We start from the raw sequence: 57,545 nt of genomic DNA on the forward strand, positions 1-57,545 counted from the left end.
GGAGCGTCCCTAGAGGCGTTCCCACGCTCTGCGTGGGAACGCCTCTAGGGACGCTCCGGGTCCAGTGACACAGAACGTCACGGGCTGTGTTCCCACGCAGACGGTTCGACGCCTCGACGTGGGAACAATCATTTACAGAGTTACAGAACCGAAGCGGTCTGCGGCGTCCGCGGCTGTTTATAGAGATCCAGCAGCACCTGATCCAGCACCGACGACGCGCCGAACGGGGCCTTGTCGTTGAGGATCGCCACCACCGCCCAGGTGTTACCGTTGACGTCACGGCTGAAGCCGGCAATCGCCCGTACGGTGTTCAGGGTGCCGGTCTTGACGTGGGCTTCGCCGCGCATCGCGGTGGTCTTCAGGCGTTTGCGCATGGTGCCGTCGGTGCCGGCAATCGGCAGCGAGCTGATGTACTCGGCAGCGTAAGGGCTGCGCCAGGCCGCTTGCAGCATGTTGGCCATTTCCCGGGCACTGACCCGCTCGGAGCGCGACAGACCGGAACCGTTTTCCATCACCAGATGCGGCGCAGTGATGCCTTTCTTCGCCAGCCACTGACGCACCACACGTTGCGCGGCTTTGGCGTCATCGCCGTCGGCGTCGTTGCGGAATTTCTGGCCCAGGCTCAGGAACAGCTGCTGAGCCATGGTGTTGTTACTGTATTTATTGATGTCGCGGATGATTTCCGCCAGATCCGGCGAGAAGGCGCGGGCCAGCACTTTGGCGCTGCTCGGGGTCGGGGCCAGACGATCCTTGCCCTGGATGCTGCCGCCCAGTTCCTTCCAGATCGCCCGCACGGCGCCGGCGGTGTAGGTCGCGTGGTCGAGCAGCGACAGATACGTCTGCGAGCTGCAGCCTTCGCCCAACTGGCCGGCCACGGTCACGGTCACGCTGCCATCGGCCTGCGGCACCGGGTTGTAGCGCACGCCGCCGGTGCATTGTTTGGAGTTGAGCGCTTTGACGGTGTTCTCGATCTTGATGCTGGCAATCGGCGGTTCGACCGAGATCAACACCCGGCCATTGTCATTGCGGGCCACGAAACGCAGGGCCTTGAGGTTGACCAGCAGTGAATCCGGCTTGACCAGGAACGGTTTGTTCTCGTCGTTGCCGTCATCGTTGAATTCCGGCAGTTGCGGCTGCACGAAGAAGCTGCGATCGAGCACCAGATCACCGGTGACCTGGGTCACGCCGTTGGCGCGCAGGTCGCGCATCAGCAGCCAGAGCTTTTCCATGTTCAGCTTTGGATCGCCGCCGCCCTTGAGGTAGAGGTTGCCGTTGAGGATCCCGCCGTTCAGGTCGCCGTCGGTGTAGAACTCGGTTTTCCACTGGTGGTTGGGGCCGAGCATTTCCAGCGCCGCGTAAGTGGTCACAAGCTTCATGGTCGAGGCCGGGTTGACGGACACGTCGGCGTTGTACACGGTCGGCGTGCCTGGACCATCCAGCGGCACCATCACCAGCGACAGGGCAGTGGGTTGCAGTTTGCTGGCCTTGAGGGCTTTTTCGACGTTGGGAGTCAGGGCGGTGTTGATGGTGGCAGCGGAGACGGGCAGGGCCAGCGGCAGAAGAAGGCCGGCCAGGAGCAGAGGACGCAACGATTTGATCATATGAAATAAAACCCTACAGCCGAGGGGAAAAAAGACGAGGACATGGATGAAAAGGCCCTCAGTGGTCATGAAAGTGTCGGCATTATGCCCCAAGGTGTAACAGCTTGTGCCTTTCGCAAGGGCGCCAATCCGTTATTTTTTTACAGGCGGTCGCACGCACGTCCCGGATAGGCGGGCAATCGCCGGCTTAAACTGGTAAAGTGCCGGCCGTTATTACTTAAGAGGATTGTTCCAATGGCGACTAACCGTTCCCAGCGTCTGCGCAAAAAACTGTGCGTCGATGAATTTCAAGAGCTGGGTTTCGAACTGAACCTGGGCTTCAAAGAAGACCTGTCCGAAGAAGCCATTGACGCTTTCCTTGAAGCATTCATCAAAGAAGCCATGGAAGCCAACGGTCTGGGCTATGTCGGCGGCGACGACTTCGGTCTGGTTTGCCTGCAGAAGCGTGGCTCGGTCACCGAAGAGCAGCGCGCTGCCGTTGAAGCCTGGCTGAAAACCCGCTCCGAGCTGACCAGCACTGAAATCAGCCCGCTGCTGGACGTCTGGTATCCGGAAAAGCCGATCAACGCGGCCAAGTGATACTGAAAAAAACGGCGACCTGAGGGTCGCCGTTTTTTTATGCCTGCTATTTAACGAGGTCTCAAGCCTTGCGCCAGTTGAGGATCAGCAAGGTCAGCACCCCCGCGACAATCCCCCAGAAGGCCGAACCGATGGAAAACAGCGTCAGCCCCGACGCCGTGACCATGAAGGTGATCAACGCCGCTTCCCGTTCCTTCACTTCGGTCATGGCGATGCTCAAGCCGTTGATGATCGAACCGAACAGGGCCAGCGCGGCAATCGACAGCACCAGTTCCTTGGGCAGCGCGGCAAACAGCGCCGCCAGCGTGGCGCCGAACACCCCGGCAATCCCGTAGAAAATCCCGCACCACACGGCAGCGGTGTAGCGTTTGTTGCGATCCTCATGGGCATGGGGCCCGGTGCAGATCGCCGCGCTGATGGCCGCCAGGTTGATGCCGTGGGAACCGAACGGCGCCAGCAGCAAGGACGCGATGCCGGTGGCGGTGATCAGCGGCGAGGCCGGGACGTTGTAGCCGTCGGCCCGCAGTACGGCGATGCCGGGCATGTTTTGCGAGGTCATCGCTACAACAAACAGCGGGATGCCGATGCTGATGGTCGCGGCCAGGGAAAAGTGCGGCGTGGTCCAGACCGGTGTTGCCACTTCCAGATGAAAGCCGCTGAAGTCCAGCAACCCCATGAAGCCCGAAAGCGCAGTACCGATCAGCAGCGCGGCGAGCACCGCATAACGCGGCGACAGGCGTTTGACGATGAGATAAGTGAAGAACATCCCCAGCACCAGGCCGGTGCGGTGTTGCGCGGCGACGAAGATTTCGCTGCCGATCTTGAACAGAATCCCCGCCAGCAACGCGGCGGCGAGGGAGGCCGGGATCTTTTTCACCAGCCGTTCGAAACTGCCGGTCAGGCCGCAAATCGTCACCAGCACCGCGCAGGTGATGTAGGCGCCGATGGCTTCGCCGTAGGTGACGCCGCCCAGGCTGGTGATCAACAGCGCCGCGCCGGGTGTCGACCAGGCGATGGTAATCGGCGTGCGATAGCGCAACGACAGGCCGATCGAACACACCGCCATGCCGATGGAGATCGCCCAGATCCACGATGAAATCTGCCCGCTGGTCAGGCCCGCCGCCTGCCCGGCCTGGAACATCAGCACCAGCGAACTGGTGTAGCCGGTCATCATCGCGATGAACCCGGCGACGATGGCGGAGGGCGATGTGTCCGCCAGCGGGCGCAGTCGGGTGTGGGTAATTTCGTTCATGACAGCGGCGTTCCTTGTTCAAACCACGGATTTCGGGTTTAAGCCTAAACTCAAACGTAACGGAGCGTTGCGATACAGCCGAAGCCACAAACAGCCGTACAGTCGTGTTGCCACCTTCCATTGTGTACAATCGCGCTGTTTTTTACGCGATACTTGCCAGCGACCCACTGTGCCGTATTACAGTCACGGTCAATTCGCCGCCGTTCTTCCCGACTCGAGTGCCCATGAACGAACAGTTGCAACCCCTCAAGAAACAACCGCGAGCAGGCAAAGCCGGCCGCAGCGGAACCCAGGACGATATTGTCTATGCGCATATCTTCGAGGCCATCCTCGAGCAGCGCCTGGCACCCGGTACCAAGTTGAGCGAAGAAGCGCTGGGGGAAATTTTCGGGGTCAGCCGCACCATCATTCGCCGCGCGCTCTCGCGTCTGGCCCATGAAGGCGTGGTGCTGTTGCGGCCGAATCGTGGCGCGGTAGTGGCCAGCCCGAGCGTCGAAGAGGCGCGTCAGGTGTTCCTCGCCCGGCGTCTGGTGGAGCGCGCGATCACCGAGCTGGCAGTGCAGCACGCCACCGCCGAGCAGATCGCCGAACTGCGCCAGATGGTCAACGACGAGCGCGACAGCTTCTCCCGTGGCGATCGCGGTGCCGGCATCCGTCTCTCGGGTGAATTCCACCTGAAACTCGCCGAAGCGGCGAAGAACGCGCCGTTGATCAGCTTCCAGCGCAGCCTGGTTTCGCAGACGTCGCTGATCATTGCCCAGTATGAAAGCGGCAACCGTTCGCACTGTTCCTACGACGAGCACACCCAGTTGATCGACGCCATCGAAGCGCGCAACGGCGAGCTGGCGGTGGACCTGATGATGCATCACATGGATCACATCGACAGCAAGCTCAACCTCGACGAGGAAAGCGCGTCGGACGACCTGCATGCCGTGTTCTCGCACCTGTTGCAGACCAAGAAGCCGGGGCGGCCGGCGGTCAAGCTCTGAGGCGAATCGGCAGGCAATAAAAATCCCCCGGACTGCAAAGTGCCGGGGGATTTTTTTGCCTGCCCGAGCGTTCCCACGCTCTGGGAACGACCAGGCGATCAATCAGCGCTGGTGCACCAGCGCGCCTGCCGCATAGGTCTGAGCCACGGTGCGGTCATCGCCCAGGGTCATCAGCACGAACAGCGTTTCGGCAATGTTGTTGGCCTGCTTCAAGCGGTAGCTCAGCAGCGGGGTGGCGTTGTAGTCCAGCACCAGGAAGTCGGCGTCGGAGCCCGGTTGCAGGTTGCCGATCCTGTCTTCCAGACGCAGCGCCCGCGCACCGCCGAGGGTGGCCAGGTACAGCGACTTGAACGGGCTCAGGCGCGCACCTTGCAGCTGCATCACCTTGTAGGCTTCGTTCAGGGTCTGCAGCAGCGAGAAACTGGTGCCGCCGCCGACGTCAGTGCCGAGGCCGACATTCAGTTTGTGCTTCTCGGCCATCGGCAGATTGAACAGGCCGCTGCCGAGGAAGAAGTTCGACGTCGGGCAGAACGCCACCGCTGAACCGGTTTCTGCCAGGCGCGCGCATTCGTCGTCGCACAGGTGCACGCCGTGGGCGAACACCGAGCGCTCGCCGAGCAATTGATAGTGGTCGTAGACGTCCAGGTAACCCTTGCGCTCCGGGAACAGCTCTTTGACCCACTCGACTTCCTTGAGGTTTTCGCTGATGTGGGTCTGCATGTACAGATCCGGGTATTCGCTGAGCAACTGCCCCGCCAGTGCAAGCTGTTCCGGAGTGCTGGTCGGGGCGAAGCGCGGGGTCACGGCGTAATGCAGACGACCCTTGCCGTGCCAGCGCTCGATCAGCGCCTTGCTGTCGACGTAGCTCGATTCCGGGGTGTCGGTCAGGTAGTCCGGCGCGTTGCGGTCCATCATCACTTTGCCGGCGATCATCCGCAGGTCCAGTTTCTCGGCCGCTTCGAAGAACGAGTTCACCGATTGCGGATGGACGCTGCCGAACACCAGGGCGGTGGTGGTGCCGTTGCGCAGCAGTTCCTTGATGAAAATGTCCGCCACTTCATCGGCGTGGGCCTTGTCGGCGAACTGGCTTTCGCACGGGAAGGTGTAGGTGTTCAGCCAGTCCAGCAGTTGCTCGCCGTAGGCGCCGACCATGCCGGTCTGCGGCAGGTGGATGTGGGTGTCGATGAAACCCGGAGTGATCAGCGCATCCTTGTGATGGGTGATTTCGATGTCCGCCGGCAGCGTCGGCAGCAGTTCGCTGGCGTGGCCGAGGGCGCTGATCTTGCCGCCATCGACCACCAGAAGACCGTCCTCAAAATACTCGTAGGAGGCTTCGATGCCGACCTCGGCAGGGTCGGCGATGCTGTGCAGGATGGCGGCGCGGTAGGCTTTGCGAGTCAGAGGCATGAGGGTTCTCTAATCAGTTTGAGGCTTTGAGTGTGGCGGCCTGACTGCGGCGTGAAACCGGCAGCAGTTTGGCAATCGGTTCGGCGCTGGCGCTGTGCTGGCCGAAATTGGCGTTATAGGTGGCGATGATTTCGCCGGCGATGGAGATAGCGATTTCCACAGGCAACTTGCCTTTGACTTCGCCGATACCCATCGGGCAGCGCATGCGTTGCACGACGCTGGCGTCGAAACCACGGTCACGCAAACGGTGTTCGAACTTCGCCCGTTTGGTTTTCGAGCCGATCAGGCCGAACCAGGTGAAGTCATTGCGCTTGAGGATCGCGGCGGTGAGTTCCAGATCCAGTTGGTGGTTGTGGGTCATGACGATGCAGTAGCTGCCGGCGGGCAGGTCGTCGATTTCATCCACCGGTTCCTCGGCGACGATCTTGCGCACGCCGTGGGGAATCTGCTCGGGGAATTCCTCTTCCCGGGAATCGATCCAGCGCACCCGGCAGGGCAGGCTGGCGAGCAAGGGTACCAGCGCACGGCCGACATGACCGGCGCCGAACACCGCGATCTGCGCCTGCACCTGGCCCATCGGTTCGAACAGCAGCACCGTGGCGCCGCCGCAGCACTGGCCCAGGCTGGCGCCGAGGCTGAAGCGCTCCAGATGGGTGTCCTGCCTGCCGCTGGCGAGCATCTCGCGGGCGATCTGCATGGCTTTGTATTCCAGGTGCCCGCCACCGATGGTGTCGAAGGTCTGGCGGGCGCTGACGACCATTTTCGAACCGGCATTGCGCGGCGTCGAGCCGAGCTCTTCGATGATCGTCACCAGAACGCAGGGTTCGCCCTGGTTCTGCAGGTCGGCGAGGGCGTCGATCCAGTTGTACATATCTCACCTCTCAGATCGTTCCCACGCTCTGCGTGGGAATGCATCACTGGACGCTCCGCGTCCGCTGTTCAGGATGCGACGCAGAGCGTCGCGGGCTGCATTCCCACGCAGAGCGTGGGAACGATCATCAAACAACCTCGGCTTCAGCCTCGACGGCTTTCACCGCCTTGAGCTGGCGCATCTGTTCGCAGCCCCACAACACCCGCTCCGGGGTCGCCGGCGCGTCGATCTTCGGCTGATGCCTGTAATCGCCGAGGCTGGCCACCGCGTCCTTGATCGCGCACCACGCGGCGATGCCGAGCATGAACGGCGGTTCACCCACGGCCTTGGAGTGGAACACCGTGTCTTCCGGGTTCTTGCGGTTTTCCACCAGTTTCACCCGCAGGTCCAGCGGCATGTCCGCCACGGCCGGGATCTTGTAGCTGGCCGGGCCGTTGGTCATCAGCTTGCCCTTGTTGTTCCACACCAGTTCTTCCATGGTCAGCCAACCCATGCCCTGGACGAAACCGCCCTCGACCTGGCCGATGTCGATGGCCGGGTTCAGCGAGGCGCCGACGTCGTGGAGGATGTCGGTGCGCAGCATCTTGTATTCACCGGTCAGGGTGTCGACGATCACCTCGCAACACGCCGCGCCGAAGGCGAAGTAGTAGAACGGCCGACCACGGGCCTGACTGCGGTCGTAGTAGATTTTCGGGGTCTTGTAGAACCCGGTGCTCGACAGCGACACCTGATTGAAATACGCCAGTTGGATCAGCGCTTCAAAGGTCAGGATGTGGTCGCGAACGCGTACGTGGCCGTTGTGGAACTCCACGTCTTCTTCGCTGACCTTGTAGTGCCGGGCGGCGAATTCGACGAGGCGCTGCTTGATGGTCTCGGCGGCATTCTGTGCGGCTTTACCGTTCAGGTCGGCACCGCTGGAGGCTGCCGTCGGCGAGGTGTTCGGCACCTTGTCGGTGTTGGTCGCGGTGATCTGCACGCGGTCCATTTCCACCTGGAACACTTCGGCCACGACCTGCGCGACTTTGGTGTTCAGGCCCTGGCCCATCTCCGTGCCGCCATGGTTCAGGTGGATGCTGCCGTCGGTGTAGACGTGCACCAGCGCGCCGGCCTGGTTGAGGAAGCTGGCAGTGAACGAAATGCCGAATTTCACCGGAGTCAGCGCCAGGCCTTTTTTCAGGATCGGGCTGTTGGCGTTGTAGCGACGGATCGCTTCGCGGCGCTCGGCGTACTGGCTGCTTTCTTCCAGTTCAGCGGTCATTTCCTCGAGCATGTTGTGCTCGACGGTCTGGTAGTAATGGGTGACGTTGCGCTCGGTCTTGCCGTAGTAGTTGGCCTTGCGCACGGCCAGCGGATCGAGGTTCAGGTGACGGGCGATGGCGTCCATCACTTCTTCAATCGCGACCATCCCTTGCGGGCCGCCGAAGCCACGGTAGGCGGTGTTCGACGCGGTGTTGGTCTTGCAGCGGTGACCGTTGATGGTCGCGTCACCCAGGTAGTACGAGTTGTCCGAGTGGAACATCGCCCGGTCGACAATCGAGGCCGACAGATCAGGCGAGCAGCCGCAGTTGCCGGCCAGATCCATCGCAATCCCGTGCAGGCGCCCGGTGCTGTCGAAGCCGACGTCGTATTCGACGTAGAACGGGTGACGCTTGCCGGTCATCAGCATGTCTTCGACCCGTGGCAGACGCATCTTGGTCGGCTGGCCGGTGAGGTGCGCGATCACCGCACACAGGCACGCCGGGCTCGCGGCCTGGGTTTCCTTGCCGCCGAAACCACCGCCCATGCGGCGCATGTCGACCACGATCTTGTTCATCGACACGTCGAGAACTTCGGCCACCAGTTTCTGCACTTCGGTGGGGTTTTGCGTCGAGCAGTAGACGATCATGCCGCCGTCTTCGGTGGGCATCACCGAGGAGATCTGGGTCTCCAGATAGAAGTGTTCCTGGCCGCCGATGTGCAGCGTGCCTTGAATGCGATGTTCGGCCGTGGCCAATGCGTTGGCCGAATCGCCGCGCTGATGGGTGTGGCTGTCGAGCACGAAGTGGCGTTTGCGCAGGGCTTCGACCACGTCCAGCACCGGCTCCAGATCTTCGTATTCGATGATCGCGGCCATGGCGGCCTTGCGTGCGGTTTCCAGATCTTTCGCGGCCACGGCCAGCACCGGCTGACCGACGAACTGCACGTCATCAATAGCCAGCAGCGGATCACCCGGCAGCAGCGGGCCGATGTCTTTCAGGCCCGGCACGTCTTCATGGGTGATGGCGATGCGCACGCCTTCAAAGGCGTAGCAGGGCTGGGTGTCGATGCTGATGATTTTCGCGTGGGCGCGATCCGACAGCCGCGCGTAAACGTGTAATTGGTTGGGGAATTCCAGGCGGTCATCGATGTATTGCGCTTCACCGGACACATGCTTGGCGGCGCTGTCGTGCTTGACGCTGCGGCCGACGCCGGTGGTCAGGTCTTTGGCGAACAGTTCAGCCAGTTCAGCTTGCGTTTTCTCTACGCCGTGATGGTTAGACATAAGCGGTCACCCGAGTCTCGATGTGCGGTGTTTGCAGTTCGATGAAGTATTTGCGCAGCAGGTTCTGCGCGCTGAGCAGGCGGTATTCCTTGCTGGCGCGGAAGTCCGAGAGCGGGGTGAAATCCTCGCCCAGCGCGGTGCAGGCACGTTCGGTCACAGCGTTGTCGAACGGCTGACCGAGCAGCACGGCTTCACAGTGAGCGGCGCGTTTCGGGATCGCGGCCATGCCGCCGAAAGCGACGCGGGCGTCGGTGATCACACCGTTTTCGACACGCAGGTTGAACGCGGCGCAGACGGCGGAGATGTCGTCGTCCAGACGCTTGGAGACTTTGTAGGCGCGGAAGCGCTGCTCAGCCGTGGCGCGAGGCACGATGATTTTCTCGATGAACTCGCTTTCCTGACGCGCGGTGACCCGGTAATCGATGAAGTAATCCTCAAGCGCCAGCGTGCGGCGGGTCTCGCCCTTGCACAGCACGATCTGCGCGCCGAGGGCGATCAGCAGGGGCGGCGAGTCGCCGATTGGCGAGGCGTTGCCGATGTTGCCGCCCAAAGTCCCCTGATTGCGGATCTGCAGGGAGGCGAAGCGGTGCAGCAACTCGCCGAAGTCCGGGTACTCGGCGTTCAGTGCTTCGTAGCAGTCGGAGAGGGCGGTGGCGGCGCCGATTTCAATGCGATCATCGAAGTGCTCGATGCGCTTCATTTCGGCGACGTTGCCGACGTAGATCATCACCGGCAGGGTGCGATGAAACTGCGTGACCTCCAGCGCCAGATCGGTGCCGCCGGCCAGCAGGCGGGCCTGTGGATAAGCATCGTAGAGGTCGGCCAGATCGGCCACGGTCAGCGGCACCAGGCAGCGCTTGTCGCCGCTGTTGAGTTCGCCGATCGACGTCGGGGCAATGGCTTTGAGGCGGGCGATGGTTTCCGCTTCCCGGGCGTCGAACTGGTCCGGTTGCTTGGCGCAACAGGATTGCTCGGCGGCGGCCAGGATCGGCCGGTAGCCTGTGCAGCGGCAGAGGTTGCCGGCCAGTGCTTCGTGGGCCTTGGCCTGATCCGGTGCATCACTGTTCTTTTGCAGGGCGAACAGCGACATCACGAAACCGGGGGTGCAGAAACCGCACTGCGAGCCGTGGCACTCGACCATGGCTTTCTGCACACTGTGCAGTTCGCCCTTGTGCTTGAGGTCTTCGACGCTGATCAATTGCTTGCCGTGCAGCGACGACACGAACGTCAGGCACGAGTTGAGGCTGCGATAGCGAATGTGCTCGCGGCCATCGTCATCCGTCTGCAACTCGCCGACCACCACCGTACAGGCGCCGCAGTCACCGCTGGCGCAGCCTTCTTTGGTGCCGGATTTACCCACATGTTCGCGCAGGTAGTTGAGCACAGTCAGGTTCGGGTCCAGGGCGTGCTCGCTACGGAGTTCCTGGTTAAGTAAAAACTGGATCACGGAAGGCCTCGCAGACTCATTATTGTTGTTGAGCGACTTGAGCCGAATTTAGCAGGTCTGACTTTTCGGTCAATGGTTTTCTGACTTAAAGGTCAGGAAAAACCGTTTTGTCGCACAACCACGTGTCTCTTCAGTATTGACCCTCATTGGATCAAGCGCTTTTTTGCGGGATTCGTGCCAAAAACCGCTGTGCGGGCACTCCGCCATGACCGCGCATTGCGCTACACTGCGCCGCTTGTGCAGATCGAAGAGTTTGAAGGACAACCATGACGTTCAAGGCGCCGGACAGCCTCGCCGAGCAAATCGCTCACCACCTCGCCGAACGGATCATTCGCGGCGAAATGAAGCCGGGAGAGCGCATCCAGGAACAGAAGGTCACGCTGGCGCTGAACGTCAGCCGCGGCTCGGTCCGCGAAGCCTTGCTGATCCTCGAGCGCCGTCACCTGATCGCGATCCTGCCGCGCCGCGGCGCCCACGTCACTGAGCTGACGGCACACAAAGTGCAGAGCCTGTGCACGCTGATGAGCGAGCTGTACATCCTGCTCGGCAACGCAGTGGCAAATGGCTGGCAAGTCCAGTCCGACATGGCGCCGTTCGTGCAGATCCAGCAGCGCCTGACCGCCAGCTACGAGCGTCAGGACATCCGCACCTTCGTCGACGACAGCTTCAACGTGATGCGTGCCGCGTATCCGTTCGCCAACAACCCGTACCTGCAGGAAACCGTCGAGAACCTGCAACCGGCCATGAGCCGTGCGTACTTCCTCGCGCTGGAACAGCGCAAGGCCGAGATGAGCGAGTTCCTCGAACTGTTCGAACGCTTGCTCGCCGCCGTCCTCGCCCGTGACCTGCCGCAGATCCGCATCGTGCTGACGGCTTACGCCCAGCGCAGCTGCGATCTGGTGGTGTCCGCCCTGACGGTTGCCTGACCTTGCGGCTCAAGTGCATCAAGCTGGCGGGGTTCAAGTCCTTCGTCGACCCGACCACGGTGAACTTCCCCAGCAACATGGCGGCGGTCGTCGGGCCGAACGGTTGCGGCAAGTCGAACATCATCGATGCCGTGCGCTGGGTGATGGGCGAAAGCTCGGCCAAGAACCTGCGCGGCGAGTCGATGACCGACGTCATCTTCAACGGCTCGACCAGCCGCAAACCGGTGAGCCAGGCGAGCATCGAACTGGTGTTCGACAATTCCGACGGCACGCTGCTGGGCGAGTGGGCGGCCTACGCGGAAATTTCCATTCGCCGCAAAGTGACCCGCGACAGCCAGACGACTTATTACCTCAACGGCGCCAAATGCCGTCGTCGCGACATCACCGACATCTTCCTCGGCACCGGCCTCGGCCCGCGCAGCTACTCGATCATCGAGCAGGGGATGATCTCCAAGCTGATCGAGTCCAAGCCGGAAGACCTGCGTAACTTCATCGAAGAAGCCGCCGGCATTTCCAAGTACAAGGAGCGTCGGCGCGAGACCGAAAACCGTATCCGCCGTACTCACGAAAACCTGGCCCGCCTGACCGACCTGCGCGAAGAGCTTGAACGTCAGCTTGAACGCTTGCACCGGCAGGCCGAAGCCGCCAAGAAATATCAGGAATACAAGGCCGAAGAACGCCAGCTCAAGGCGCAACTGTCGGCCCTGCGCTGGCAGGATCTGAACGATCAGGTCGGTCAGCGCGAATCGATCATCGGCAACCAGGAAATCAGCTTCGAAGCGCTGGTCGCCGAACAACGCAACGCCGACGCAGCGATTGAACGCCTGCGCGACGGTCACCATGACCTGTCCGAGCGCTTCAATCTGGTGCAGGGGCGCTTCTATTCGGTTGGCGGCGACATCGCCCGCGTCGAGCAGAGCATCCAGCACGGTCAGCAACGCTTGCGCCAATTGCAGGACGACCTGAAAGAAGCCGAGCGCGCACGCCTCGAAACCGAATCGCACCTGGGTCACGACCGCACCTTGCTGCTGACCCTCGGCGAAGAACTCGATCAACTGACCCCCGAGCAGGAAATCACCAACGCCGCTGCCGAAGAAGCCGCCGCTGCGCTGGAGGATTCCGAAGCCGTCATGCACGGCTGGCAGGAGCAGTGGGACGCCTTCAACCTGACCTCCGCCGAACCCCGTCGTCAGGCCGAAGTGCAGCAATCGCGCATCCAGCAGCTGGAAACCAGCATGGAGCGTCTGGCTGATCGGCAAAAGCGTCTAGGCGAAGAGCGCGCGCTGCTCTCGGCCGATCCGGAAGACGCGGCGATCATGGAGCTCAGCGAACAGCTCGCCGAGTCCGAAGCGACCCTTGAAGATTTGCAGACCAGCGAAGAAGCCCAGGTCGAAAAACTTGAACAACTGCGCCAGGAATTGCAGCAGGCATTGACTGCGCAACAACAGGCGCAGGGCGATTTGCAGCGCCTCAATGGTCGCCTCGCATCGCTGGAAGCCTTGCAGCAGGCGGCGCTCGATCCGGGCACCGGCACTGCTGAGTGGCTGAAAGAACACCACCTCGCCGAGCGTCCGCGTCTGGCCGAAGGCCTGAAAGTCGAGGCGGGTTGGGAACTGGCGGTGGAAACCGTGCTTGGCGCCGATCTGCAAGCGGTGCTGGTGGATGATTTCGACGGCTTCGATCTGTCCGGTTTTAGTCAGGGCGATCTGCGTTTGCTCAGTCCCGGCAGTGACGGCGTGCGCGTGGCCGGCAGTCTGCTGGACAAGGTCGAGGCGCAGGTCGATCTGTCGCCCTGGCTCGCTCAGGTCAAACCGGTCGACAGCCTTGAACAGGCGCTGGCCCTGCGCGGCCAGCTTGCGGCCGGGCAGAGTCTGATCAGCCGTGACGGTTACTGGGTCGGTCGGCACTTTCTGCGGGTGCGCCGCGCCAGCGAAGCCGAGAGCGGCATGCTCGCCCGCGGCCAGGAAATCGAATCGCTGCATGCGGAACGCGAAGAGCGCGAAGCCACGGTCGAGGCCATGGAAACCCGTTTGCAAACCCTGCGCGCACAACAGCGTCAGCAGGAAAATGGTCGCGAACATCTACGTCGCTTGCTGCAAGACGAAGCTCGTCAGCAAGGCGAATTGAAAGCCCAGTTGTCCGCCGGCAAGGCCAAGGCCGAGCAGTTGAACCTGCGTCGTACCCGCCTCGATGAAGAACTGGTCGAGCTCGCCGAGCAGCGCGAACTGGAACACGAAAACATCGGCGAGGCACGGATCCAGTTGCAGGACGCCCTCGACGCCATGGCCCTCGACACCGAACAGCGCGAATTGCTGCTGGCCCAGCGTGACAGCCTGCGCGAGCGGTTGGATCGGGTGCGTCAGGAAGCGCGCCAGCACAAAGACCACGCCCATCAATTGGCCGTGCGTCTGGGTTCGCTGCGTGCGCAGCATGATTCGACCCGCCAGGCCCTTGAGCGTCTGGAAATGCAGGCCGAGCGTCTCACCGAAAAACGTGAACAGCTCAGCCTGAATCTGGAGGAGGGCGAGGCGCCGCTGGAAGAACTGCGCCTCAAGCTCGAAGAGTTGCTCGACAAGCGCATGAGCGTCGACGACGAACTCAAGACCGCACAGATCGCGCTGGAAGACGCCGACCGCGAACTGCGCGACGCGGAAAAACGCCGGACCCAGGCCGAGCAGCAATCGCAATTGATCCGGGGTCAGCTCGAACAGCAGCGCATGGAATGGCAGGCCCTGACCGTGCGCCGCAAGGCCCTGCAGGATCAACTGCTGGAAGACGGCTACGATCTGCACGGCGTGCTCAATACTCTGACCGCCGAGGCCAGCGAGAAGGCCGCCGAAGAAGAACTTGAACGCATCGCCGCGCGGATTCAGCGCCTGGGCGCGATCAACCTCGCGGCGATCGACGAATACCAGCAACAATCCGAGCGTAAACGTTATCTGGATGCGCAGGACGCCGATTTGGTGGAAGCGCTGGAGACCCTGGAAAACGTCATCCGCAAGATCGACAAGGAAACCCGTAACCGTTTCAAAGATACCTTTGATCAGATCAATGGCGGTTTACAGGCACTTTTCCCAAAAGTTTTCGGTGGCGGGCGGGCGTATTTGGAACTGACGGGCGAAGATCTACTCGATACAGGGGTGACGATCATGGCGCAGCCGCCCGGAAAGAAGAACAGCACTATCCATTTGCTCTCTGGTGGCGAGAAAGCCCTGACCGCGCTTGCACTGGTATTTGCGATCTTCAAGTTGAATCCGGCGCCGTTCTGCATGCTCGATGAAGTTGACGCGCCACTGGATGACGCTAACGTTGGACGCTACGCACGATTGGTCAAAGAGATGTCGCAGACCGTGCAGTTCATCTATATCACCCACAACAAGATCGCCATGGAAATGGCTGACCAGTTGATGGGCGTGACGATGCATGAGCCGGGTTGTTCGCGACTGGTAGCCGTGGATGTCGAGGAGGCGATGGCGATGGTGGATGCCTGAGTCGGCGCTGTCGGAAAAGGTATTTGTAGTCTGTAGGACATATTTACCGCCTTCGACTTGCTGGCCAATCGACATAATCGCGCAAGCCAATGAGACAGACGGTGTAAAGTTGTCTTTGGTCGTGCTAGTTTAATGTCAATTTTTCGTATACGTGGGCAAAACGCCTGTCAGAACATAGAGTTGGCGCCACGTTTTAAAGCGGTTTGCACAGTGTAAACCCCTTATTTTTCAGCATTTTTTATAGAGGCACGGGATTACATGGAAATCGGTCTGCGCGAGTGGCTGATCGTCATCGGCATCATTGTGATAGCCGGTATTCTTTTCGATGGCTGGCGCCGTATGCGCGGCGGCAAGGGAAAACTGAAATTCCGCCTTGACCGAAGTCTGTCCAACCTGCCGGACGAGGACAGCAGCGCCGAGCTGTTGGGCCCGGCCCGCGTGCTGGATACTCATAAAGAGCCACAACTGGACGAACACGATCTGCCATCGGTGAGCATGCCGGCCCGCGAAGCACGCGAGCCTCGCGAATCCGGTTCCAAGCGCGGCAAGCGTGGCAGCAACGGCCCGGCCCAGGGCGACCTGAACCTCGATCTGGATCTGGACGGCGGCCCGAGCTTCAGCAGCCGCGACGATGATTTCGTCGAGCCTGCCGCCAAGTCGTCGCCTGCAGTGGCCGATAAAGATCAGCCACAAGCAGAAGAAGTGCTGGTGATCAGCGTGATCTGCCGCGACCCGGCCGGCTTCAAGGGCCCGGCGCTGTTGCAGAACATTCTGGAAAGCGGTCTGCGTTTTGGTGAGATGGATATTTTCCACCGTCACGAAAGCATGGCCGGCAACGGCGAGGTACTGTTCTCCATGGCCAATGCGGTCAAGCCGGGCATCTTCGATCTGGACGACATCGACCATTTCAGCACCCCGGCGGTGAGCTTCTTCCTCGGCCTGCCAGGCCCGCGTCATCCGAAGCAGGCCTTCGACGTGATGGTCGCGGCGGCCCGCAAGCTGTCTCAGGAACTGAACGGCGAATTGAAAGATGACCAGCGCAGTGTCCTGACCGCGCAGACCATCGAGCACTACCGTCAGCGCATCGTCGAATTCGAACGTCGCGCCCTGACCCAGAAGCGTTGATTGAAAAGGTTGCCTCGTCATAAAGAGGCAATCGGCAAAAACAGATTGAGCAGCCTCGGCTGCTCTTTTGCTTTATGAGAGAACACCCATGACTGCCGCCAAAGACCGCATTCTAGCGCTGCGCGCTGAACTCGATCAGCACAACTACCGTTACCACGTCCTCGATGAACCGAGCATTCCGGATGCCGAGTACGACCGGTTGTTCCACGAGCTCAAGGCGCTGGAAGCGGCCAACCCGGAGCTGATCACCAGCGACTCACCGACTCAGCGCGTGGGCAGCGTGGCGCTGACCGCGTTCAGCCAGGTGCGCCACGAAGTGCCGATGCTCAGCCTCGGCAACGCCTTTGAAGAAACCGACATGCGCGAGTTCGACCGCCGGGTGACCGAAGGGCTGGATCTGCCGGTCGGCGATCTGTTTGGCGGTGGCGCGGCGGTGGAATACAGCTGCGAACCGAAGCTCGATGGTCTGGCGGTCAGCCTGCTGTATCAGGACGGCGTGCTGGTGCGCGGCGCTACGCGCGGCGACGGCACCACGGGTGAAGACATCAGCGTCAACGTGCGCACGGTGCGCAACATCCCGCTGAAGCTGCACGGCACGGGCTGGCCGGCGACGCTGGAAGTGCGCGGCGAAGTGTTCATGTCCAAGGCCGGTTTCGAGCGCCTGAACGCTTCGCAACTGGAAGTCGGCGGCAAGACCTTCGCCAACCCGCGCAATGCCGCCGCCGGCAGCCTGCGCCAGCTGGATTCGAAGATCACCGCCAACCGCCCGTTGGAGTTCTGCTGCTATGGCATCGGCCAGGTGTCCCACGACATCGCCGATACCCACATCGGTAACCTCAAGCAGCTGCAAGCCTGGGGCCTGCCGATCAGCCACGAATTGAAACTGGCCAAAGGCATCGGCGAATGCCTGGATTATTACCGTGATATTGGCGAGCGCCGCAACGCGCTGGCCTATGAAATCGACGGTGTGGTGTTCAAGGTCAACAGCATTGCCGACCAGCGTGAACTGGGTTTTCGCGCCCGTGAACCACGCTGGGCCATCGCCCACAAATTCCCGGCCATGGAAGAACTCACCGAACTGCTCGACGTGGAGTTCCAGGTCGGCCGCACGGGCGCCGTCACGCCCGTGGCGCGGTTGAAACCGGTCAAGGTTGCCGGCGTCACCGTGGCCAACGCCACGCTGCACAACATGGACGAAGTCGCCCGGTTGGGCCTGATGATCGGCGACACGGTGATCATTCGCCGCGCCGGTGATGTGATTCCGCAAGTGGTGCAAGTGGTCATGGAGCGTCGTCCGGAAGATGCGCGCCCTGTGCAGATTCCCGAGAGCTGCCCGGTCTGCGGCTCCCACGTCGAGCGCACGCAACTGGTCAAGCGCAGCAAGGGCAAGGAAACCATCAGCGAAGGCGCGGTGTACCGCTGCGTCGGCCGACTGGCCTGCGGTGCGCAACTCAAGCAGGCGATCATTCACTTCGTCTCTCGTCGGGCGATGGACATCGAAGGCCTCGGCGACAAGAGCGTCGAGCAGTTGGTGGACGAAGGTCTGGTCAGTTCGCCGGCCGATCTTTATGCATTGAAGTTCGATGACATCGTCGATCTTGAAGGTTTTGCCGAAGTGTCGAGCAACAAGTTGCTGGCCGCTATCGAGGACAGCAAGAAGCCGGGGCTGGCGCGCTTCATCTATGCGCTGGGCATCCCGGATGTCGGCGAGGAGACCGCCAAGGTGCTGGCCCGCTCGCTGGGGTCGCTGGAGCGCGTCCAGCAAGCCTTGCCGCAAGTGCTGACGTACCTGCCGGACATCGGCCTGGAAGTGGCCCACGAGATTCACAGCTTCTTCGAAGATGCGCACAACCAGCAGGTTATTACCGAGTTGCTGGGCCATGGTTTAGAGATTCAGGATCAGGGTGAGTTGGGCGCCGAGTTTGCCGCAAGCACAACGCTGGGCGGCTTCCTCGACAAGCTGCACATTCCTTCGGTGGGACCGGGCGGGGCGCAGAAACTGGCGGACAGGTTCGAATCGCTGGAAGGGGTGATGAACGCTGACTGGCTGGACATGCGCCAGGCATTGCCGGAGAAACAGGCCAACGCGGTTCGCGAGTTTTTCGCCTTGCCCGGGCATCGTCAGCTTGCGGAGTCTGCCGAGCAGCAACTGCGCGATTTCGGCATGCATTGGCAAAGCGAAAAGAAAGTCGTCGAAGGCCTGCCACTGGCCGGCGAAACCTGGGTGCTGACCGGCAAGGTCGAGCTGATGAGCCGGGACGTCGCCAAGGAACACCTGGAAAGCCTCGGCGCCAAGGTCGCCGGCTCCGTGTCGGCCAAGACCCATTGCGTGGTCGCCGGACCGGGCGCGGGGTCGAAACTGACCAAGGCCAACGAACTGGGCGTGAAAGTGATGGACGAAGAGGCGTTTATCGCGTTCCTCAAAGGACACGGTATTTCTGCCTGACGCATTGCGCGGGAACGATCAACTCGCGGGAATGATCTAGTCTTGGCAAGCCCAAGGGAGAGATCGCCATGTACCGCTTTTTCGAGCAGTTGAGTTCCCGCATCGTCGCGCCGTTCATGGGCGAATCCTCGCGCAACAGCAAAGTCTGGCCGTGCCGCTGCGGCCAGTCGCTGTTCTTTCGTAACAGTCAGTGCCTGGCCTGCAACGCGGCGCTGGGTTATCAACCGGAACACAGTCGTCTGACCTCGCTGCAACCGGGGCCGCAAGAGGGCACCTGGACGCTGGATGTCGATCCCGAGGCCGGGCTGTTCCGCCGTTGCGCCAACCTCGATACCCCGGCGGCCTGCAACTGGCTGCTGCCCGCCAACGATCACGACACCCTGTGCGCGGCCTGCGCTCTGAATCGCACCATCCCCGATCTGTCCGTCCCGGAAAACCCCGAACGCTGGCGCAAGGTTGAAATCGCCAAGCGGCGTCTGATGGCGCAACTGATCAGCCTCGGTCTGCCGGTCGTTCCGAAAACAGTCGATGAAGACACCGGCCTGGCCTTTGATTTCATCGGCGTCGATCTGCAAGGCAACGGGCCCATGACGGGCCACGCCAACGGCCTGATCACCCTCGACATCGCAGAAGCCGACGACGCCCACCGCGAGCGCGTCCGGGCGCAGATGCATGAACCCTATCGCACGCTACTCGGGCACTTTCGCCATGAGGTCGGGCATTACTACTGGGATCGCCTGATCGACAACGGCCCGTGGCTTGATTCATTCCGCAACCTGTTCGGCGACGAACGCGCCAGTTATGCCGGGGCGCTGGAGCGGCATTATCAACAGGGCGCGCCGGCGGACTGGTCGCAGCACTACGTCAGCGCCTACGCCACCATGCACCCGTGGGAAGACTGGGCGGAAACCTGGGCGCATTACCTGCACATGATGGACGCGGTGGATACGGCACTGGGTTTTGGCATGAGCGCCCGGGAGATGGATCTCGATTACCAGCCGTTTCCGTCGAGCACGCTGTATGACCCCGAGCATCCTGGCGGCGCGGCGTTCCTGTCGTTCGTCAACGCATGGATCGAACTGGCCGGCATGCTCAACGAACTGTCGCGCAGCATGGGGCAGCCGGATTTTTATCCCTTCGTCCTGCCGCCGGCGGCGATCGCCAAGCTGCACTTCATTCATCTGGTGATCCAGCAGGAGGGCGGCCGGGCGGACGAGGTGCTGCAGGCGCAATAGCAAGTGCTTGAAGCCCTTCATATTTTTAATCTGCAACGAGCGGTTGTAACTTCGTCTCAGATAGGTACAATGGCGCGGCTCGCCGACAGGTGAGCGTCGTTATGGTGACCCTATCGGTCCCCCCGCAACGATCAGCCGTGAACCCGGTCAGGCCTGGAAGGGAGCAGCCGCAGCGGTGACATTGTGTGCCGGGGTGTGGCTGGTAGGGTTACCACCTTAACGACCCTCGAACGAATCAGACCGAACTGCATGGGTTTCGCCCACTGCGGTTTTTTTATGCCTGCGATTTGGCGTTTCGTACCCAAACACCCCGCTCGCGGAGGTGTCGACGCCTCTTCAATCCCGCATACTCGCCACCACCGAAATAAATGAAGAGTCTGGCCAGGATCGACCGTATGAGGTCTGCACCCTGGTCGCGAGGTTTTATGCTCCCGGAACATTCCGATTTATCCAGCCCCGTGTTCTTGCCTCTGACGGAAGAAACCTGCACGAACCTTTTGCAGGCGGGGGGCACCACAGCGCTCGAAACCCTGACCGATCCAGAGTTGGCGGCCGTGCTGGTGATCCAGAACCTGGTGCAAACGAAAGAGCAGGATCTCGGCGCCGTGGCAGCGGAGAAGATTCTGGCCAGGCTCTTGTCCTGGGCTGCGCAAAACCGTCAGTCAACGACAGCAGGCCTGCTGTCAGAAGCCCAACGTCTGTTCGACCCGCGCAAACTGTATTTCGGCCTGAAGGTTCTCAAGCCTCTGAACCTGCGTTTTCTGTTGGCCGAAGAAGTATCTGCACGCGACTACTTGTTGCCCGACGGCCAGTGGGACTTCGAATACAAGGTGCAGCGCCATCGCAGCCATGATCCGTTCAGCCAGCCGATAGTGACGCCCCGACAGCGCGAGCGCTGGTTGAGCCCGGCACAGGACAAACTGGTCAGAACCTTTCGCGCCAACCTGGACGAAGACCTGCACGTTCAGGGCTACGCCGGGATCGGCAAAAGCCATCTGCTGGTGGCCTTGCTGGAACACCTGCGCCCGGAAAAGACCTTACTGTTGGCGCGCACACCGGCCAAGCTGGAGGTCCTTCGTCAGCGGATGGTGGGGCCGAGCGAGAAGAAGGCCGGCAAGACCTTCCTGGCGTTTGCGCAGTCGCTGATGCTCGGGCGCAGGCCTCAGGCTGAAGGAGCGACTCGGATCCTCAGTCGCCAGGCGCTGGCGCAGGAACTGAATATCTTCGGTTTCCGCCACCACGACGGGCAGGCGACCCTTGAACTGTGCCTCAAGGTGATCGAGCGCTACTGTCGCTTTCGCGATCACACCTTTTCAGCGAAGCATCTGCCGCATTTCAATCAGCCGCTCTCCAGCGTGGACGCTCAAGTGCTGCTGGAATATTCGAGCCGGGTGTGGGGCTACCTCGAACTCAATCCGGCGTGGGGCGGCCAGACCGGTTTCGAAGCGCTACTGATGATCAAGCGGGCCTGCATTGCCGGTTGCGTGGTGCCCGCGCGCTACACGCACGTGCTGATCGACGAAAGCCAGGACATTCCCGGCTCGCTGTTGCAGATCATCGAACGCGGCCGGCAGGTGCTGATCACCCTCGGCGACGAGTACCAGCAGGCCAGCGGCGTTCCGGTCAAACGGCACCGCGAGGTTCGCCAGAGCGATATCAGTTATTCCGTGCGCTCGGGTCGCAATGTCGAGCGGCTGGTCAATCCGCTGATCGCCCGGCATTCGCAGAAGGGCAAGATGCCGTTCGAAGGCGCCAGTGATGCTGACGTCATGATTAAGGAATATCCGGAAGGTTTTGTGCCGCCCGAGGGCTGTGTGGTGCTGACAGCCTCACCGTGGGACACAATGATCTGGGCTATCCACCTGCACGACTCCAATTGCAAGTTCAGATTCCCGGACAAGCCAACCCAGGATGATCTCAAGCATTTCATGGCCACCGCCATCGAACGGTTCAAGCCTGACTTCTACCGTTCCGAATTCAGTGAAAACGGCGTGCATCCGTACTTCAGCGACCTGCCTGACTGGCAGGCCGTTTGTGACGCCAATCAGTTCGACGAATCATTTCTGCGGGTCAAGGCCAAGCTGGAAAACGGTTTCATGATTGCCGACCTGACGCGCCTGAACCGAATGATCGACAACGCCGGCAACGGCTGCCTGCTGATGCTCGCGGAAGAGGCGGGGGGTATGGAGTTCGACAAGGTGCTACTGACGCCGGGCCTGCTGACCAACGAGCAATTCAAGGATGCCTACGCGTTCGATCAGCGGATCTGCGCCGTGTACATTGCCATCTCCCGCGCCAGACAGAAGCTTTATGTGCCGTACGATGTGGTCGCGTGGGTCGAGTATCACGAATATCAGAAATTTCGCGATACGGCGGGGCATTGAGGGGCTGGCTCACGGTTCATTACTCGACCCCCCGGTATACAACCGAATAATGTCATCAATCTCCCCGGACATTTTCATCCGCAGCAACGTCCTCAATATCCGCTGCACCGGCACATTCGGATCATTGCGCACATAGCAGCCGATCTTCTGCTCCTGCAGCACTGCCACCGTTTGCAGTTGTTGCGCCGGCTGCAGGCGCTGGTTGAACCAGTCCAGTGTCCATTGATTGCTCACCGCATAGCGGTAGCGGCCGGCCAGCAGTTTGTCGAGCACCTGCTCCTGATTGCGCGCGTCTTCGCGCCAGAGCCGATCGGCGTCGAATATCGGTTGCAGCGTGGGGTAGGTGTAACCGAGCACGGTGCCGATTGACTGGCGGGGCAGGTGGGCCGGGTCGACGCTGGGTGGTGGGTCCCGACGGCTGATCAGCAGGTCGCGCTGGAAGAACAGCGGGAGGCTCCAGATGTAATCCCCGGACAGGTTCGGCAGCCAGGATTGTGCGGCAAAGCAGCGCACGTCGACTTCACCGTGTTCCATGGCGTTCTGCACCCGGGCGCGGGGCAGGACGTGAAATTGCGCCGGCACGCCGACCTGGGTCGCCAGGCTGAGCATCATGTCGTAGAGGATGCCTTGGGTCGGGCGGCCGCGTTCGATCTGCACCATTGGCATCGCCCAGCTGTCGGCAACGACGAAGCGCAGCGGCGGTTGCGACGCCATCGCGCTCAGGCTCAATCCCAGTAATGCCCCCACGGCCCACCGCATAAACGCTCCGGTAATTCCTAATCCTGAGCCGACAAAAGCCCTCGCTCATGCAGCTTAGCCAGAATAGACGAGCACACCGGATGCAATTTTGCCCTTGCTCCGCTAGCATTAGCCGCTTCTGCTTCCTTTGCCGCGACGGTTTTCGATGAGTTATCAGGTTCTTGCACGTAAATGGCGTCCGCGCTCGTTCCGCGAAATGGTCGGCCAGACCCATGTGCTCAAGGCTCTGATCAATGCCTTGGACAGCCAGCGCCTGCACCACGCCTACCTCTTCACCGGTACGCGAGGCGTCGGCAAGACCACGATTGCGCGGATCATCGCCAAATGCCTGAACTGTGAAACAGGTATCACTTCAAGCCCGTGCGGCGAGTGTTCGGTGTGCCGCGAGATCGATGAGGGCCGTTTCGTCGACCTGATCGAGATCGACGCCGCGAGCCGGACCAAGGTCGAGGACACCCGCGAACTGCTCGACAACGTGCAGTACGCCCCGAGCCGCGGGCGCTTCAAGGTCTACCTGATCGACGAAGTGCACATGCTCTCCAGCCATTCCTTCAATGCGCTGCTCAAAACCCTTGAAGAGCCGCCGCCCTACGTCAAGTTCATCCTGGCGACCACCGACCCGCAGAAACTTCCGGCAACGATTTTGTCGCGGTGCCTGCAGTTCTCCCTGAAGAACATGACGCCGGAGCGGGTGGTCGAGCATCTGACCCACGTTCTGGGCGCCGAAAACGTACCGTTCGAAGACGACGCCCTGTGGCTGCTCGGTCGCGCGGCGGACGGTTCGATGCGTGACGCCATGAGCCTGACCGACCAGGCCATCGCCTTCGGTGAAGGCAAAGTGTTGGCCGCCGACGTGCGGGCGATGCTTGGTACGCTGGATCACGGTCAGGTCTACGACGTGCTGCACGCGCTGATCGAAGGTGACGCCAAGGCGTTGCTCGAGGCCGTGCGTCACCTGGCCGAACAGGGCCCGGACTGGAACGGCGTGCTCTCGGAAATTCTCAATGTGCTGCACCGCGTCGCCATCGCCCAGGCCTTGCCGGAAGGTGTCGACAACGGCCACGGCGACCGTGACCGGGTGCTGGCACTGGCCCAGGCGTTGCCGGCCGAAGACGTGCAGTTCTATTACCAGATGGGCCTGATCGGCCGCCGCGACTTGCCGCTGGCGCCCGATCCGCGAGGTGGTTTCGAAATGGTCCTGCTGCGGATGCTGGCCTTCCGGCCGGCAGACACGGCGGACGCTCCGAGGCAACCGCTAAAGCCAGTGGGGATCAGCCAGGCCACAGTTGATTCCGCAAATTCAGTGGCTGCCGCGCCGAAGCCTGCGCCGGTAGTTGCTGCGGCTGTTGCACCCACGCCAGCGCCGGTGGTTGCGCCTGCACCTGCTCCCGAACCTGCACCGGTTGCCCAGGTGATTGCGCCTGAACCCGTTCCTGAGCCAGAGCCAGAGCCGGTTGCCGTCGAGGACGTCGTCGATCTGCCGTGGAATGACCCGGTAGAACCGGCGCCTGTGCAGCAGCCAGTGGTCGAGCCTGTACTGGAAACCGCCGCCGAACAACCGGAGCTGCCGCCAATGCCGCTGCCGACCCCGGACAGCGTCGTGCCGGACGCCCCGGAGTGGGCCGCTGCGCCGATCCCCGAACCGTCAGTGGCCGAAGTCGATGCCGCCACGCCGGGCGTGGACATGGACGACGAGCCGCCGCTTGACGAGGACTACATCGAGCCGGACATGGATTCGGCCTACAGTTACCTCGACGATCTGGCCAGCGAACATGCTGCAGAACCGGCCCCGGAGCCCGAGCCGGAACCTGCCGCCGCGCCGGCCACCGGTCTGGCCCTGCAATGGCTGGAGCTGTTCCCGCAACTGCCGATTTCCGGCATGACCGGCAGCATCGCCGCCAACTGCACGCTGATCGCGGTCGATGGCGATCACTGGCTGATGCACCTGGACCCGGCCCACAGCGCCTTGTTCAACGCCACCCAGCAGCGTCGCCTGAACGATGCGCTGAACCAGTTCCACGGGCGCACGCTGACCCTGACCATCGAGCTGATCAAGCCCGAGCAGGAAACCCCGGCCCAGGCCGCGTCCCGGCGCCGTGCCAACCGTCAGCGCGAGGCGGAGGAATCGATCCACGGCGATCCGTTCATCCAGCAGATGGTGCAGCAGTTCGGCGCGGTCGTGCGACACGATACTATTGAACCTGTCGACGCCCTGGTCAGTCAGGGCTAATAACTGAGGGCGTCCGGCCTGTAGGGGCGGGCGCTGTTTTGATCCAAGTACGTTTGAGGTGATTCCCATGATGAAAGGTGGCATGGCCGGCCTGATGAAGCAGGCGCAGCAGATGCAGGAAAAAATGGCCAAGATGCAGGAAGAACTGGCCAACGCCGAAGTCACCGGCAAGGCCGGTGGCGATCTGGTCACCGTGGTGATGACCGGTCGTCATGACGTGAAAAAAGTCAGCATCGACCCGAGCGTACTGCCGGGCCTGGACAAAGACGACCGTGAAGTGCTCGAGGATCTGGTGGCTGCTGCCGTCAACGCCGCCGTGCGTCAGGTCGAAGCCAACAGCCAGGCGAAAATGGGCAGCATGACCGCTGGCATGAACCTGCCGGCCGGTATGAAACTGCCGTTCTGATTCGCCTTTGCGGGTTGGATGAGCTACAAAAAATGCCAGGCATCGCGCCTGGCATTTTTTGTTTCCGCCCGATCGTTCCCACGTTCCGCGTGGGAATGCAGCCCGGGACGCTTCGCGTCCCCAATCCGAAGGCAAACACGGAGCGTCCGATAGGGCATTCCCAAGTGGACGATTCGACGCCTCGACCAACGCTTATCAATCGGAAGGCACCATGCCCACCAAGGTCTGCTCCCTATACCACCGAATTCATCATTCACAGGAGATGCTGACATGTCCGACCCTCTGACTCTCAATCAACGCTTCGTGCTGGCCTCGCGGCCGGTGGGCGCGCCGACCCCCGAGAACTTCCGTCTGGAGCGCGAGGCGCTGCCAGACCTGGAAGAAGGCCAGGTGTTGCTCAAGACCCTGTACCTGTCGCTTGATCCCTATATGCGCGGTCGTATGAGTGACGCGCCGTCCTACGCGGCGCCGGTACAAATCGGCGAAGTGATGACCGGCGGCGCTGTCAGCCGGGTCGAACAGTCGCGTCATCCGAAATTTCATCCGGGCGATCTGGTCGTCGGTGCGACCGGTTGGCAAAGCCACAGCATCAGCGATGGCCGCAACATCATCCCGATCCCGTCCGGGCTGCCGAGCCCGTCGATGGCCCTCGGCGTGCTGGGCATGCCGGGCATGACCGCGTACATGGGCCTGATGGACATCGGCCAGCCGAAAGAGGGCGAAACCCTGGTGGTCGCCGCCGCGTCCGGCGCAGTGGGCTCGGTGGTCGGTCAGGTCGCCAAGATCAAGGGCCTGCGTGCCGTCGGCGTGGCCGGTGGAGCCGAGAAGTGCAAATACGTGGTCGAGGAACTGGGCTTCGACGCCTGTATCGATCACAAGGCGCCGGACTTCGCCGAGCAACTGGCCAAGGCCTGTCCCAATGGCATCGACATCTATTACGAAAACGTCGGTGGACATGTCTTCGATGCGGTCGTGCCGCTGCTCAATCCCAAGGCGCGGATCCCGCTGTGCGGCCTGATTGCTGGCTACAACGCCTCGCAAGCGCCGAAAGGCCCGGATCGTTTGCCCGCCTTGCAACGCACGTTGCTGACCAGGCGCGTACGGATTCAGGGCTTCATCGTGTTCGACGACTACGGTGATCGTCAGCCGGAATTCATCAGCGCGATGGTGCCGTGGGTGCGCGATGGCAAGGTGAAATTCCGCGAGGACGTGGTCGAGGGCCTGGAGCAGGCGCCTGAGGCGTTTATCGGGCTGCTGGAGGGGCGCAACTTCGGCAAACTGGTGGTGAAGGTCGCCCAGGACTGAGGATTTGACGCTGGCCGGAGGCGCGGGTATAAACCGCGTCTCGTTGTTTTGTCGGACTTTTTCCCCATGAGCTTCAGCCCTTTGATTCGCCAACTGATCGACGCCCTGCGAACCTTGCCGGGCGTGGGTCAGAAAACTGCCCAGCGCATGGCGTTGCAGTTGCTCGAACGTGACCGCAGCGGCGGTACGCGCCTGGCCCAGGCCTTGAGCCAGGCCATGGAAGGGGTCGGACACTGCCGTCAGTGCCGCACGCTGACCGAAGACGACCTGTGCCCGCAATGCGCCGACACCCGCCGCGATGACACGCTGCTGTGCGTAGTAGAGGGGCCGATGGATGTTTACGCGGTCGAGCAGACCGGCTTCCGTGGGCGTTACTTCGTGCTCAAGGGGCACCTGTCGCCGCTGGACGGCCTGGGCCCGGAAGCCATCGGCATTCCGCAATTGATGGCACGGATCGAAGAGGCGGGCACCTTCACCGAAGTCATCCTCGCTACCAACCCGACCGTGGAAGGCGAAGCGACGGCCCACTACATCGCCCAGTTGCTGCAGAACAAAGGCCTGATCGCCTCGCGCATCGCTCACGGCGTACCGCTGGGCGGCGAACTGGAGCTGGTGGACGGTGGCACGCTGGCTCACTCGTTTGCCGGGCGTAAACCGATTTCTCTCTGAGTCACACAATCCGGTTGAAAACCAAGCAAGCGCTCGGTTAAGTTCGGCGAACCCTTCCATGGAGTTCGCCGATGCCCGCCTTCCAGGAATACTTCGACCCCAGCCACCAAATGGTCCGCGACAGCGTCAGACGTTTCGTCGAGCGCGAGATCCTGCCGGACATCAATGCGTGGGAAGAAGCCGAAAGCTTTCCCCGTGAGCTTTATCTCAAGGCCGGTGCGGCCGGTATCCTCGGCATTGGTTACCCCGAAGCGCTGGGCGGCAGTCACGAAGGTGACCTGTTCGCCAAAATCGCCGCCAGCGAAGAACTGATGCGCTGCGGCTCCGGCGGGCTGGTGGCCGGGCTTGGTTCGCTCGATATCGGTCTGCCGCCAGTCGTCAAATGGGCCCGCCCTGAAGTGCGGGACCGCGTCGTACCTCAAGTGCTAAGGGGCGAAAAAATCAGCGCCTTGGCCGTCACCGAGCCGGGCGGCGGTTCCGACGTCGCCAACCTGCAGACCCGCGCCGTACGCGATGGCGATCATTACCGGGTCAGCGGCAGCAAAACCTTTATCACCAGTGGCGTGCGCGCCGACTACTACACCGTCGCGGTGCGCACCGGCGCGCCCGGTTTTGGCGGCATCAGCCTGTTGCTGATCGAGAAGGGCACGCCAGGTTTCACTGTCGGCCGGCAGCTGAAGAAAATGGGCTGGTTGGCGTCGGACACCGCTGAATTGTTCTTCGACGATTGCCGGGTGCCTGTAGGAAATCTGATTGGCGCGCAGAACATGGGTTTTGCCTGCATCATGGGCAACTTCCAGAGCGAACGTCTGGCATTGGCGCTGATGGCCAACATGACCGCGCAACTGGCACTGGAAGAAAGCCTGAAGTGGGCGAAGGAGCGGCAAGCGTTCGGTAAACCCATCGGCAAGTTCCAGGTGATCAAGCATCGCCTCGCGGAAATGGCCACGGCGCTGGAAGTCTCGCGGGAGTTCACCTACCGGCAGGCGGCGAAAATGGCGGCGGGGCAGAGCGTGATCAAGGAGATTTCCATGGCCAAGAACTTCGCCACGGACACTTCGGACCGCATCACCAACGAGGCGGTGCAGATTCTTGGCGGGTTGGGTTATATGCGCGAAAGCCTGGTGGAGCGGCTGTATCGGGATAACCGCATCTTGTCGATTGGCGGCGGGACGCGGGAAGTGATGAACGAGATCATCAGCAAACAGATGGGACTGTAATCTTCGGTGTTTGATCGTTCCCACGCGGAGCGTGAGAACGATCGCGGCGCGGGGCTGATTACTTGTCAGTCAACGCAAACTGCGTCAGGCAGAACGTCGGAATCCCCATGTCCTCAAGACGCTGCGAGCCACCCAGTTCCGGCAGATCAATGATCGCCGCCGCTTCGTGAACGCGGGCGCCCATGCGGCGGATCAGGTTGGCCGCTGCGATCAGCGTGCCGCCGGTGGCGATCAGGTCATCGAACATCACCACCGAGTCGCCTTCGCACAGGCTGTCGGCGTGCACTTCGAGGAACGCTTCGCCGTACTCGGTCGCGTAACCTTCAGCCAGCACGTCTGCCGGCAACTTGCCCTGCTTGCGGAACAGCACCAGCGGCTTGTTCAGCTGATAGGCCAGTACCGAACCGATCAGGAAACCACGCGCATCCATCGCGCCGATGTGAGTGAAGTCGGCTTCGACGTAACGGTGGGCGAAGCTGTCCATCACCAGGCGCAGGGCCTTGGGCGACTGGAACAGCGGGGTGATGTCGCGAAAGATCACGCCCGTTTTCGGGAAGTCGATCACGGGGCGGATCAGGGATTTGATGTCGAAGGAGTCGAAGACCATCGTCGAGGTGTCCTGGCAGGGCTGCAAACGGCGCAGTATACCCGCGGCTGAAACGATACGCTCGGCCGCGGGTCGAGATCAGACCTCGAGCGAGCCGCCGGCCAGGGCGCAGAGCTGGATCGGGTCGAGGATATGGATTTCCTTGCCCTCGGCGGCGATCAGTTCGTTCTGCTGGAAGCGGGTGAAGACCCGGGACACGGTTTCTACCGCCAGCCCCAGGTAGTTGCCGATTTCATTGCGCGACATGCTCAGGCGGAACTGGTTGGCCGAGAAGCCGCGAGCGCGGAAACGCGCCGACAGGTTGACCAGGAAGGTGGCGATGCGCTCGTCGGCGGTCTTCTTCGACAGCAGCAGCATCATTTGCTGGTCGTCACGGATTTCGCGGCTCATCACGCGCATCAACTGACGGCGCAACTGCGGCAGTTGCAGGGCCAGTTCGTCGAGGCGTTCGAACGGAATCTCGCAGACCGAAGTGGTTTCCAGGGCCTGGGCGGAAACCGGGTGTTTCTCGGTGTCCATGCCGGACAGCCCGACCAGCTCGCTCGGCAGGTGGAAGCCGGTCAGTTGTTCTTCGCCGGTGTCGCTCAGGCTGAAAGTCTTGAGGGCGCCGGAGCGTACTGCATAAACGGAATCGAAGGTGTCGCCCTGGCGGAACAGGAACTCACCCTTTTTCAACGGGCGGCCACGTTTAACGATTTCGTCCAGCGCATCCATGTCTTCCAGATTCAGTGAAAGTGGCAGGCAGAGAGGGGCCAGGCTGCAATCCTTGCAATTAGCCTGGTTATGAGCGCGCAGTTTAACTGGCTCGGACATTTCTTGGATCCTTGTGGGAAAACACACATAAGGCGTAAGGGTAACCCACTGGAAGACATTCAGGCCAGTCTGTGGCGAGATTGCCCCACCGGCAAAACGCCGCAGGGATGACGGCCGATAAACGTGTCTCGGACGGCGTGCAAGGCACCGTTTCGATGACCGTTCTACATAGGCAACCCCTGCGTGGTGCTTGAAAAGTTAAATCACCCGCGAGAAACGCTGGCGGTTTTGCTGTTCCAGGTACGCGTCGAACACCATGCACACCGAGCGCACCAACAGGCGCCCGGCCGGCAGCACAGTGATGCGCTCGCGATCCAGTTCGATCAGGCCGTCCTGCGCCATGCCCTGCAATTGCGGCCAGAGCGCGCCGAAGTAGCCCTGAAAATCGATGTTGAAGCGGCGCTCGATTTCGGCGAAGTCCAGGCTGAAATTGCAGATCAGTTGCTGGATCACCGCGCGACGCAGGCGGTCATCGGCGTTGCACACCAGGCCTCGGCTGGTGGCCAGTTGCGCACCGGCGAGGGTGTTCTGGTAGTGATTGAGATCGCTGCTGTTCTGGCAGTACAGATCGCCGATCTGGCTGATGGCCGACACGCCCAGACCGATCAGGTCGCAGTGACCGTGGGTGGTGTAGCCCTGGAAATTGCGTTGCAGGGTTGATTCTTCCTGGGCAATCGCCAGTTCATCGTCGGGCAGGGCGAAGTGGTCCATGCCGATGTAGCGGTAGCCGGCGGCGGTCAGTTGTTCGATGGTCCGTTGCAGCATTTCCAGTTTCTGCGCCGGGCTCGGCAGTTCGTTGCCGTTGATCCGCCGCTGCGGCATGAAACGTTCCGGCAGGTGCGCGTAATTGAACACCGAGAGCCGGTCCGGCTGCAGGCTGATGACTTCCTCGACGGTGCGGGCGAAGTTGTCCGGAGTCTGCTTGGGCAGGCCGTAGATCAGGTCGATGTTGATCGAGCGAAATTGCAGGGTGCGCGCCGCATCGATCACGGCGCGGGTTTCTTCCAGGCTTTGCAGGCGATTGACTGCCCGTTGCACCGCCGGATCGAGGTCCTGCAGGCCGATGCTGACCCGGTTGAAACCCAGTTCGCGCAGCAGGCCCATGGTCGACCAGTCGGCTTCGCGTGGATCGATCTCGATGCCGTAATCGCCGGAGTCATCGTCCAGCAGATTGAAATGCTTGCGCAGGTGCGCCATCAACTGGCGCAACTCATCGTGGCTGAGAAAGGTCGGGGTACCGCCACCGAAGTGCAGTTGCTCGACTTTCTGCGCCGGATCAAGGTGGCAGGCGATCAGCTGGATTTCCTGTTCGAGCCGTTGCAGATACGGCAACGCTCGGCCGCGATCCTTGGTGATGACCTTGTTGCAGGCGCAGTAGTAACAAATGTTCGCGCAGAACGGCACGTGCACGTACAGCGACAACGGGCGCAGCGCCTTGCGGCTGTCGCGCAGGGCGTGGAACAGGTCGAAGGTGCCGACCTGACTGTGAAATTGCACGGCCGTCGGGTACGAGGTGTAGCGCGGCCCCGCCAGGTCGTAGCGGCGGATCAAATCGGTGTCCCAACGAATGGCGTCGAGCATGCGGGCATTCCCCCGGATAGGCTGGCAGTGTGGCGAGTCTAGGGGAGGGCGCGAAAAGGCATCTTGATTTGCATCAACGGGATCAGTGGCCCATCAGCCAGTGCTGGTGCGGCCCCGGCAGGGTCCAGATGCCGAAGAGGATCACCAGCAGACCACCGGCCATGCGCACGCTGCGTTTGCGCAGCAGTGAGGTGATCCGTTCGGCGGCGAGGCCGGTCGCCAGCAAGACAGGCCATGTGCCGAGCCCGAAGGCGAGCATCAGCAAGGCACTGTCCAACGCATTGCCTTGACTGGCCGACCACAACAGCGTGCTGTAAACCAGCCCGCACGGCAGCCAGCCCCACAGTGCGCCAAGCAGCAAGGCCCGGGGCAGGCTCGACACCGGCAGCAGGCGATTGGCGACAGGTTGAATGTAGCGCCATAGCCCGCGCCCGAGGCCCTCGATGCGGGTCAGACCGCTCCACCATCCCGCCAGATACAGGCCCATGGCGATCAGCAGCAGACCGGCGAGCACCCGCATGAACAGCGCGGCAGGACTGTTGGCCACCGCCCAACCCGCCAGCCCGATCAGCAAGCCTGCCGTGGCATAGCTGAGAATCCGCCCGAGGTTGTAGGCCAGCAGCAGACGAAAACGTCGGCTGCGTTGCTCCTTGGGGATCGCCAGGGTCAGCGCGCCCATCAAGCCCCCGCACATGCCCAGGCAATGGCCGCCGCCGAGCAGGCCGAGAATCAACGCAGACACCAGCAGTGGCGCCAGTTCAAGCATGGGGTGGCGCCTTGTCGTCCGGTTTGACCGGGTTGGCTTCGTCCACGGCGGCGGTGTGGTTCGGGTCCTGATCGTCGAACAGGATGCTGTGGGCCGGGCCGTCGAGGTCGTCGTACTGGCCGCTGTCCACCGCCCAGAAGAAGATGTAGACGGCGATGGCCACGATCAGCAGCGCGGCCGGAATCATCACGTAGAGAGCTGGCATCTGTACTCCATGCCCGCGCGGCTCAGGCCGGCAGCGGGCGGGTTTCTGACGAAGCGTTGACGGCCGGCGCACTCGGCAGGCGAGTCAGGCGCAGGGCGTTGAGCACCACGGTCAGGGAACTGATCGACATGCCGACGGCGGCCCACACCGGAGTGATCCAGCCGAGGGCGGCGAACGGCAACATGAGGCCATTGTACAGCGCCGCCCACAACAGGTTCTCGATGATCACCCGACGGGTGCGGCGGGCCAGCGTGAAGGCTTGCACCAAGGCCTCGAGCCGGTTGGACAGCAGCACCGCGTCGGCACTGGTTTTCGCCAGATCGGTGGCCGAGCCCATGGCCACGCTGATGTCGGCGGCGGCCAGCACCGGCACATCGTTGACCCCGTCGCCGAGCATCAACACCTTGCGGCCGTCCTTGTGCAGTTGTTGCAGCACTTGCAACTTGTCGTCCGGACGCAAACCGCCACGGGCCTCGTCGATGCCCAGTTCGGCGGCGACGCTGGCGACCATCGGCGAACTGTCGCCCGACAGCAGCAGCGTGCGCCAGCCGCGTGCCTTGCACGCGGCGAGCAGCGCGGGGGCGTCGTCGCGCAGCCGGTCGTCGAGGGCGAACCAGGCCAGCGGCCCCTGACGGTCACCGAGCAGCAGCCATTGCCCAGGCTCCTTCGGCATCGTCGGCACAGGCGCGCCGCTGAGAACACAGACAAAATCCGCCTGGCCGATGCGCAAGCGCTGTTCGCCGACTAACCCTTCAAGCCCCAGGCCCGGCGTGCTGTGGACGTCTTCGGCGGCCAGGGGGGCGCGTCCGAAGGCGCGGGCGATCGGGTGTTCCGAACGATTTTCCAGGGCGGCGGCGAGGCTCAGGCATTGATCGCTGTCGAGGGCACCGAGCGGGCGGATCGAACGCAGCACCAGTCGGCCTTCGGTAAGGGTGCCGGTCTTGTCGAAGATCACTGTGTCGATCTGGTTCAGACCTTCCAGCACATGGCCGCGCGTCAGCAGCAGGCCGAGTTTGTGCAGGGTGCCGGTGGCGGCGGTCAGCGCGGTCGGCGTCGCCAGTGACAGCGCGCAGGGGCAGGTCGCGACCAGCATGGCAAGGACGATCCAGAATGCCCGCGATGAATCCAGCTCCCACCACAACAGGCCGATGGCGGCTGCGGCGATCAACGACAGCAACAGAAACCACTGCGCGGCGCGGTCGGCGATTTCCGCCAGCCGTGGTTTTTCCGCCTGGGCGCGATCGAGCAGGCGGACGATGGCCGACAGCCGTGTGTCCTGGCCGAGCGCCTGGACCTCGACGGTCAGCGCGCTCTCCACGTTCAACGTACCGGCGGTGACGGCATCGCCCTTGGTGCGCGGTTGCGGCAGGTATTCGCCGGTCAGCACCGACTCGTCGATGCTCGACTGCCCATCGAGGATCTTGCCGTCCGCCGGCAGCACCGAGCCCGGTTGCACCAGCACCCGGTCACCGAGGCGCAGTTCGCTGAGCAGGATGCGTTCGCTCTGGCCGGCGTCGTCGAGGCGCAGGCACGAGGCCGGCAGCAGATTGACCAGTTGCGCGGTGGCCGCGGCGGTGCGTTCCCGGGCGCGGCGCTCGAGGTAGCGCCCGGCGAGCAGGAACAGCGCGAACATGCCCACTGCGTCGAAATACAGCTCGCCGACCCCGGTGATCGAGGTCCAGATCCCGGCGATATACGCCGCGCCGATCGCCAGCGACACCGAGACGTCCATGGTCAGATGGCGAGTGCGCAAATCGCGCATGGCCCCTTTGAAAAACGGTGCGCAGCTGTAGAACACGATCGGCGTGGTGAGGAACAGCGCGACCCAGCGCAGGATGGTGTGCAACTCCGGGCTGAGGTCGATGTTGAATTCCGGCCAGGTCGCCATGGTCGCCATCATCGCCTGGAACCACAGCAGCCCGGCGACCCCGAGCTGACGCAGGGCGAGGCGGTTTTCGCTGGCCAGCTGCTCGCTGGCGCGGTCGGCCTGATACGGGTGCGCGGCGTAGCCGATGTGGCGCAGTTCGCCGAGGATCTGGCTCAGTGGCAACTGAGTGTCAGCCCAGCGCACATGCAGGCGATGGTTGGACAGGTTCAGCCGCGCCTCGGCCACGGCCGGCAGGGTGCGCAGGTGTTTCTCGATCAGCCAGCCGCACGCGGCGCAACTGATGCCCTCCATCAACAACGTGGTTTCGGCCAGTTCACCTTCGTGACGGACGAAGGGTTGCTGCACGTCGGCGCGGTCGTACAACTCAAGCTCATCGACCAGTTGCACCGGCAGCGCTTCGGGATTGGCCGAAGCTTCGCTGCGATGCTGGTAATAGCTTTCCAGCCCACCGGCAACGATGGCTTCGGCCACCGCCTGACAGCCCGGGCAGCAGAACTCGCGGGACTCCCCGAGCACGATGGCGGTGAAGCGGCTGCCGGACGGGACGGGCAGGGCGCAGTGGTAGCAGGGGATTGGAATGGTCATGAGGCGTTCCGATGATCGTTCCCACGCTCCGCGTGGGAATGCCTCCCTGGACGCTCCGCGTCCGCTTCGGCTGGGACGCGGAGCGTCCCTGGCTGCGTGCCCACGCAGAGCGTGGGAACGATCAGAGTAAGGCTTATTTCTTCAGGTCTTCAGCACCCTGCAGTGGCTCATCACCCAGCAACAAATCCTGGTCATGGCTGACCACTTCTTCTTCGAACATCCGCCACACGTGATCGTCCTGAGTGCCCAGCAACTCAACAAAACGCCGGCCTTCGATCTTGTCGCTCAACTGGCCGATGTAGCGGCCCTGTTCGGACTCGCTGCGGGCCAGGACGATCTTGCGATCCTTCTCCGGCTGGGTCGGCGAGATCAGGTTCAGCTCCAGGGTTTTCGGCTGGCTGTCGCCGCTCAGGCGCAGGTCGACTTCGCCGGTGACGTCATCCAGATGCACGGCGGCGCGCATTTTCAGGGTCTGCGCCAGCAGCTCACGATCCAGCGAACGGTTGATGCCCTTGCCGGCCTCGTAGTAGTTGTCGTTGACCAGGTTGTCCGGGTTGTTCACTGCAATGGTCACCATGGACAGGGTCAGCGTTACCGAACAGGCCAGAATCCCGATGATGATCCATGGCCAAAGGTGCTTGTACCAGGGACTTGCGGTGTTTGCTGCGGGCATGTTCAGTTCTCTCAACGATTTTGTGGGCCGATGAACCGGCTCTTGGCTTCTACGTGAACGCTGTCGTCATCGGCATCCTTGAGGATGAATTTCACCTCGTTGGTGCTCGACGGCAATTGTTCGGGCGCGCTCGACAGTTCGACCGGCATGCTGAAGATTTCCCCGGCCGGTACTTTGATCTCGCGCTTGCCTTGCAGGCGCAGATCCGGCAGACCGGCGGCTTCCAGCACGTAGGTGTGGTCGCGCTGATCCTTGTTCATGATCTTCAGGCTGTAGACGTTTTCGATCCGGCCTTCAGCGTTTTCGCGGTACAGCACGCGGTCCTTGCTGACGTCGAAACCCACCAGCGAGCGCATGAAGAAGGCTGTCACCAACAGGCTGATCATCGCCAGCAGCACCACGGCATAACCGATCAGGCGCGGCCGCAGTTTATGGGTTTTCTGTCCGGACAAGTTGTGTTCGGTGGTGTAGCTGATCAGCCCGCGCGGGTAATCCATCTTGTCCATGATGCTGTCGCAGGCGTCGATGCACGCGGCACAACCGATGCACTCGATCTGCAGGCCGTCGCGGATGTCGATGCCGGTCGGGCAAACCTGGACGCACATGGTGCAGTCGATGCAATCGCCCAGGCCCTGGGCCTTGTAGTCGACGCCTTTCTTGCGCGGGCCACGGCTTTCGCCGCGACGCGGATCGTAGGAAACGATCAGTGTGTCCTTGTCGAACATCACGCTCTGGAAGCGCGCATACGGACACATGTAGATACACACCTGCTCACGCAGCCAGCCGGCGTTGCCGTAGGTGGCGAGGGTGAAGAAACCGACCCAGAAATACGACCAGCCATCGGCCTGGCCGGTGAAGAATTCAATCACCAGTTCGCGGATCGGCGAGAAGTAGCCGACGAAGGTCATGCCGGTGACAAAGCCGATCAGCAGCCACAACGCGTGCTTGGCAAATTTGCGCAGGAACTTGTTGGCGCTCATCGGCGCCTTGTCGAGCTTGATGCGCTGATTGCGGTCACCTTCGGTGACCTTTTCGCACCACATGAAAATCCACGTCCACACGCTTTGTGGGCAGGTGTAACCACACCAGACCCGGCCCGCATATACGGTGATGAAGAACAGACCGAACGCGGCAATGATCAGCAGCCCGGAAAGCAGAATGAAATCCTGCGGCCAGAACGTGGCGCCGAAGATGAAGAACTTGCGCTCCGGCAGGTTCCACCACACGGCCTGATGGCCGCCCCAGTTCAGCCAGACCGTTCCGAAATACAGCAGGAACAGTGCAGCGCCGCCCATCATCCGCAGATTGCGGAACAGACCGGTGAATGCACGGGTGTAGATTTTTTCTCGAGAGGCGTAAAGGTCGACGCTGTTGTTCGCGTTCTTGCTGGGTGGCGTGACGTCGTGTACCGGAATCTGGTTGCTCATCATTGCATCCCACGGCAGTGGAAAAATGCCTCGGTCGATACGTGCCGACCGGGGTCAAAAGGGGTGTTGCAGTGGCCCAATGATACGCCTGTCATGCCGACGAACGGGTGCGACCTTTGGTCGCGTTGGGCAAAATCAATTGATGGTGTAGTGACTTGAATCAATTGACTTGTGGGAGATCGCCATTTTTTGCTCGGCCGATGATTGAGTCTAGGCGATCCGTCGTCGTTGCGCTGTCGGATGATCCGCATGGCCGAAATCCAGCTCTTCGCTGTCCGGTTGCCCGTCGTCAGACTTCGAGAAAACTGGTTGAAACAAGAAACATTGATTTCTGTTGTTTGCATGTTTGAAACAAGTTCATTTAATTGCTGCTCTGGTCTGCTTTGAAAGATTCCGTTTGATCGAATATGTTTGCGCCTGGCGATATTCAATCGTCAGTTTTATTTAAGTTGAATGGAGTTTCAATGTTATGGCTTTTAAAGGAGTTGTAAAGTTTCTGCTGGGCGTCTGTTTGATTTGTTCTGTTGCTTTGGCTCATGCCATCGAGAGTGCTCCACGGCATCTGGTGTTCGCCTCCGATACGCAATATCCGTGGACTGACAAGAGTGACAGCGGAGAGCCGGAGAACGGTACGGATTTCGAAAAACGTGCCAAGTGGCTGGTGGACAGCCAGTTGGGCAGTATCGCCGGGTTTCGAAATGCCCACGGGGGGCAGGCGAAAGTCCCGTTGATGATCAATGGTGACATTACGGCGTTCGGCCACGGTTGGCAGCGCTCGTATATGAAATCGGCCCTGGAGAAATACTTCAAGGGCGACTACCTGTATGGTCTGGGTAATCATGATTACGAGAATAACGTGGATGACTGTTTCACTAATAGTTGTGCTGCCGGCAGTATTGTCGAATTCAAGGAGCATCATTTGAACAAGGTGGATAACTTTGACCTCAAGGTGACAGGTGGTTTTCTTGATATTCTTTATTCGGGCAGTCTCGCGTACTCGAAAGATGTAGGGGACGTGCATTTGGTGCAGCTCAACAATGAACCCACCTACACAACAAAGATTTCTCATGTGTTGAACCCGACGACCTTCAACATCACCAGTGCCCTGGACTGGCTTGAAACGGATTTGAGGGTCGCGCGGGCGTCGGGTTACGCCATCATCATCAACATGCACAAGTGGGATCGCTGGCAAGGGGGCTGGCAACAGGAGCAGCGCTTTCTGGACATGATCGAGAAGTATGAGGTCACCGCCATCTTTGCAGGTCACTACCACACGCGAGGGGGAGGCAAGCGCTGGATGGGTAAGGTGCCGATGTTTCTCAGCGGCGCAACGTCTCAGCAGACGTACCTGACGGCCAGCCTCTCGGATGATCGCAAGCAACTGCACGTCAATCTGATCGAGAACAATGATTGGCAAAAGCCGTATTTCGTGGACACGGTTCCGGTGAAGTCCATCTGGACGAGTCGCCCATAAACATTTTCGGTCGATCAAGGGGCTGAAACAAAAAGGCCCCGCCAATGAGAATTGGCGGGGCCTTTTTTGCTTCAAGCTTGGGCCTTACTGTGCCTCGGCTTCCGGCGTTTTTTCACCGTGGGACAGGCTGTAAACATAAGCCGCCAGCAGGTGAACCTTGTCGTTGCCTTGCAGTTGTTCCTGGGCAGGCATCTGGCCCTGACGGCCGTAACGGATGGTCTGCTGCAGTTGGGCGAAGCTCGAACCGTAGATGAACGCGGCCGGGTGGGTCAGGTCAGGTGCGCCCATCGCTGGCGTACCTTTGCCCGCCGGACCGTGGCACGCCACGCAGTTGGCGGCGAACAGTTTCTGGCCGTTGGCCGGATCTGCCTTGGTGCCTTCCGGCAGCTTGCGGCCATCCAGATTGGTCAGCACGAACGCGGCCACGTCGGCCACGCCTTGCTCACCGATCACTTCAGCCCAGGCCGGCATCACCGCGTGACGACCGCCCATGATGGTGGTCTTGATGGTTTCCGGCTCGCCGCCCCAGCGCCAGTCGGCGTCGGTCAGGTTCGGGAAACCATAGGCGCCCTTGGCGTCGGAACCGTGGCACACCGAGCAGTTGGAGGCGAACAGACGGCCCCCCATCTTCAGGGCTTGTGGATCCTTGGCCACCTCTTCGATCGGCATGGCGGCGAATTTGGCGAAGATCGGACCGAACTTGGCGTCCGAACGCGCCATTTCCTTTTCCCACTCATGAACGCCGGTCCAGCCGGTCTGGCCGTTGGCGAACGCCGTCTGCTTCTCGTTATCGAGGTAGTTGTAGCCCGGCAGCAGACCTTTCCAGTTGCCCAGGCCCGGGTACAGCACCAGATAACCCAGCGCAAAGACGATGGTGCCCACGAACAGCATGAACCACCATTTCGGCAGCGGGTTGTCGTACTCCTCGATCCCGTCGAAGGAGTGGCCCACTGTCTCGTCCGTCTGTTCGCTGCGCTGACCCTTGCGGGTCGACAGCAACAGCCAGGTCAGGGAAAAGATCGTACCGAGACTGAGGACTGTGACGTACAGACTCCAGAATGTAGTCATTCTTTGTTACTCCTAGAAGCTTGCTCGACGTGCTTGATGGCTTCGGGATCATCCGCGAAGGGCAGCAAGGTCGCGTCTTCAAACTCCGACTTGCGCTTGGGGCTGAACACCCACAACGCCAGGCCGATGAAGGCAACCATCACGACAACGGTGCCCAGGCCTCGAATCATCCCGATATCCATCAGAATCACCGTTTGCTTTTGATGATGGTGCCCAGGCCTTGCAGATAGGCCACCAGCGCGTCCATTTCGGTTTTGCCCTTCACGGCATCTCTTGCGCCGGCGATGTCTTCGTCGGTGTAAGGAACGCCGAGCGTGCGCAACACTTCCATTTTCTTGGCCGTGTCTTTGCCATCGAGCTTGTTTTCTACGAGGAACGGGTAGGCCGGCATTTTCGACTCGGGGACGACGTTGCGCGGGTTGTACAAGTGCGCACGCTGCCAGTCATCGGAGTAACGACCGCCGACGCGGGCCAGGTCCGGACCGGTACGTTTGGAACCCCACAGGAACGGGTGGTCCCAGACGCTTTCACCGGCGACCGAGTAGTGGCCATAGCGTTCGGTTTCGGCACGGAACGGACGGATCATCTGCGAGTGGCAGCCGACACAGCCGTTGGCGATGTAAACGTCGCGGCCTTCCAGTTCAAGGGCGGTGCGCGGCTTCATGCCTTCGACCGGCTTGTTGGTGACATCCTGGAAGAACAGCGGAACGATTTGGGTCAGGCCACCGACGCTGACGGCGATGACCATGAAGAAGGCCAGCAGGCCAATATTCTTCTCGACAGCTTCATGCTTCATCAGTGAGCTCCAACTACGGCGATCTTGGCGGCGGCTTCGGCTTCAGCCGGGTTCGAGGCGCGCACGGTGCGCCATACGTTGTAAGCCATCAGCAGCATGCCGCTGGCGAAGAACGCACCGCCCAGGGCGCGGACGATGAAGCCAGGGTGGCTGGCCTGCAGCGCTTCGACGAACGAGTAGGTGAGGGTGCCGTCATCGTTGATTGCGCGCCACATCAGGCCCTGAGTGATGCCGTTGACCCACATCGAAGCGATGTACAGCACGGTACCGATGGTCGCGAGCCAGAAGTGCGCGTTGATCAGGCCGGTGCTGTGCATCTGCGCACGGCCGAACAGTTTCGGGATCATGTGGTAGATCGCGCCGATCGAGATCATCGCCACCCAGCCGAGCGCGCCGGCGTGTACGTGGCCGATGGTCCAGTCGGTGTAGTGCGAGAGCGAGTTGACGGTCTTGATCGCCATCATCGGACCTTCGAAGGTCGACATGCCGTAGAACGCCAGCGATACCACGAGGAAGCGCAGGATCGGGTCGGTCCGCAGCTTATGCCAGGCGCCCGACAGGGTCATCATGCCGTTGATCATGCCGCCCCAGCTCGGTGCCAGCAGGATGATCGACATCGCCATGCCCAGCGATTGTGCCCAGTCCGGCAGGGCGGTGTAGTGCAGGTGGTGCGGGCCGGCCCAGATGTACAGGGTGATCAGTGCCCAGAAGTGCACGATCGACAGGCGATAGGAGTAGATCGGACGTTCGGCCTGTTTCGGCACGAAGTAGTACATCATCCCCAGGAAACCGGTGGTCAGGAAGAAGCCCACGGCGTTGTGGCCGTACCACCACTGGATCATCGCATCGGTGGCGCCCGAGTAGGCCGAGTAGGACTTGAACAGGCTGACCGGCAGCGACATGTGGTTGACGATGTGCAGCATCGCGGTCACCACGATGAACGCACCGTAGAACCAGTTACCGACATAGATGTGCTTGGTCTTGCGCTTGGTGATGGTGCCGAAGAACACCAGACCGTAGGTGACCCAGACAATGGCCAGCAGAATGGCGAGGGGCCATTCCAGTTCCGCGTATTCCTTGGTGGTGGTGTAACCCAGCGGCAAGGTAATGATCGCGCCGACGATCACCGCTTGCCATCCCCAGAAGGTGAAGGCCGCGAGGCTGTCGGAAATCAGTCGCGTCTGGCAGGTTCGCTGCACGACATAGTAGGAAGTGGCAAACAGTGCACAACCACCGAAGGCGAAAATCACCAGGTTTGTGTGCAACGGGCGCAGGCGTCCAAAACTCGTCCACGGCAGACCGAAATTCAACTCCGGCCAGACCAGTTGCGAGGCGATGAAGACACCAAGCCCCATGCCAAGGATCCCCCAGACCACCGTCATGATGGCGAACTGGCGGACTACCTTATAGTTATAAGCAGTCGGACTGATTGCTGTGCTCATTCTAAGGTTCCACGGTTTGGGTGTTTTATTAGGATTAAAATCGGCCGCAAGTATGTAGAAAGCAGGGGGTCAATGCAACGCGCCATGACCTGGGTCAATGCTTTCCAACGCTGATTCTGCGGCCTTTCCATGCGCCGCGTAAGGACAAAATTGCCCTCGGGCAAAATGTCGCAGCGGACGAAAAAAGCGAGGGGTCCCGGTCGGATGTAACGGGGTGTGTTCGAACGCTCGGTTCGGGTGACGGACGGTAATGGGCACGACAGCCGGTATCTACCGGCCTTTGCGGCCATGTCAGTCAGCCGATTCGTTCAACGCCTCGCTCGGGGTCGACCTGGAACCGGCACGGGCCAGTCCGCATCGAGCAAGCGTAGACCCGAATCCGGGTAACCGAAAGGAGAGGGGGGTGAAGGGGTGCGACAATGCGTCGCAAAGGGGCTGGAAACTGCCGCACTGGAAACGTGCGGCAGTCTTGTACGCAATGATTACTTTTTATTGTCCTCAGTAATCAGTTTTTCTGTATTCAATCCGTTGCTCAGGCTGTACACGTAGGCGGCCAGCAATTGCACTTTATCGTTGCCCAGCAGCTCGTTCTGAGCGGGCATGTGGCCCTGACGACCATGGCGAATGGTCTGCTCGAGCTGGGTCAGGCTGGTGCCGTAGATGAAACCGGCCGGGTGCGTCAGGTTCGGCGCGCCCATGGCTTCAGTGCCTTGGCCGTTTGCCCCGTGACAAGCCACGCACATGGTGCTGAACGCTTGCTGCCCGGCTTGCAGATCAGCCTTGTTGTCCGCCGCCAGTGGCAGGCCGGCCAGCTCGTGACGCACATACGCCGCGACGTTTTTCACTCCGGCCTCGCCCAGCGCTTCGCCCCACGCCGGCATCGCCGCCATCCGGCCACCCATGATGGTGGTCTTGATGGTGTCGGCGCTGCCGCCCCAACGCCAGTCCTTGTCGGCGAGGTTAGGGAAACCGAATGCACCCTTGGCGTCCGAGCCGTGGCACACCGAGCAGTTGGAGGCGAACAGACGGCCACCCATTTTCAGCGCCTGCGGATCCTTCGCCACTTCTTCCACCGGCATGGCGGCGAATTTGGCGAAGATCGGCCCGAACTTCGCGTCAGCCTTGTTCATTTCCTTTTCCCATTCGTGGACGCCGGTCCAGCCGTCCTCGTAGCCGGGCAGGATGCCTTTCCAGTTACCCAGGCCCGGGTAAAGGATCAGATAACCCACGGAAAACACCAGCGTGCCGGCGAACAGCATGAACCACCACTGCGGCAGCGGGTTGTCGTACTCCTCGATGCCGTCGAAGCTGTGGCCCATGGTCTGGTCGACGCTGCCCTTGGTCTCGCCCCGGCGGGTGCCGATCAGCAGCCAGGTCAGGCCGATCAGGCTGCCGATGGTCAGTACGCAGATCCACGTACTCCAGAAGGTGGTCATGGCCGGGTACTCCTTGTTTCAGGTGCTTGGGTAATGTCGGGTTGCGGCTCGTCGGCAAACGGCAGCAGGCGCGCTTCGGCGAATTCCGGGGTGCGCTTGCGGTTGAACACCCAGAGGGTCAGGCCGACGAAGGCCACGAACACCACGACCGTGCCGAGGCCGCGAATCAGCCCCGCGCTCATTTCAAAGACCATCTCGATCACCTCTTGCTCTTGATTGCAGTGCCAAGCACTTGCAGGTAGGAGACGAGGGCGTCCATTTCGGTCTTGCCCTTGAGGCTGGCCACCGCGCCGCTGATGTCGTCGTCGGTGTACGGCACGCCGAGGGTGCGCATGGTCTTGAGCTTGGTTTCGGTGTGGCTGCTGTCGACCGGTTGGGTGACCAGCCATGGGTAGGCCGGCATCTTCGATTCCGGTACAACGTTGCGCGGGTTGTACAAGTGCGCACGGTGCCAGTCATCCGAGTAACGCGCGCCAACCCGGGCCAGGTCCGGACCGGTACGTTTCGAGCCCCACAGGAACGGGTGATCCCACACGCTCTCGCCGGCCACCGAGTAGTGCCCGTAGCGTTCGGTTTCGGCGCGGAACGGACGGATCATCTGCGAGTGGCAGCCGACGCAGCCTTCGCGGATGTAGATGTCGCGGCCTTCCAGTTGCAGCGCGGTGTAGGGCTTCATGCCTTCCACCGGTTTGTTGGTCACGTCCTGGAAGAACAGCGGGACGATCTGGGTCAGGCCGCCGATGCTCACGGCGAACACCATCAGCAGCATCAGCAGGCCGACGTTCTTTTCAATCGTTTCGTGTTTCATGGCGGACTCCTCAGGCCATCTGCGCGGCAGCAACGACGTCAGCAGGCTGCGAGGCCCGCACGGTGCGCCAGGTGTTGTAAGCCATCAGGAACATGCCGCTGAGGAAGATCGCCCCGCCAATCAGCCGCACGACGAAGCCCGGGTGGCTGGCCACCAGCGTTTCGACGAAGGAGTAGGTCAGCGTGCCGTCCTCGTTCACCGCACGCCACATCAGGCCCTGGGCGATGCCGTTGACCCACATCGAGGCGATGTAGAGCACAGTGCCGATGGTCGCGAGCCAGAAGTGCGCGTTGATCAGGCCGATGCTGTGCATCTGCTCTTTGCCGAAGACTTTCGGGATCATGTGGTACAGCGCGCCGATGGAAATCATCGCCACCCAGCCGAGCGCGCCGGCGTGTACGTGGCCGATGGTCCAGTCGGTGTAGTGGGAGAGGGCGTTGACAGTCTTGATCGCCATCATCGGACCTTCGAAGGTCGACATGCCGTAGAACGCCAGCGACACCACCAGGAAGCGCAGGATCGGGTCGCTGCGCAATTTATGCCAGGCGCCCGAGAGGGTCATCATGCCGTTGATCATGCCACCCCAGCTTGGCGCCAGCAGGATCAGCGACATCACCATGCCCAGCGACTGCGCCCAGTCTGGCAGCGCGGTGTAGTGCAAGTGGTGGGGACCGGCCCAGATGTACAGGGTGATCAGCGCCCAGAAGTGCACGATCGACAGGCGATACGAATACACCGGACGCTCGGCCTGTTTCGGCACGAAGTAGTACATCATCCCGAGGAAACCGGCGGTGAGGAAAAAGCCTACGGCGTTGTGGCCGTACCACCATTGCACCATCGCGTCGGTCGCACCGGCGTACACCGAGTAGGACTTGGTGAAGCTCACCGGCAACTCAAGGTTGTTGACGATGTGCAGGATCGCCACGGTGATGATGAACGCGCCGAAGAACCAGTTGCCGACGTAGATGTGCTTGGTCTTGCGCTGCATGATCGTGCCGAAAAACACGATGGCATAGGCGACCCAGACGATGGTGATCAGAATGTCGATCGGCCACTCCAGCTCGGCGTATTCCTTGGAACTGGTGTAACCCAGCGGCAGGCTGATGGCCGCCAATAGAATCACAAGCTGCCAGCCCCAGAAGCAGAACGCGGCGATTTTCGGCGCAAACAATTGCGTCTGGCAGGTGCGCTGCACCGAGTAGAACGAACTGGCGAACAAGGCACAGCCGCCGAACGCGAAGATCACCGCGTTGGTGTGCAGCGGGCGCAGGCGTCCGAAGCTGGTCCACGGCAGGTTGAAGTTGAGTTCGGGCCAGACCAATTGAGCCGCGAGAAAAACCCCGAGCCCCATGCCGACGATGCCCCACACCACCGTCATAATGGCGAATTGGCGGACCACCTTGTAGTTGTAGGCGGTACTGATAGAAGTGTTCATGGTTCCCCATCCACGGTTCAGCCGAAGTGAGCGCCAACAGCGCGTCCTTCGCCTGGAGTTATAGGCAGACTAAAAGCGAGGCAAGCATGGACAAAGAGCACAAGGCCAGTATTGACGGGGATCAATGGGCGCAGTGCCTGCGGGATCACGGGTGGCTTTGGGATGCCGCTGTGGGTGAGGCTTCGGCGACTCTCATCCTCGCCCATGGTGCGGGGGCGCCGATGGACAGTGAGTGGATGACGGATATGGCTGGGCGCCTTGCCGGGCTGGGTGTGAACGTGTTGCGGTTTGAGTTTCCTTATATGGCGCAGCGGCGGGTTGATGGCGGCAAACGTCCGCCGAATCCGGCGCCGAAGTTGCTCGAATGTTGGCGTGAGGTTTATGGCTTGGTGCGACTTCATGTCGCTGGGGTTTTGGCGGTTGGCGGGAAGTCGATGGGGGGGCGGATGGCCAGTCTCCTGGCTGATGAGTTGGGGGCTGATGCGTTGGTTTGCTTGGGTTATCCGTTTTATGCGGTTGGGAAACCGGAGAAGCCTCGGGTTGAGCATTTGGCTTCTTTGCGGACTCGGACGTTGATTGTTCAGGGGGAGCGGGATGCGCTTGGCAATCGGGACGCTGTCGAGGCTTACGATCTATCGCCGAGTATTGAGGTGTTTTGGTTGGCCTCCGGGGATCATGATTTGAAGCCGCTCAAGGTTTCCGGGTTTACGCATGAGCAGCATTTGGCTAGCGCCGCGCAGAAAGTGGCTGCGTTTCTCAAGCACTGATCGAGATTTTGAACCGCATGGAGATCTGCTCCCTTTTCCCCTAGTCCTCTTGGGGGAGAGGGCTAGGGCGGGCAAAGAACGGGCACATCCTTTAGGTTTGATGGAGATGGACAATTTTTGGCTTTTTGGTCAAGCGCTATGGTTCACCGGTGCGAATTCCGCCTTGACGAAGTACGTTTTTTCTTCAATTCCGAGGTTTTCTATTCCCGCCTGTGCACCAGCTTCCATCAGTTTTACCTTGACTGACAGTTCAAAGTCCTTGCTTGAAGAGAATGACGTGCTTTCTTTGATTTCGAGCGATGCTGTAAGGCACCCACCTACTTCGCGAGCAAATACGACCGCTTTCCAGGATGGTTCGTATGACAGCCAGAAAAACTTCTCACGATCGACTTGGCTGTCTGCATTCCAAGGCCTGCCGGATAGCAAGAATTCACGTGTATCTAGTGTGTCAATATCGTTTTCAGTTTTACCCGTGTAGCTGACGTCACCACCACCCATCGGGCCGAGTTGTACCGATGCTTCTGCAGTGACGGCGTTACGGGATTTGTCCGAAGCCTTTTTGGTAATGCTGATTTTTGTCGCGCCGAGATGGACTAACAACTTGATCAACTCTGACTCGCGCTCCTCCAGGAGAATTGCATCGTAGCTGTCACTTGGGATGTAGAGGTTTCCGTGATCTGGAGTTGAGTGTTCGGACAATGGGTGTCTGCGGTAGGCCTTGCCAACGACGGGGTGCCCAGGCTGGAAGCGGTAGCCTGCTTCTCTGGCTTGGCTGCGGGACAACGAATGATGTTGTACGTAGGTCGCGAGCAGACGTGCTTCTTCTGTTATGGCTGGTAAAGCGGGAACGACTGGTTCCTCGGATACCGCATTGCGATCTTTAGCCGCGATCGCTGCACTAATACCTGCGGTACCGGCGACACCTGCAGCCGCTGTGGCAACTATCAGAGAGAGTGGTAGGAAGGGGATGAACATCGAGGCCGCCGTTGTGGCCGCAGCTATAGCTGCTCCTGTATACGCGGGTTTCGCAGATAATAGCGGTGAGCTTTGACCCGAGAGGGTGAAATTTGGCGAGTAATCAGTGTCATCTTTTTCTGAGTTGATCGACGCGAACTGGTCTTCGACTATGTAGATAAGATCTAGCATTGATAACGCTCCTTGTAGGCCAGACTCTTGATTGCCGAGCCTTGATTTTTCATCGTTTCGTTGTCGCTCAAGCGAGTTTCAATCCATTTATTTCGGCTTGGCACGGCGAATCTTGATGTTGGTATCGTCAGAAATTGGTGTTTGCAACTCTAAAGAATGTGATGGGGCGGGATTTTAGCGTTTAAGGCTCACAATTTTTGTATTCACGAGTCTGCGTGAGGCCAAGCACTCAATGCACCGAGATCAAGCTTCTAAAATTGACATCTTGAGACAAATACAGGAGCAAAACAGATATGGGTTTAGGGAGCGCTGATGCTTACATCAGTATGGTTTCAGGTCTTGTAGGAGCAGGTATTGGCGGGTGGTTTACGTTGAGAGGCGCGACCAAAGCACATGGATTGGCTTTGAAGAAGGAGGAAGCTGCGGACTGGGAGAGGATGATCACGACGTTAATGCTGTTGCGCACCGAGATTGCTGGTTCGTGGGAGTTGTTCCATGAAGAATGCGGCGAAGAGTTGTTGAGGCAACCTGAGGGCTCGCCGTTCTTGAACATCTTGCCAATCGGCGCTAATCCTTTCCCTATCTACGACTCGGGGCCGCCTGCCCTCAATCTTCTGCCGCGAGACCTGGCTAAGGATGTCGTCCACTTTTATATGCGGGCAAAGGGGTTGATCGCCGCGATCGAGATGAACAATCGCGATTACGAGCAAGTCCTTCAACATGCTCGATTACGCTTGCTCAGCCATGCGGAGCATGCCCACAAGAATGATGAAGAGTTCTCGGATAACGATCACGATGAAGTTTTTAACTATGGCAGGGGATTCATGGCCGGCCAGCTAGGCATGGGCGATACCGCTGACTCAATCAGATCGCTTGTGCAGGAGCTGGAACCTATCGTGCAGCGCATTACGAAGGAAGTCGATGAGCTTTTCACGCCGGGTATCAATCAACATAAACGGGCGAGCTGAAGGCACTTCCATCGCATGATGCGGTTTGGTGAAGGTGGTTTTGGCTGTTGGCTAAGGAGGATGTAAGCGCAACTTTGCGAGCGTGTTTAAAGTACACGAACCGTTACGCCATAAGGGCTACAACATCTTGCGTCGTTGCCTACGCGTACGCCAGAATCCGCCGGCTTACGCGGCTGTAGGGCGGGCTATATCGTTTCCCTGTCACTGAAAAACAGTGATGGGGTTTGGTAGCCCGTCTCAAATTGTCGTTGTAGCGACACCCTAGATGCCGTCTCTTTTTTGGGTATGGCTTTGTATGGTGGGCATGCGTGGGGCTCCTCTGTGAGCGCCGGGTTTCCCGATTTGACCGGTCTACCAACCCGCGCATGGCCGCCACCCGCCGTTTGGTAGCGAGGATGATGGCTCCTATTTTTCAAATTGGAGCTCTATCTATGTTCAAAGCCACACCAAACCCGCCAGAAAAGCGTGCGAAACGCTGTCATCGGCTAGTGAGATGGCCCGGGATATTGGTGCCGCAACCGACAGTTCTGCGTTGGTCAGCAGCAAGAAGCCTTATGCGGCGATTACTCATTTCGGCGGGGACAAAACGGAGTTTCCGCGTCTGTGGGGAGAAATCCCTAGCCGGCCGTTCTTGCCGATGGACACCGAGGAAGTCATCCAGCCTGAAGCGGAGTAAGCATCCATCATCTGTAAAAAAATGCTCGCCTGTAATCCTCTCAGGTGGTCAATGGCATCGTTGCAGCTGCGGTGCCTTGAACCAAGCGACGGTTTATAAATTGTTCAGATGCCAGAATGCTCAATATCCGCGCTCGTAAAAGTCATCAATATCGCATTCGAGTTCACCACCGATCACCTTCGTATTCTTCGTAGTGACTTTTACTGTCTCGATCTTGTGAACGATCAGAGATTCAGGAACGTACTGAATTCCTGGCTCTGCTGGCTCGCCGAAAAGAGAAGTCCACCCATTTTCATTAGGAACAGGTGGTAATAGCTCAGTAGAGATCACGTGCGAGAAAAGAACTATGTTGCGTCCGTTGTCATGCTTTGCTTGAGCAGACGCAAAAATCACCCCGTCAAAGTTAGGCGAATGCTGAGTAGCAAGGTATTCGGCGATCACTTGAGTTTTGAGGTATTCGTGTTCTTGGTCCGGTACCACGGGATGGCTAATGACGCCGTGGAAGTCCTTGAGGAACTGACGCCGTTCAACCTTTCGAATGAATTCCGGATCGAAATAGCTAATGACGGTCCTATCGTAAGCGTCCTCCAACGCAGTGAAATCCAATACGCGAGCGTCCTTGGTCAGCCTGAACTCACCACTGATGACTTTTCCACCAACCGGGGGCCGCAGCTCCGCAATACATGTCTCACGCTCGAAAGCGCCGTAAAACACTGGAACCCCGGCTGGGCTCATACGGCCAGTCGGTGCCAATTCCTTAGGTGGCGCCGCGAGCTGATTTGCAGGATCTCCGATGATTTTCTGGCTTTCATCTTTAGGCGGCGTACAGTCGCGAGCGCGGTAGATCGGTTCGCATTCATCTGGAGTTAGAGTGCGCACGACACCTGGCCCGAATCCCCACACGTGGTAAGAATCGATGCCATCAAACAACCACTCTAAAAATCTCTTCGCCTTCTCATTGAAGAAACGTCTTTTGTGCATCAACTCACTTTGGAACTGAATCCAGTTGAGTTCCGTTTCAAAGGGGACAATCGTCTTACGACTGTAGTTTTCATGGTCAAAAAAGCTTTCGTCACCTGGTGATTGACCCACAAATTTGTCCATCACGAGATCGATTAGTGGATCGTCTTCATCCTCGAGTCGCAGGATCTCCGTGACAAAATAGTTAAGTGGGTCACCACTCTGTTCGGTGTGGCTGATCCGGTCGTTTTCGATATCCCAGATATCGTGGTAGTCCCCAATCTCGACTGTATTACTAAGAATTTTGGCGACTTCGTTGGCTAGCGACTCGAGTTCGATGGAAAGTTGATTCTTGCCGCAGGTTAAGCATTCGCCTTTCTCGCCAGCGTTGATAATCATCTGTTGTAAAAAACTATCGCCCACGCACTCAAAGCAGATCGGTTCTAGCAGCTCGTCCATGTCTTTCCCCAAATATCTTTAGCTTTATCGCCTAGAGGCGCTACCGGATAATCGCACTGGCAGTGCGATGGACCAAAGCACTTTCACTTCATGCCTGTTCTTGCCGATTGATGCCGTGGGCGTCATCCAGTCCGAAGCAGGGTAAGCGATCCTTTAGCTGGCTCTGCATCAACTCCAAAAAAACGCACGCATCCCTCTGAGGCCGCTAGCCTTCATTGCGACTCCGCTTCACCATTTCCACGCATGGAAGGCTGTTGTAAAGGCTTTATAGGCTCATTAGCCTTTCCTGATGTGTGGCGCGCACAAAGGAACCATCGCAGTGACCCAGATGAATAAGCTTGAGCAAGAGGTGGTTTATCTTTCCGCCGTAAATGAGTTGCTCCGATCTATGGTGAATTACGAACTGATTACGTTGGGCGGAGAGGGAACCCGTGACAGTGTCCAATTCAAATCGATGACGCATCAGCAGTATTTCTTCATCGCACTGGTCGACTTTTTATCGCCAACCGATAAAGACGCCCCTGTTCCGTCCATCCCTTATCTGGGAGCGCTAAGGGCCATCAGCAATGCTCCAAGCTTCTCTGAAAATGATTCTGTCGTCGGATTGAAAGACTCCGTTGCAGCCTTCACGGAATGGCTTCATGCCGAGATTGCGGTAGACCATTGGTTGCCTTCCATCAATCTCCAAGTCGAAATTCATATTCCCAGACTTTTACTGCTGAAAATTGTGGGGAATCTTTCAAAGCACAATTCTCTGCGCTCAGTATCAGTGGCTCGGGAGCTGCAGGGGCTGCTGCAAAAGGCTGGGGAGACCACGGAGCTTTACCAAGCAATGCTTGTTCAAGAAGAGATGTTTGAGAACTTTCATGACAATGTTTGTGCGCGTGAAGTAAGCACAATCGTAGAGTTTTTAAATGGAGTGCTATGGGGAATTCAAAACTATTTGAAGCCGCAATACTCCAGAAGCTATGTCCCAGGAGCCGGTGGTTCGCCCTACTATAAGTTTCAACACCCCAACGAGATTGCACATCCGTACGCGAAAACCTGCTATTGGAATTTAATGAACCAGGTACGCTCTGGCCCGATTTTAGACCCGTTTACGGTGACCGAAATTCTCAGAGATGAACGTTGAGTCCTTTCAAGCCACTCTTTAAACCCGATTAAAAGTCCTGGGCCTTCGACTGGCTTCGGCTGTGCACGTCGGGGTTCCTTCGCTCCGGGATTCATCCGGGCCATCGCCAACGGTATGCCTGTTTTCTGTGCGTAAACGTAATTCCGAGACGGCGTTTAAAGTACACGAACCGTTACGCCATAAGGGCTACAACACCTTGCGTCGTTGCCTACGCGTACGCCAGAATCCGCCGGCTTACGCGGCTATGGGGTGGGCTATATCGTTTCCCTGTCACTGAAAAAACAGTGATCGGGTTTGGTAGCCCGTCTGTAATAGCTGTATGGCAACACCGTATGCCGTCCCTTTTGGGGGCTCTGTTTTATGGTGGTCATGCGTGGGGCTCATTCGTGAGCGCCGGGTTCCTATTGCAGCCGGTCTACCAACCCGCGTATGGCCGCCACCCATCGTTTGGTAGCGTGGGTGATGGCTCCTTGAAGTCTGCGATAGGAGTTACACGTATGTTCAAAGCCACACCAAAGCCGCCAGATACCGATTCAATCCCCTACGACGCCGCACTCGAAGCCGAAAACATAAAATCGGTAACCGAGCGGGCGATCAATCATTACCTCGATCCTGGGGCGCAGAAGACGTCCAAGCCATCGCGCAAGCCCGGCAGGATTTATCTGGTCAATCCAACGATGGATGACGAAACGCTACTGGTCGAAGCGTGCGAAACGCTGTCGTCGGCCAGTGACATGGCCCGGGACATCGGCAACACCGTCGATCCATCGCAGCGCAAGGCGATGCAGATACTGCAGCAGGTCATCATGCTGAGTGAGCTGCTGGTCAATCGTGTGCTGGATAACCATCACGTCTCGCGGTAGTTGCGGCCTCGGTGAGGGGCTTGCCCCTCACTGCCTGGCAGCCGTCTATAAAAATCCTCAAGCGACTCTTTCCGGAGTTCCAGCTGATGTCCAAGACCGTCATTCCCCCGTTAGAAGATCCGGTGTCCCCGTACGAATTTCCCGATTCAAGAAAACTCCACGACGCGGCCGAACGCGCCCTCGACTATTACCTGACACCCGCAGCCCAGATCATGGCCACGCCCTACACCCCAAACGACATGTTCATGGTCAACCCGCAAACCGACACGGAGTCCCTGCTGGCCAACGCCTGCGAATCCCTCGCGTCAGCCACGGTCATGCTCGGTGACTTTGCCGGCCTGCTGGAAGGGCCGAACCGCAAGACCCTATTGGGCATTGCGCAAGTGGTGATGTTGGGCGAGTTGGCGGTGAATCAGGCGTTGGATAACCTCGTGCCAAAGGAGTAAGTAACAAGGCAAAAAAAAACCGGAAGCTCTCGCTATCCGGTTTTTTTGTATTGCAGAACAATCAGCGGTTAAACCGCTCCACCAACGAATACTGCGTATTAGCCGTCTTCGTCAGTTCTTCACTCAGCAACGCCGAGTTATGCGCCTGCTCGGACGTCTGGTCCGCCAGTTCCGAGATGTTGCTGATGTTGCGGCTGATTTCTTCAGCCACGGCACTTTGCTCTTCGGTCGCGGCGGCGATCTGGGTGGTCATGTCGGTGATGTTGGCCACCGCTTCGCTGATGCCCACCAGGGCCTGGTCTGCTTCCAGAACCCGTGCCACGCCTTCTTCCGCCTGGCGATGGCCGGCTTCCATGGTTTGTACGGCGCTGGTGGCGGTCTGCTGCAACTTGGCGATCAGGGCGTGGATCTGGCCGGTGGACTCGCTGGTGCGTTGTGCCAGTTGGCGGACTTCGTCGGCAACCACGGCAAAACCACGACCCATCTCGCCGGCACGCGCGGCTTCAATCGCAGCGTTGAGCGCGAGCAGGTTGGTCTGGTCGGCGATGCCTTTGATCACGTCGACCACGCCGCCGATTTCGTCGCTGTCCTTGGCCAGCTGGGTGACGGTCAGGCCGGTTTCGCCGACCACGACCGACAAACGCTGGATGGCTTCACGGGTTTCGCCGGCGATGTCGCGACCGCGACCGGTCAGGCGATTGGCTTCCTGAGTCGCGTCGGCGGTGCGCTGGACGTGGCTGGCCACTTCTTGCGTGGTGGCGGCCATCTGGTTGACGGCGGTGGCGACCTGTTCGGTTTCCACGCGCTGACGTTCCAGGCCGCTGGAGCTGTTGTGTGCCAGGGCGTCGGACTGCTTGGCCTGATCGGTCAGGTGCTCGGCGGTGTCCTGCAGACGGGTCAGGCAGGTTTTCAGGCGCGCCTCCTGGCTGAGGATCGACATCTCCAGACGCGCCTGGGCGCCACGGCTGTCGGTGTACATCTGCGCGATCAACGGGTCGGAGGTGGTCTGCTCGGCCAGACGCAGCAGGCGCTTGAGCCCGCGTTGTTGCCATTGCAGGCCCAGCAGGCCCAGCGGCACCGACAGACCGGCGGCGAGGGCGAAGCCCCACTGCGAGTTCAGGGTGGCGCCGATCATGAAGCTCAACTGGCTGACCAGAATGAACGGCAGCCAGTCCTGCACGATCGGCAGCCATTTGTCGCTCGAAGGAATCGCCGACTTGCCCTGGTTGATGCGTTGGTAGAGCGCTTCGGCACGGCGGATCTGTTCGGCGGTGGGTTTGACCCGCACCGACTCGTAACCGACCACCTGATTGCCATCGAACACCGGCGTTACATAGGCGTTCACCCAGTAATGATCACCGGTCTTGCAGCGATTCTTGACAATGCCCATCCATGGCAAGCCTTGTTTCAGTGTGCCCCACATGTGCGAAAACACCGCCGCCGGGACGTCGGGGTGACGAACCAGGTTGTGCGGCGCACGGATCAGTTCTTCACGCGAGAACCCGCTGATTTCGACGAAAGCGTCGTTGCAGTAGGTGATCACGCCCTTGGCGTCGGTTGTGGAAATCAACCGTTGCTGAGCCGGGAAAGTCCGTTCGCGTTGTGTAATGGGCTGGTTGTTACGCATGGTTTTTCAATCCGCAAGGCTTTGAAAGGTTGTCGGCGGTATCGGCCATTTATTGAAATTTTTTTTCATTTATAAGTACGGCGTCGCAAAACGGCCTTGCTTCAACCCGCCAGCATCGGATAGGTGAACAGGCCGAAATGCAGCAGGTTCAGGCCAAAGTGCGTGGCGATCGCCGCACCGAGCCCACCAAAACGGTACGCCAGACCATAGCCGACACCCGCCAGGCTTGCCAGTAACACCCATGGCCACCCGGCGCCCACATGCACCAGACCGAACAGCAGGGACGCCAGCAGCAGCGCGAGGTTTTCGCCGTAGGGCAGGTGTTTGAAACGCCGGCTCAGGCCGCCCTGTATATAGCCGCGAAACAGCGCTTCTTCGACCAGCGTCACCAGCAGCAGATTGTTCAGCACCCACAGCCAGGCCTGATCCGGCCATTTCGGTGCCCAGGTGATCATGCCCAGCAACACCGCGCCGCCCAGCGCCAGAATCACGCTCAACGTCAAAGCCAATGCGGTGGCGTACACAGTCAGGCGCAACGAGCGTCGCGCGACGATCCACGGGCAAACCAGTAGCAGCCAGAAGCCAATCAGCGGTTTGTCGAGGTTCAAGTACATCGAGAACGGCACGGCGTTATCGGTGAAGCGCTGCGGCTCGATGGCCCGGCCATTATGGAAGCCCGGCAGCCAGTGCATCGCCAGCGCCAGGGCCAGCACGACAAACAGGCCATGGCCGAGAAAACGCCCGACCGGCACGGTCTGCTGGCGCACGGCGTAACCGGCGAAAACCAGCAGTGCGATGGAGATCAGCGCCAGCCAGCCGAGCTGGCCGAAACTCGACGCCAATCCGTAACCAAGGCTGAGAAGCCCGAGATAGAGCCATGGCAGAGCGGTCATGGAAAGTCCTTGTGCACGATTTGTGGACAGGCTTTCTACACGGGTGAGGGCGAGGGGACAAGTGAAGGTGTAGGGGGAAACCGGGACGCGGGCACTGTGGGGTGGGTTCCCACAGTGCGAGTGTTTGGCAGATCAGCGCAGGTTGAGTTTCGCCGCAGCACGCTCGGTGATTTCAGTGCGCAACTTCAGCGAAGGTGCCGCGCGCTTGCGAGCCTCATCGACAATCCCGCTCGGCGCTGTCTGCGGGCTACCCGAATCAAATGGCGGCGCCGGCGCATATTCGAGCTGCAACTGCACCAGTTGCGCCGTGTCGACACCGACCAGTTCCTGCGCGAGGGTCAGAGCAAAATCGATCCCGGCCGTGATGCCACCCCCGGTAAACAGATTGCCGTCGCGCACCACCCGATCCTTCACCGGGATCGCGCCCAGTGTCGGCAGCAGTTCGTGATAAGCCCAATGCGTGGTCGCCCGTTTGCCCTGCAACAGGCCCGCCGCGCCAAGCACCAGTGAACCGGTGCACACCGACGTCACGTACCGCGCCTGCGCAGCTTGCGCCTTGATGAAGGCCAGTGTCTGCTCATCTTCCATCAACGGCCCGACTCCGGCGCCGCCGGGCACGCAGATCACATCCAGAGCCGGGCAGTCCTCGAAGGTAGTGGTCGGTTTGAGCACCAGCCCGGTGCTGGCGGTAACCGGCACCAGATCCTTCCAGACCAGATGCACCTGTACGTCCGGCAACGAGGCCAGTACGTCATACGGGCCGGTCAGGTCGAGTTGCTGCACCTGGGGAAACAACAGAAAACCGATCTGCAACGCCATGGTTCTTCTCCGTGAAAAGGGGGTAGACGGCTTCACTGTAGGCGCGTAGGTTTTGGCGCATACGCCAATCAGCCCACGAATTACGCCAAATGCCGAAAACCATCCACGTCCTCGCGTTCGCCAATGTGCAGTTGCTCGATGTCACCGGGCCGTTGCAGGTCTTCGCCTCGGCCAATGACATCGCCCGCCAGCAGGGTTTGTCGGCGCCTTATGCGCCAACGGTGATTGCCAGCGGCGGCGGGGCAGTCAACTCTTCGGCCGGGTTGGCGATGCTGGCCGAACCGCTGCCGCAGCAGCCCAGCGATACGCTGATCATCGCCGGCGGCTGGGGCGTCTACGCCGCTGCCGAAGACGCTGAATTGGTGAGTTGGGTGCGTGAACATGCAAGCGGCTGCCGGCGCGTGGCTTCGGTCTGCACCGGCGCATTTCTGCTGGCCGCCAGCGGCTGGCTCGACGGTCGCCGGGTGGTCACCCACTGGACCCGCTGCGAGCAACTGGCGCAGCAGCACCCGCAATTGCAGGTCGAGCCCAATCCGATCTTCATCAACGACGGCCCGGTCTGGACCTCGGCGGGCGTCACCGCCGGCATCGACCTGGCACTGGCCATGGTCGAAGACGACCTCGGGCGCGACATGGCCCTGGACGTCGCCCGGCAACTGGTGGTGTTCCTCAAACGCCCGGGCGGGCAGTCGCAATTCAGCGTGACACTGTCGCTGCAAAAACAGGGCAACCGCTTCGATGAGTTACACGCGTGGATTGCCGAACACTTGACTTGCGATCTGGGCATTCCGACCCTCGCCGAACAGGCCGGCATGAGCGAACGCAGCTTCGTACGCCACTACCGCGCCGACACCGGCCAGACCCCGGCCCGGGCCATCGAACTGATCCGCGTTGAAACCGCCCGCCGGTTGCTGAGCGACAC

At 60.4% G+C, this 57,545-nt stretch carries 49 protein-coding genes and 1 other RNA gene (1 of these 50 running past the window's edge); 22 read left to right on the forward strand and 28 right to left on the reverse strand.

Going from position 1 to position 57,545, the window contains the following annotated elements; translation table 11 throughout:
- Positions 1-140: 140 nt before the first annotated feature.
- Positions 141-1,601: a D-alanyl-D-alanine carboxypeptidase/D-alanyl-D-alanine endopeptidase gene (gene dacB, locus L6D81_RS22435; protein ID WP_236181974.1), complete on the reverse strand. Its 1,461-nt coding sequence runs from the start codon at positions 1,599-1,601 to the stop codon at positions 141-143.
- Between the two features lie 234 nt (positions 1,602-1,835).
- On the opposite strand from dacB, the gene L6D81_RS22440 reads away from it, so the two are divergent.
- Positions 1,836-2,180, forward strand: coding sequence for a YggL family protein (locus L6D81_RS22440; RefSeq protein WP_039770011.1), 345 nt, complete (start codon positions 1,836-1,838; stop codon positions 2,178-2,180).
- 61 nt (positions 2,181-2,241) lie between these two features.
- Here L6D81_RS22440 and L6D81_RS22445 read toward each other — a convergent pair whose 3' ends face one another.
- Positions 2,242-3,432 (reverse strand): benzoate/H(+) symporter BenE family transporter, encoded by a 1,191-nt coding sequence (locus tag L6D81_RS22445; RefSeq protein ID WP_039770013.1) that lies wholly within the window; start codon positions 3,430-3,432, stop codon positions 2,242-2,244.
- Positions 3,433-3,656: 224 nt separating this feature from the next.
- On the opposite strand from L6D81_RS22445, the gene L6D81_RS22450 reads away from it, so the two are divergent.
- Positions 3,657-4,421: a GntR family transcriptional regulator gene (locus L6D81_RS22450; protein ID WP_007952027.1), complete on the forward strand. Its 765-nt coding sequence runs from the start codon at positions 3,657-3,659 to the stop codon at positions 4,419-4,421.
- 102 nt (positions 4,422-4,523) lie between these two features.
- On the opposite strand, the gene guaD is transcribed toward L6D81_RS22450, so the two are convergent.
- The 4 genes from guaD to xdhA form a co-directional block, all read right to left on the reverse strand.
- Positions 4,524-5,828 (reverse strand): guanine deaminase, encoded by a 1,305-nt coding sequence (gene guaD, locus L6D81_RS22455; RefSeq protein WP_236181975.1) that lies wholly within the window; start codon positions 5,826-5,828, stop codon positions 4,524-4,526.
- 13 nt (positions 5,829-5,841) lie between these two features.
- Positions 5,842-6,699 (reverse strand): xanthine dehydrogenase accessory protein XdhC, encoded by an 858-nt coding sequence (xdhC, locus tag L6D81_RS22460; RefSeq protein WP_236181976.1) that lies wholly within the window; start codon positions 6,697-6,699, stop codon positions 5,842-5,844.
- A 127-nt stretch (positions 6,700-6,826) separates the two neighbouring features.
- Positions 6,827-9,220, reverse strand: a complete 2,394-nt coding sequence (gene xdhB / locus L6D81_RS22465; protein ID WP_236181977.1) for a xanthine dehydrogenase molybdopterin binding subunit — start codon at positions 9,218-9,220, stop codon at positions 6,827-6,829.
- The gene (gene xdhA / locus L6D81_RS22470; RefSeq protein WP_236181978.1) at positions 9,213-10,667 is read right to left on the reverse strand and encodes a xanthine dehydrogenase small subunit; all 1,455 of its coding nucleotides are present in this window, start codon (positions 10,665-10,667) and stop codon (positions 9,213-9,215) included. Before xdhA ends, xdhB begins: the two co-directional genes overlap by 8 nt.
- 266 nt (positions 10,668-10,933) lie before the next feature.
- Between xdhA and L6D81_RS22475 the strand changes: the two genes are divergently transcribed.
- The 7 genes from L6D81_RS22475 (at position 10,934) to L6D81_RS22505 (ending at position 22,274) form a co-directional block, all read left to right on the forward strand.
- Positions 10,934-11,593, forward strand: coding sequence for a GntR family transcriptional regulator (locus tag L6D81_RS22475; protein ID WP_007952019.1), 660 nt, complete (start codon positions 10,934-10,936; stop codon positions 11,591-11,593).
- 2 nt (positions 11,594-11,595) lie between these two features.
- A complete protein-coding gene (gene smc / locus L6D81_RS22480) occupies positions 11,596-15,084 on the forward strand; it encodes a chromosome segregation protein SMC (protein WP_236181979.1) in 3,489 nt (1,162 codons plus the stop codon).
- A gap of 258 nt (positions 15,085-15,342) precedes the next feature.
- Entirely contained in the window at positions 15,343-16,209 is an 867-nt protein-coding gene (gene zipA, locus L6D81_RS22485) for a cell division protein ZipA (RefSeq protein WP_236181980.1), read from the forward strand.
- 88 nt (positions 16,210-16,297) lie between these two features.
- Positions 16,298-18,655: an NAD-dependent DNA ligase LigA gene (gene ligA, locus L6D81_RS22490; RefSeq protein ID WP_236181981.1), complete on the forward strand. Its 2,358-nt coding sequence runs from the start codon at positions 16,298-16,300 to the stop codon at positions 18,653-18,655.
- A 68-nt stretch (positions 18,656-18,723) separates the two neighbouring features.
- On the forward strand, positions 18,724-19,890 hold the full coding sequence (locus L6D81_RS22495) for a zinc-binding metallopeptidase family protein (RefSeq protein ID WP_236181982.1): 1,167 nt from the start codon (positions 18,724-18,726) through the stop codon (positions 19,888-19,890).
- Positions 19,891-20,001: 111 nt separating this feature from the next.
- Positions 20,002-20,098: signal recognition particle sRNA small type (ffs, locus tag L6D81_RS22500), an RNA gene on the forward strand.
- 217 nt (positions 20,099-20,315) lie between these two features.
- Complete coding sequence (locus L6D81_RS22505) at positions 20,316-22,274, forward strand: hypothetical protein (protein ID WP_236181983.1); 1,959 nt, start codon at positions 20,316-20,318, stop codon at positions 22,272-22,274.
- A gap of 9 nt (positions 22,275-22,283) precedes the next feature.
- Here the strand turns inward: L6D81_RS22505 and L6D81_RS22510 are convergent, their stop codons facing one another.
- A complete protein-coding gene (locus L6D81_RS22510; protein ID WP_236181984.1) occupies positions 22,284-23,033 on the reverse strand; it encodes a substrate-binding periplasmic protein in 750 nt (249 codons plus the stop codon).
- Positions 23,034-23,178: 145 nt separating this feature from the next.
- Here L6D81_RS22510 and dnaX point away from each other — a divergent pair, with 145 nt between their 5' ends.
- The 5 genes from dnaX to L6D81_RS22535 all read left to right on the forward strand — a co-directional run bounded on the left by dnaX (position 23,179) and on the right by L6D81_RS22535 (position 28,863).
- Positions 23,179-25,263, forward strand: coding sequence for a DNA polymerase III subunit gamma/tau (gene dnaX / locus L6D81_RS22515; protein WP_236181985.1), 2,085 nt, complete (start codon positions 23,179-23,181; stop codon positions 25,261-25,263).
- Between the two features lie 67 nt (positions 25,264-25,330).
- Complete coding sequence (locus L6D81_RS22520; RefSeq protein ID WP_236181986.1) at positions 25,331-25,669, forward strand: YbaB/EbfC family nucleoid-associated protein; 339 nt, start codon at positions 25,331-25,333, stop codon at positions 25,667-25,669.
- 270 nt (positions 25,670-25,939) lie between these two features.
- A complete protein-coding gene (locus L6D81_RS22525) occupies positions 25,940-26,974 on the forward strand; it encodes an NADP-dependent oxidoreductase (protein WP_236181987.1) in 1,035 nt (344 codons plus the stop codon).
- Positions 26,975-27,040: 66 nt separating this feature from the next.
- Complete coding sequence (gene recR, locus L6D81_RS22530) at positions 27,041-27,643, forward strand: recombination mediator RecR (RefSeq protein ID WP_007951652.1); 603 nt, start codon at positions 27,041-27,043, stop codon at positions 27,641-27,643.
- 71 nt (positions 27,644-27,714) lie between these two features.
- Entirely contained in the window at positions 27,715-28,863 is a 1,149-nt protein-coding gene (locus tag L6D81_RS22535; RefSeq protein ID WP_236181988.1) for an acyl-CoA dehydrogenase family protein, read from the forward strand.
- A gap of 58 nt (positions 28,864-28,921) precedes the next feature.
- Here L6D81_RS22535 and L6D81_RS22540 read toward each other — a convergent pair whose 3' ends face one another.
- The 8 genes from L6D81_RS22540 to ccoG all read right to left on the reverse strand — a co-directional run bounded on the left by L6D81_RS22540 (position 28,922) and on the right by ccoG (position 37,408).
- On the reverse strand, positions 28,922-29,470 hold the full coding sequence (locus L6D81_RS22540; RefSeq protein ID WP_236181989.1) for an adenine phosphoribosyltransferase: 549 nt from the start codon (positions 29,468-29,470) through the stop codon (positions 28,922-28,924).
- Positions 29,471-29,548: 78 nt separating this feature from the next.
- Positions 29,549-30,283, reverse strand: a complete 735-nt coding sequence (gene fnr / locus L6D81_RS22545; RefSeq protein WP_007951654.1) for a fumarate/nitrate reduction transcriptional regulator Fnr — start codon at positions 30,281-30,283, stop codon at positions 29,549-29,551.
- A 198-nt stretch (positions 30,284-30,481) separates the two neighbouring features.
- A complete protein-coding gene (gene hemN, locus L6D81_RS22550; RefSeq protein ID WP_192564137.1) occupies positions 30,482-31,864 on the reverse strand; it encodes an oxygen-independent coproporphyrinogen III oxidase in 1,383 nt (460 codons plus the stop codon).
- 82 nt (positions 31,865-31,946) lie between these two features.
- The gene (locus tag L6D81_RS22555) at positions 31,947-32,630 is read right to left on the reverse strand and encodes a sulfite exporter TauE/SafE family protein (protein WP_236181990.1); all 684 of its coding nucleotides are present in this window, start codon (positions 32,628-32,630) and stop codon (positions 31,947-31,949) included.
- Complete coding sequence (ccoS, locus tag L6D81_RS22560; protein ID WP_085711937.1) at positions 32,623-32,835, reverse strand: cbb3-type cytochrome oxidase assembly protein CcoS; 213 nt, start codon at positions 32,833-32,835, stop codon at positions 32,623-32,625. The genes L6D81_RS22555 and ccoS overlap by 8 nt, the downstream gene beginning before the upstream one ends.
- Positions 32,836-32,857: 22 nt before the next feature.
- Positions 32,858-35,308, reverse strand: coding sequence for a heavy metal translocating P-type ATPase (locus L6D81_RS22565; RefSeq protein ID WP_236181991.1), 2,451 nt, complete (start codon positions 35,306-35,308; stop codon positions 32,858-32,860).
- 133 nt (positions 35,309-35,441) lie between these two features.
- Positions 35,442-35,981, reverse strand: a complete 540-nt coding sequence (locus L6D81_RS22570) for a FixH family protein (protein WP_236181992.1) — start codon at positions 35,979-35,981, stop codon at positions 35,442-35,444.
- Between the two features lie 11 nt (positions 35,982-35,992).
- The gene (ccoG, locus tag L6D81_RS22575; protein WP_236181993.1) at positions 35,993-37,408 is read right to left on the reverse strand and encodes a cytochrome c oxidase accessory protein CcoG; all 1,416 of its coding nucleotides are present in this window, start codon (positions 37,406-37,408) and stop codon (positions 35,993-35,995) included.
- Between the two features lie 469 nt (positions 37,409-37,877).
- Here ccoG and L6D81_RS22580 point away from each other — a divergent pair, with 469 nt between their 5' ends.
- The gene (locus tag L6D81_RS22580) at positions 37,878-38,882 is read left to right on the forward strand and encodes a metallophosphoesterase family protein (protein WP_236181994.1); all 1,005 of its coding nucleotides are present in this window, start codon (positions 37,878-37,880) and stop codon (positions 38,880-38,882) included.
- 84 nt (positions 38,883-38,966) lie between these two features.
- Here the strand turns inward: L6D81_RS22580 and ccoP (L6D81_RS22585) are convergent, their stop codons facing one another.
- The 8 genes from ccoP (L6D81_RS22585) to ccoN (L6D81_RS22620) form a co-directional block, all read right to left on the reverse strand.
- On the reverse strand, positions 38,967-39,950 hold the full coding sequence (gene ccoP / locus L6D81_RS22585; RefSeq protein ID WP_236181995.1) for a cytochrome-c oxidase, cbb3-type subunit III: 984 nt from the start codon (positions 39,948-39,950) through the stop codon (positions 38,967-38,969).
- On the reverse strand, positions 39,947-40,132 hold the full coding sequence (locus L6D81_RS22590) for a CcoQ/FixQ family Cbb3-type cytochrome c oxidase assembly chaperone (RefSeq protein ID WP_003175465.1): 186 nt from the start codon (positions 40,130-40,132) through the stop codon (positions 39,947-39,949). The genes ccoP (L6D81_RS22585) and L6D81_RS22590 overlap by 4 nt, the downstream gene beginning before the upstream one ends.
- 5 nt (positions 40,133-40,137) lie before the next feature.
- Entirely contained in the window at positions 40,138-40,746 is a 609-nt protein-coding gene (gene ccoO, locus L6D81_RS22595; protein ID WP_011333287.1) for a cytochrome-c oxidase, cbb3-type subunit II, read from the reverse strand.
- The gene (gene ccoN / locus L6D81_RS22600; RefSeq protein ID WP_007960352.1) at positions 40,746-42,188 is read right to left on the reverse strand and encodes a cytochrome-c oxidase, cbb3-type subunit I; all 1,443 of its coding nucleotides are present in this window, start codon (positions 42,186-42,188) and stop codon (positions 40,746-40,748) included. The genes ccoO (L6D81_RS22595) and ccoN (L6D81_RS22600) overlap by 1 nt, the downstream gene beginning before the upstream one ends.
- Before the next feature lie 482 nt (positions 42,189-42,670).
- Positions 42,671-43,624 (reverse strand): cytochrome-c oxidase, cbb3-type subunit III, encoded by a 954-nt coding sequence (gene ccoP, locus L6D81_RS22605; RefSeq protein ID WP_236181996.1) that lies wholly within the window; start codon positions 43,622-43,624, stop codon positions 42,671-42,673.
- Positions 43,621-43,818, reverse strand: coding sequence for a cbb3-type cytochrome oxidase subunit 3 (locus L6D81_RS22610; RefSeq protein WP_236182017.1), 198 nt, complete (start codon positions 43,816-43,818; stop codon positions 43,621-43,623). Before L6D81_RS22610 ends, ccoP (L6D81_RS22605) begins: the two co-directional genes overlap by 4 nt.
- Before the next feature lie 5 nt (positions 43,819-43,823).
- Positions 43,824-44,432 carry a cytochrome-c oxidase, cbb3-type subunit II gene (ccoO, locus tag L6D81_RS22615; protein WP_039770055.1) on the reverse strand — a complete coding sequence of 203 codons (609 nt, stop codon included), beginning with the start codon at positions 44,430-44,432 and terminating at the stop codon, positions 43,824-43,826.
- A 10-nt stretch (positions 44,433-44,442) separates the two neighbouring features.
- Positions 44,443-45,867 (reverse strand): cytochrome-c oxidase, cbb3-type subunit I, encoded by a 1,425-nt coding sequence (gene ccoN, locus L6D81_RS22620; protein WP_007969190.1) that lies wholly within the window; start codon positions 45,865-45,867, stop codon positions 44,443-44,445.
- Positions 45,868-45,953: 86 nt separating this feature from the next.
- On the opposite strand from ccoN (L6D81_RS22620), the gene L6D81_RS22625 reads away from it, so the two are divergent.
- A complete protein-coding gene (locus tag L6D81_RS22625; protein ID WP_236181997.1) occupies positions 45,954-46,634 on the forward strand; it encodes an alpha/beta family hydrolase in 681 nt (226 codons plus the stop codon).
- 129 nt (positions 46,635-46,763) lie between these two features.
- Here L6D81_RS22625 and L6D81_RS22630 read toward each other — a convergent pair whose 3' ends face one another.
- On the reverse strand, positions 46,764-47,780 hold the full coding sequence (locus L6D81_RS22630) for a hypothetical protein (protein ID WP_236181998.1): 1,017 nt from the start codon (positions 47,778-47,780) through the stop codon (positions 46,764-46,766).
- A 293-nt stretch (positions 47,781-48,073) separates the two neighbouring features.
- On the opposite strand from L6D81_RS22630, the gene L6D81_RS22635 reads away from it, so the two are divergent.
- Complete coding sequence (locus L6D81_RS22635; RefSeq protein ID WP_236181999.1) at positions 48,074-48,748, forward strand: hypothetical protein; 675 nt, start codon at positions 48,074-48,076, stop codon at positions 48,746-48,748.
- Positions 48,749-49,241: 493 nt separating this feature from the next.
- Positions 49,242-49,424 (forward strand): phage virion morphogenesis protein, encoded by a 183-nt coding sequence (locus tag L6D81_RS22640; protein WP_236182000.1) that lies wholly within the window; start codon positions 49,242-49,244, stop codon positions 49,422-49,424.
- 120 nt (positions 49,425-49,544) lie between these two features.
- Here L6D81_RS22640 and L6D81_RS22645 read toward each other — a convergent pair whose 3' ends face one another.
- A complete protein-coding gene (locus tag L6D81_RS22645) occupies positions 49,545-50,843 on the reverse strand; it encodes an RES family NAD+ phosphorylase (RefSeq protein WP_236182001.1) in 1,299 nt (432 codons plus the stop codon).
- A gap of 328 nt (positions 50,844-51,171) precedes the next feature.
- On the opposite strand from L6D81_RS22645, the gene L6D81_RS22650 reads away from it, so the two are divergent.
- The 3 genes from L6D81_RS22650 to L6D81_RS22660 all read left to right on the forward strand — a co-directional run bounded on the left by L6D81_RS22650 (position 51,172) and on the right by L6D81_RS22660 (position 53,284).
- Positions 51,172-51,975 (forward strand): hypothetical protein, encoded by an 804-nt coding sequence (locus L6D81_RS22650; protein ID WP_236182018.1) that lies wholly within the window; start codon positions 51,172-51,174, stop codon positions 51,973-51,975.
- Positions 51,976-52,472: 497 nt separating this feature from the next.
- Positions 52,473-52,838 carry a DUF6124 family protein gene (locus L6D81_RS22655; protein WP_236182002.1) on the forward strand — a complete coding sequence of 122 codons (366 nt, stop codon included), beginning with the start codon at positions 52,473-52,475 and terminating at the stop codon, positions 52,836-52,838.
- Positions 52,839-52,924: 86 nt separating this feature from the next.
- Positions 52,925-53,284, forward strand: a complete 360-nt coding sequence (locus L6D81_RS22660; RefSeq protein WP_011333296.1) for a DUF6124 family protein — start codon at positions 52,925-52,927, stop codon at positions 53,282-53,284.
- Positions 53,285-53,345: 61 nt separating this feature from the next.
- Here the strand turns inward: L6D81_RS22660 and L6D81_RS22665 are convergent, their stop codons facing one another.
- From L6D81_RS22665 to inhA, 3 genes are all read right to left on the reverse strand, one after another.
- Positions 53,346-54,911: a methyl-accepting chemotaxis protein gene (locus L6D81_RS22665; protein ID WP_085655232.1), complete on the reverse strand. Its 1,566-nt coding sequence runs from the start codon at positions 54,909-54,911 to the stop codon at positions 53,346-53,348.
- 101 nt (positions 54,912-55,012) lie between these two features.
- Positions 55,013-55,804 (reverse strand): CPBP family intramembrane glutamic endopeptidase, encoded by a 792-nt coding sequence (locus tag L6D81_RS22670; RefSeq protein ID WP_236182003.1) that lies wholly within the window; start codon positions 55,802-55,804, stop codon positions 55,013-55,015.
- A gap of 132 nt (positions 55,805-55,936) precedes the next feature.
- A complete protein-coding gene (inhA, locus tag L6D81_RS22675; protein WP_236182004.1) occupies positions 55,937-56,623 on the reverse strand; it encodes an isonitrile hydratase in 687 nt (228 codons plus the stop codon).
- An 89-nt stretch (positions 56,624-56,712) separates the two neighbouring features.
- On the opposite strand from inhA, the gene L6D81_RS22680 reads away from it, so the two are divergent.
- Positions 56,713-57,545 carry the 5' portion of a GlxA family transcriptional regulator gene (locus tag L6D81_RS22680; protein WP_236182005.1) on the forward strand. Its footprint extends 151 nt past the window's final position, so the window shows 833 of its 984 coding nt (coding positions 1-833); its start codon is at positions 56,713-56,715; its stop codon lies beyond the right edge, outside the window.

This window comes from Pseudomonas sputi (assembly GCF_021603585.1).
GTDB lineage: Bacteria > Pseudomonadota > Gammaproteobacteria > Pseudomonadales > Pseudomonadaceae > Aquipseudomonas > Aquipseudomonas sputi.

Bases quoted from the DNA above. Each gene is read 5' to 3' on its own strand.
- dacB (WP_236181974.1), bottom strand. From the start codon at position 1,601: ATGATCAAATCGTTGCGTCCTCTGCTCCTGGCCGGCCTTCTTCTGCCG.
- L6D81_RS22440 (WP_039770011.1), top strand. From the start codon at position 1,836: ATGGCGACTAACCGTTCCCAGCGTCTGCGCAAAAAACTGTGCGTCGAT.
- L6D81_RS22445 (WP_039770013.1), bottom strand. From the start codon at position 3,432: ATGAACGAAATTACCCACACCCGACTGCGCCCGCTGGCGGACACATCG.
- L6D81_RS22450 (WP_007952027.1), top strand. From the start codon at position 3,657: ATGAACGAACAGTTGCAACCCCTCAAGAAACAACCGCGAGCAGGCAAA.
- guaD (WP_236181975.1), bottom strand. From the start codon at position 5,828: ATGCCTCTGACTCGCAAAGCCTACCGCGCCGCCATCCTGCACAGCATC.
- xdhC (WP_236181976.1), bottom strand. From the start codon at position 6,699: ATGTACAACTGGATCGACGCCCTCGCCGACCTGCAGAACCAGGGCGAA.
- xdhB (WP_236181977.1), bottom strand. From the start codon at position 9,220: ATGTCTAACCATCACGGCGTAGAGAAAACGCAAGCTGAACTGGCTGAA.
- L6D81_RS22475 (WP_007952019.1), top strand. From the start codon at position 10,934: ATGACGTTCAAGGCGCCGGACAGCCTCGCCGAGCAAATCGCTCACCAC.
- zipA (WP_236181980.1), top strand. From the start codon at position 15,343: ATGGAAATCGGTCTGCGCGAGTGGCTGATCGTCATCGGCATCATTGTG.
- ligA (WP_236181981.1), top strand. From the start codon at position 16,298: ATGACTGCCGCCAAAGACCGCATTCTAGCGCTGCGCGCTGAACTCGAT.
- L6D81_RS22495 (WP_236181982.1), top strand. From the start codon at position 18,724: ATGTACCGCTTTTTCGAGCAGTTGAGTTCCCGCATCGTCGCGCCGTTC.
- L6D81_RS22505 (WP_236181983.1), top strand. From the start codon at position 20,316: ATGCTCCCGGAACATTCCGATTTATCCAGCCCCGTGTTCTTGCCTCTG.
- L6D81_RS22510 (WP_236181984.1), bottom strand. From the start codon at position 23,033: ATGCGGTGGGCCGTGGGGGCATTACTGGGATTGAGCCTGAGCGCGATG.
- dnaX (WP_236181985.1), top strand. From the start codon at position 23,179: ATGAGTTATCAGGTTCTTGCACGTAAATGGCGTCCGCGCTCGTTCCGC.
- L6D81_RS22520 (WP_236181986.1), top strand. From the start codon at position 25,331: ATGATGAAAGGTGGCATGGCCGGCCTGATGAAGCAGGCGCAGCAGATG.
- L6D81_RS22525 (WP_236181987.1), top strand. From the start codon at position 25,940: ATGTCCGACCCTCTGACTCTCAATCAACGCTTCGTGCTGGCCTCGCGG.
- recR (WP_007951652.1), top strand. From the start codon at position 27,041: ATGAGCTTCAGCCCTTTGATTCGCCAACTGATCGACGCCCTGCGAACC.
- L6D81_RS22535 (WP_236181988.1), top strand. From the start codon at position 27,715: ATGCCCGCCTTCCAGGAATACTTCGACCCCAGCCACCAAATGGTCCGC.
- L6D81_RS22540 (WP_236181989.1), bottom strand. From the start codon at position 29,470: ATGGTCTTCGACTCCTTCGACATCAAATCCCTGATCCGCCCCGTGATC.
- fnr (WP_007951654.1), bottom strand. From the start codon at position 30,283: ATGTCCGAGCCAGTTAAACTGCGCGCTCATAACCAGGCTAATTGCAAG.
- hemN (WP_192564137.1), bottom strand. From the start codon at position 31,864: ATGCTCGACGCCATTCGTTGGGACACCGATTTGATCCGCCGCTACGAC.
- L6D81_RS22555 (WP_236181990.1), bottom strand. From the start codon at position 32,630: ATGCTTGAACTGGCGCCACTGCTGGTGTCTGCGTTGATTCTCGGCCTG.
- ccoS (WP_085711937.1), bottom strand. From the start codon at position 32,835: ATGCCAGCTCTCTACGTGATGATTCCGGCCGCGCTGCTGATCGTGGCC.
- L6D81_RS22565 (WP_236181991.1), bottom strand. From the start codon at position 35,308: ATGACCATTCCAATCCCCTGCTACCACTGCGCCCTGCCCGTCCCGTCC.
- L6D81_RS22570 (WP_236181992.1), bottom strand. From the start codon at position 35,981: ATGCCCGCAGCAAACACCGCAAGTCCCTGGTACAAGCACCTTTGGCCA.
- ccoG (WP_236181993.1), bottom strand. From the start codon at position 37,408: ATGAGCAACCAGATTCCGGTACACGACGTCACGCCACCCAGCAAGAAC.
- L6D81_RS22580 (WP_236181994.1), top strand. From the start codon at position 37,878: ATGGCTTTTAAAGGAGTTGTAAAGTTTCTGCTGGGCGTCTGTTTGATT.
- ccoP (WP_236181995.1), bottom strand. From the start codon at position 39,950: ATGACTACATTCTGGAGTCTGTACGTCACAGTCCTCAGTCTCGGTACG.
- L6D81_RS22590 (WP_003175465.1), bottom strand. From the start codon at position 40,132: ATGGATATCGGGATGATTCGAGGCCTGGGCACCGTTGTCGTGATGGTT.
- ccoO (WP_011333287.1), bottom strand. From the start codon at position 40,746: ATGAAGCATGAAGCTGTCGAGAAGAATATTGGCCTGCTGGCCTTCTTC.
- ccoN (WP_007960352.1), bottom strand. From the start codon at position 42,188: ATGAGCACAGCAATCAGTCCGACTGCTTATAACTATAAGGTAGTCCGC.
- ccoP (WP_236181996.1), bottom strand. From the start codon at position 43,624: ATGACCACCTTCTGGAGTACGTGGATCTGCGTACTGACCATCGGCAGC.
- L6D81_RS22610 (WP_236182017.1), bottom strand. From the start codon at position 43,818: ATGGTCTTTGAAATGAGCGCGGGGCTGATTCGCGGCCTCGGCACGGTC.
- ccoO (WP_039770055.1), bottom strand. From the start codon at position 44,432: ATGAAACACGAAACGATTGAAAAGAACGTCGGCCTGCTGATGCTGCTG.
- ccoN (WP_007969190.1), bottom strand. From the start codon at position 45,867: ATGAACACTTCTATCAGTACCGCCTACAACTACAAGGTGGTCCGCCAA.
- L6D81_RS22625 (WP_236181997.1), top strand. From the start codon at position 45,954: ATGGACAAAGAGCACAAGGCCAGTATTGACGGGGATCAATGGGCGCAG.
- L6D81_RS22630 (WP_236181998.1), bottom strand. From the start codon at position 47,780: ATGCTAGATCTTATCTACATAGTCGAAGACCAGTTCGCGTCGATCAAC.
- L6D81_RS22635 (WP_236181999.1), top strand. From the start codon at position 48,074: ATGGGTTTAGGGAGCGCTGATGCTTACATCAGTATGGTTTCAGGTCTT.
- L6D81_RS22640 (WP_236182000.1), top strand. From the start codon at position 49,242: ATGGCCCGGGATATTGGTGCCGCAACCGACAGTTCTGCGTTGGTCAGC.
- L6D81_RS22645 (WP_236182001.1), bottom strand. From the start codon at position 50,843: ATGGACGAGCTGCTAGAACCGATCTGCTTTGAGTGCGTGGGCGATAGT.
- L6D81_RS22650 (WP_236182018.1), top strand. From the start codon at position 51,172: ATGAATAAGCTTGAGCAAGAGGTGGTTTATCTTTCCGCCGTAAATGAG.
- L6D81_RS22655 (WP_236182002.1), top strand. From the start codon at position 52,473: ATGTTCAAAGCCACACCAAAGCCGCCAGATACCGATTCAATCCCCTAC.
- L6D81_RS22660 (WP_011333296.1), top strand. From the start codon at position 52,925: ATGTCCAAGACCGTCATTCCCCCGTTAGAAGATCCGGTGTCCCCGTAC.
- L6D81_RS22665 (WP_085655232.1), bottom strand. From the start codon at position 54,911: ATGCGTAACAACCAGCCCATTACACAACGCGAACGGACTTTCCCGGCT.
- L6D81_RS22670 (WP_236182003.1), bottom strand. From the start codon at position 55,804: ATGACCGCTCTGCCATGGCTCTATCTCGGGCTTCTCAGCCTTGGTTAC.
- inhA (WP_236182004.1), bottom strand. From the start codon at position 56,623: ATGGCGTTGCAGATCGGTTTTCTGTTGTTTCCCCAGGTGCAGCAACTC.